The 56372-nt window shown below is 67.6% G+C and carries 59 protein-coding genes (2 of these 59 running past the window's edge); 20 read left to right on the top strand and 39 right to left on the bottom strand.

Annotated elements, in window-relative coordinates:
* From P0Y60_05550 to P0Y60_05505, 10 genes are all read right to left on the bottom strand, one after another.
* A protein-coding gene (locus P0Y60_05550; GenBank protein ID WEK62220.1) for a response regulator transcription factor crosses the window boundary here: on the bottom strand, positions 1-568 show its 5' portion. It extends 68 nt beyond the left edge of the window; the window shows 568 of its 636 coding nt (coding positions 1-568); the start codon lies at positions 566-568; its stop codon lies beyond the left edge, outside the window.
* An 85-nt stretch (positions 569-653) separates the two neighbouring features.
* The gene (gene ccsB, locus P0Y60_05545) at positions 654-1637 is read right to left on the bottom strand and encodes a c-type cytochrome biogenesis protein CcsB (GenBank protein WEK62219.1); all 984 of its coding nucleotides are present in this window, start codon (positions 1635-1637) and stop codon (positions 654-656) included.
* A 4-nt stretch (positions 1638-1641) separates the two neighbouring features.
* The gene (locus tag P0Y60_05540) at positions 1642-3405 is read right to left on the bottom strand and encodes a cytochrome c biogenesis protein ResB (protein ID WEK62218.1); all 1764 of its coding nucleotides are present in this window, start codon (positions 3403-3405) and stop codon (positions 1642-1644) included.
* Positions 3406-3424: 19 nt separating this feature from the next.
* Positions 3425-4183, bottom strand: a complete 759-nt coding sequence (locus tag P0Y60_05535; protein ID WEK62217.1) for a cytochrome c biogenesis protein CcdA — start codon at positions 4181-4183, stop codon at positions 3425-3427.
* A gap of 16 nt (positions 4184-4199) precedes the next feature.
* On the bottom strand, positions 4200-4850 hold the full coding sequence (locus P0Y60_05530; GenBank protein ID WEK62216.1) for a TlpA disulfide reductase family protein: 651 nt from the start codon (positions 4848-4850) through the stop codon (positions 4200-4202).
* Positions 4851-4895: 45 nt separating this feature from the next.
* Positions 4896-6074, bottom strand: a complete 1179-nt coding sequence (locus tag P0Y60_05525) for a serine hydrolase (protein WEK62215.1) — start codon at positions 6072-6074, stop codon at positions 4896-4898.
* Positions 6071-7045, bottom strand: coding sequence for a family 43 glycosylhydrolase (locus P0Y60_05520; protein ID WEK62214.1), 975 nt, complete (start codon positions 7043-7045; stop codon positions 6071-6073). The genes P0Y60_05525 and P0Y60_05520 overlap by 4 nt, the downstream gene beginning before the upstream one ends.
* Positions 7046-7102: 57 nt before the next feature.
* Entirely contained in the window at positions 7103-7927 is an 825-nt protein-coding gene (locus tag P0Y60_05515; protein WEK62213.1) for a carbohydrate ABC transporter permease, read from the bottom strand.
* Positions 7924-8838, bottom strand: a complete 915-nt coding sequence (locus P0Y60_05510; GenBank protein WEK62212.1) for a sugar ABC transporter permease — start codon at positions 8836-8838, stop codon at positions 7924-7926. Before P0Y60_05510 ends, P0Y60_05515 begins: the two co-directional genes overlap by 4 nt.
* Before the next feature lie 75 nt (positions 8839-8913).
* Positions 8914-10272, bottom strand: a complete 1359-nt coding sequence (locus tag P0Y60_05505; GenBank protein WEK62211.1) for an extracellular solute-binding protein — start codon at positions 10270-10272, stop codon at positions 8914-8916.
* Positions 10273-10373: 101 nt separating this feature from the next.
* On the opposite strand from P0Y60_05505, the gene P0Y60_05500 reads away from it, so the two are divergent.
* Complete coding sequence (locus tag P0Y60_05500; GenBank protein WEK62210.1) at positions 10374-11510, top strand: LacI family DNA-binding transcriptional regulator; 1137 nt, start codon at positions 10374-10376, stop codon at positions 11508-11510.
* 64 nt (positions 11511-11574) lie between these two features.
* Here P0Y60_05500 and P0Y60_05495 read toward each other — a convergent pair whose 3' ends face one another.
* Together P0Y60_05495 and P0Y60_05490 are read right to left on the bottom strand one after the other, a co-directional pair.
* Positions 11575-12222 carry a TetR/AcrR family transcriptional regulator gene (locus P0Y60_05495; protein ID WEK62209.1) on the bottom strand — a complete coding sequence of 216 codons (648 nt, stop codon included), beginning with the start codon at positions 12220-12222 and terminating at the stop codon, positions 11575-11577.
* Positions 12223-12882: 660 nt separating this feature from the next.
* On the bottom strand, positions 12883-13296 hold the full coding sequence (locus tag P0Y60_05490) for a MerR family transcriptional regulator (protein ID WEK62208.1): 414 nt from the start codon (positions 13294-13296) through the stop codon (positions 12883-12885).
* 72 nt (positions 13297-13368) lie between these two features.
* Here P0Y60_05490 and P0Y60_05485 point away from each other — a divergent pair, with 72 nt between their 5' ends.
* Entirely contained in the window at positions 13369-14274 is a 906-nt protein-coding gene (locus tag P0Y60_05485) for an NAD(P)/FAD-dependent oxidoreductase (GenBank protein ID WEK62207.1), read from the top strand.
* 23 nt (positions 14275-14297) lie between these two features.
* Here P0Y60_05485 and P0Y60_05480 read toward each other — a convergent pair whose 3' ends face one another.
* Both P0Y60_05480 and P0Y60_05475 read right to left on the bottom strand, forming a co-directional pair.
* Positions 14298-14927 carry a histidine phosphatase family protein gene (locus P0Y60_05480; protein WEK62206.1) on the bottom strand — a complete coding sequence of 210 codons (630 nt, stop codon included), beginning with the start codon at positions 14925-14927 and terminating at the stop codon, positions 14298-14300.
* A 1-nt stretch (position 14928) separates the two neighbouring features.
* Positions 14929-15303 carry a DUF5684 domain-containing protein gene (locus P0Y60_05475; GenBank protein ID WEK62205.1) on the bottom strand — a complete coding sequence of 125 codons (375 nt, stop codon included), beginning with the start codon at positions 15301-15303 and terminating at the stop codon, positions 14929-14931.
* A 129-nt stretch (positions 15304-15432) separates the two neighbouring features.
* On the opposite strand from P0Y60_05475, the gene aspS reads away from it, so the two are divergent.
* Positions 15433-17214, top strand: coding sequence for an aspartate--tRNA ligase (gene aspS / locus P0Y60_05470; GenBank protein WEK62204.1), 1782 nt, complete (start codon positions 15433-15435; stop codon positions 17212-17214).
* 59 nt (positions 17215-17273) lie between these two features.
* Here the strand turns inward: aspS and P0Y60_05465 are convergent, their stop codons facing one another.
* Entirely contained in the window at positions 17274-18101 is an 828-nt protein-coding gene (locus tag P0Y60_05465; GenBank protein WEK62203.1) for a TSUP family transporter, read from the bottom strand.
* Between the two features lie 67 nt (positions 18102-18168).
* On the opposite strand from P0Y60_05465, the gene P0Y60_05460 reads away from it, so the two are divergent.
* From P0Y60_05460 to P0Y60_05435, 6 genes are all read left to right on the top strand, one after another.
* Complete coding sequence (locus P0Y60_05460) at positions 18169-18681, top strand: GNAT family N-acetyltransferase (protein WEK62202.1); 513 nt, start codon at positions 18169-18171, stop codon at positions 18679-18681.
* Positions 18682-18814: 133 nt separating this feature from the next.
* Positions 18815-19957, top strand: coding sequence for an ABC transporter substrate-binding protein (locus P0Y60_05455; protein ID WEK62201.1), 1143 nt, complete (start codon positions 18815-18817; stop codon positions 19955-19957).
* Positions 19954-20892, top strand: coding sequence for an ABC transporter permease (locus tag P0Y60_05450; protein WEK62200.1), 939 nt, complete (start codon positions 19954-19956; stop codon positions 20890-20892). The genes P0Y60_05455 and P0Y60_05450 overlap by 4 nt, the downstream gene beginning before the upstream one ends.
* Positions 20889-21680 carry an ABC transporter permease subunit gene (locus tag P0Y60_05445; protein WEK62199.1) on the top strand — a complete coding sequence of 264 codons (792 nt, stop codon included), beginning with the start codon at positions 20889-20891 and terminating at the stop codon, positions 21678-21680. The genes P0Y60_05450 and P0Y60_05445 overlap by 4 nt, the downstream gene beginning before the upstream one ends.
* Complete coding sequence (locus P0Y60_05440) at positions 21677-22768, top strand: ABC transporter ATP-binding protein (protein WEK62198.1); 1092 nt, start codon at positions 21677-21679, stop codon at positions 22766-22768. The genes P0Y60_05445 and P0Y60_05440 overlap by 4 nt, the downstream gene beginning before the upstream one ends.
* A gap of 88 nt (positions 22769-22856) precedes the next feature.
* On the top strand, positions 22857-23033 hold the full coding sequence (locus P0Y60_05435; protein WEK62197.1) for a YegP family protein: 177 nt from the start codon (positions 22857-22859) through the stop codon (positions 23031-23033).
* Positions 23034-23142: 109 nt separating this feature from the next.
* Here P0Y60_05435 and P0Y60_05430 read toward each other — a convergent pair whose 3' ends face one another.
* The 3 genes from P0Y60_05430 to P0Y60_05420 are packed head-to-tail and all read right to left on the bottom strand — an operon-like array spanning position 23143 to position 25546.
* Positions 23143-23898, bottom strand: a complete 756-nt coding sequence (locus P0Y60_05430) for an amino acid ABC transporter ATP-binding protein (GenBank protein ID WEK62196.1) — start codon at positions 23896-23898, stop codon at positions 23143-23145.
* Positions 23895-24692 (bottom strand): amino acid ABC transporter permease, encoded by a 798-nt coding sequence (locus P0Y60_05425; protein ID WEK62195.1) that lies wholly within the window; start codon positions 24690-24692, stop codon positions 23895-23897. Before P0Y60_05425 ends, P0Y60_05430 begins: the two co-directional genes overlap by 4 nt.
* A 35-nt stretch (positions 24693-24727) precedes the next feature.
* Positions 24728-25546, bottom strand: coding sequence for a basic amino acid ABC transporter substrate-binding protein (locus tag P0Y60_05420; GenBank protein ID WEK62194.1), 819 nt, complete (start codon positions 25544-25546; stop codon positions 24728-24730).
* Between the two features lie 244 nt (positions 25547-25790).
* Between P0Y60_05420 and P0Y60_05415 the strand changes: the two genes are divergently transcribed.
* The 3 genes from P0Y60_05415 to P0Y60_05405 are packed head-to-tail and all read left to right on the top strand — an operon-like array spanning position 25791 to position 31514.
* Positions 25791-26282 (top strand): hypothetical protein, encoded by a 492-nt coding sequence (locus P0Y60_05415; protein WEK62193.1) that lies wholly within the window; start codon positions 25791-25793, stop codon positions 26280-26282.
* The gene (locus tag P0Y60_05410; protein WEK62192.1) at positions 26272-30207 is read left to right on the top strand and encodes an amino acid adenylation domain-containing protein; all 3936 of its coding nucleotides are present in this window, start codon (positions 26272-26274) and stop codon (positions 30205-30207) included. The genes P0Y60_05415 and P0Y60_05410 overlap by 11 nt, the downstream gene beginning before the upstream one ends.
* A complete protein-coding gene (locus P0Y60_05405; GenBank protein WEK62191.1) occupies positions 30204-31514 on the top strand; it encodes a M1 family metallopeptidase in 1311 nt (436 codons plus the stop codon). Before P0Y60_05410 ends, P0Y60_05405 begins: the two co-directional genes overlap by 4 nt.
* Here the strand turns inward: P0Y60_05405 and P0Y60_05400 are convergent.
* The 9 genes from P0Y60_05400 to P0Y60_05360 form a co-directional block, all read right to left on the bottom strand.
* Positions 31495-32130 (bottom strand): hypothetical protein, encoded by a 636-nt coding sequence (locus P0Y60_05400; GenBank protein ID WEK62190.1) that lies wholly within the window; start codon positions 32128-32130, stop codon positions 31495-31497. The two genes, P0Y60_05405 and P0Y60_05400, sit on opposite strands and share 20 nt — an antisense overlap.
* 37 nt (positions 32131-32167) lie before the next feature.
* Positions 32168-32470 carry a Dabb family protein gene (locus P0Y60_05395; protein WEK62189.1) on the bottom strand — a complete coding sequence of 101 codons (303 nt, stop codon included), beginning with the start codon at positions 32468-32470 and terminating at the stop codon, positions 32168-32170.
* Positions 32467-32754 carry a glutaredoxin family protein gene (locus P0Y60_05390; GenBank protein ID WEK62188.1) on the bottom strand — a complete coding sequence of 96 codons (288 nt, stop codon included), beginning with the start codon at positions 32752-32754 and terminating at the stop codon, positions 32467-32469. Before P0Y60_05390 ends, P0Y60_05395 begins: the two co-directional genes overlap by 4 nt.
* Entirely contained in the window at positions 32751-33053 is a 303-nt protein-coding gene (locus P0Y60_05385; protein ID WEK62187.1) for a rhodanese-like domain-containing protein, read from the bottom strand. Before P0Y60_05385 ends, P0Y60_05390 begins: the two co-directional genes overlap by 4 nt.
* An 83-nt stretch (positions 33054-33136) precedes the next feature.
* Positions 33137-33235 carry an AURKAIP1/COX24 domain-containing protein gene (locus P0Y60_05380; GenBank protein WEK62186.1) on the bottom strand — a complete coding sequence of 33 codons (99 nt, stop codon included), beginning with the start codon at positions 33233-33235 and terminating at the stop codon, positions 33137-33139.
* A 136-nt stretch (positions 33236-33371) separates the two neighbouring features.
* Entirely contained in the window at positions 33372-33563 is a 192-nt protein-coding gene (locus P0Y60_05375; GenBank protein ID WEK62185.1) for a helix-turn-helix domain-containing protein, read from the bottom strand.
* Between the two features lie 99 nt (positions 33564-33662).
* The gene (locus P0Y60_05370) at positions 33663-34370 is read right to left on the bottom strand and encodes a DUF2071 domain-containing protein (GenBank protein ID WEK62184.1); all 708 of its coding nucleotides are present in this window, start codon (positions 34368-34370) and stop codon (positions 33663-33665) included.
* Positions 34367-34714, bottom strand: a complete 348-nt coding sequence (locus P0Y60_05365) for a metalloregulator ArsR/SmtB family transcription factor (GenBank protein WEK62183.1) — start codon at positions 34712-34714, stop codon at positions 34367-34369. The genes P0Y60_05370 and P0Y60_05365 overlap by 4 nt, the downstream gene beginning before the upstream one ends.
* Before the next feature lie 92 nt (positions 34715-34806).
* Complete coding sequence (locus P0Y60_05360; protein ID WEK62182.1) at positions 34807-35223, bottom strand: metalloregulator ArsR/SmtB family transcription factor; 417 nt, start codon at positions 35221-35223, stop codon at positions 34807-34809.
* 143 nt (positions 35224-35366) lie between these two features.
* On the opposite strand from P0Y60_05360, the gene P0Y60_05355 reads away from it, so the two are divergent.
* Positions 35367-36758: a potassium transporter TrkG gene (locus tag P0Y60_05355; GenBank protein WEK62181.1), complete on the top strand. Its 1392-nt coding sequence runs from the start codon at positions 35367-35369 to the stop codon at positions 36756-36758.
* Positions 36751-37422 carry a TrkA family potassium uptake protein gene (locus P0Y60_05350; protein ID WEK62180.1) on the top strand — a complete coding sequence of 224 codons (672 nt, stop codon included), beginning with the start codon at positions 36751-36753 and terminating at the stop codon, positions 37420-37422. Before P0Y60_05355 ends, P0Y60_05350 begins: the two co-directional genes overlap by 8 nt.
* Positions 37423-37440: 18 nt before the next feature.
* Here the strand turns inward: P0Y60_05350 and P0Y60_05345 are convergent, their stop codons facing one another.
* A complete protein-coding gene (locus tag P0Y60_05345; GenBank protein WEK62179.1) occupies positions 37441-37728 on the bottom strand; it encodes a DUF1905 domain-containing protein in 288 nt (95 codons plus the stop codon).
* A 3-nt stretch (positions 37729-37731) separates the two neighbouring features.
* Positions 37732-38571, bottom strand: a complete 840-nt coding sequence (gene proC / locus P0Y60_05340; protein WEK62178.1) for a pyrroline-5-carboxylate reductase — start codon at positions 38569-38571, stop codon at positions 37732-37734.
* Positions 38572-38630: 59 nt separating this feature from the next.
* Here proC and P0Y60_05335 point away from each other — a divergent pair, with 59 nt between their 5' ends.
* Positions 38631-39602, top strand: a complete 972-nt coding sequence (locus P0Y60_05335; protein WEK62177.1) for a cation diffusion facilitator family transporter — start codon at positions 38631-38633, stop codon at positions 39600-39602.
* Here P0Y60_05335 and tadA read toward each other — a convergent pair whose 3' ends face one another.
* Positions 39603-40058, bottom strand: a complete 456-nt coding sequence (tadA, locus tag P0Y60_05330; protein WEK62176.1) for a tRNA adenosine(34) deaminase TadA — start codon at positions 40056-40058, stop codon at positions 39603-39605. It abuts the gene before it with no gap.
* A 93-nt stretch (positions 40059-40151) separates the two neighbouring features.
* Between tadA and upp the strand changes: the two genes are divergently transcribed.
* On the top strand, positions 40152-40784 hold the full coding sequence (upp, locus tag P0Y60_05325; GenBank protein WEK62175.1) for a uracil phosphoribosyltransferase: 633 nt from the start codon (positions 40152-40154) through the stop codon (positions 40782-40784).
* A gap of 95 nt (positions 40785-40879) precedes the next feature.
* Here upp and P0Y60_05320 read toward each other — a convergent pair whose 3' ends face one another.
* On the bottom strand, positions 40880-44347 hold the full coding sequence (locus P0Y60_05320) for a TM0106 family RecB-like putative nuclease (protein WEK62174.1): 3468 nt from the start codon (positions 44345-44347) through the stop codon (positions 40880-40882).
* A gap of 141 nt (positions 44348-44488) precedes the next feature.
* Positions 44489-45307 (bottom strand): ammonia-dependent NAD(+) synthetase, encoded by an 819-nt coding sequence (gene nadE, locus P0Y60_05315; GenBank protein ID WEK62173.1) that lies wholly within the window; start codon positions 45305-45307, stop codon positions 44489-44491.
* A 110-nt stretch (positions 45308-45417) separates the two neighbouring features.
* Between nadE and P0Y60_05310 the strand changes: the two genes are divergently transcribed.
* The gene (locus P0Y60_05310) at positions 45418-45975 is read left to right on the top strand and encodes a nucleoside phosphorylase (GenBank protein ID WEK62172.1); all 558 of its coding nucleotides are present in this window, start codon (positions 45418-45420) and stop codon (positions 45973-45975) included.
* 28 nt (positions 45976-46003) lie between these two features.
* Here the strand turns inward: P0Y60_05310 and P0Y60_05305 are convergent, their stop codons facing one another.
* The 5 genes from P0Y60_05305 to P0Y60_05285 form a co-directional block, all read right to left on the bottom strand.
* Positions 46004-48994 carry an SMC family ATPase gene (locus P0Y60_05305; protein WEK62171.1) on the bottom strand — a complete coding sequence of 997 codons (2991 nt, stop codon included), beginning with the start codon at positions 48992-48994 and terminating at the stop codon, positions 46004-46006.
* Entirely contained in the window at positions 48994-50163 is a 1170-nt protein-coding gene (locus P0Y60_05300; protein ID WEK62170.1) for an exonuclease SbcCD subunit D C-terminal domain-containing protein, read from the bottom strand. The genes P0Y60_05305 and P0Y60_05300 overlap by 1 nt, the downstream gene beginning before the upstream one ends.
* A gap of 112 nt (positions 50164-50275) precedes the next feature.
* A complete protein-coding gene (locus P0Y60_05295; GenBank protein WEK62169.1) occupies positions 50276-51721 on the bottom strand; it encodes an MFS transporter in 1446 nt (481 codons plus the stop codon).
* Positions 51722-52045: 324 nt separating this feature from the next.
* Entirely contained in the window at positions 52046-52513 is a 468-nt protein-coding gene (locus P0Y60_05290) for a DIP1984 family protein (GenBank protein WEK62168.1), read from the bottom strand.
* 64 nt (positions 52514-52577) lie between these two features.
* A complete protein-coding gene (locus P0Y60_05285) occupies positions 52578-52886 on the bottom strand; it encodes a GNAT family N-acetyltransferase (GenBank protein ID WEK62167.1) in 309 nt (102 codons plus the stop codon).
* A 326-nt stretch (positions 52887-53212) separates the two neighbouring features.
* Here P0Y60_05285 and P0Y60_05280 point away from each other — a divergent pair, with 326 nt between their 5' ends.
* The 3 genes from P0Y60_05280 (at position 53213) to P0Y60_05270 (ending at position 55202) form a co-directional block, all read left to right on the top strand.
* Positions 53213-53920 carry a winged helix-turn-helix domain-containing protein gene (locus P0Y60_05280; protein ID WEK62166.1) on the top strand — a complete coding sequence of 236 codons (708 nt, stop codon included), beginning with the start codon at positions 53213-53215 and terminating at the stop codon, positions 53918-53920.
* Positions 53921-53994: 74 nt separating this feature from the next.
* Positions 53995-54954, top strand: coding sequence for a DNA-3-methyladenine glycosylase 2 family protein (locus P0Y60_05275; GenBank protein ID WEK62165.1), 960 nt, complete (start codon positions 53995-53997; stop codon positions 54952-54954).
* A gap of 50 nt (positions 54955-55004) precedes the next feature.
* Positions 55005-55202: a hypothetical protein gene (locus P0Y60_05270; GenBank protein WEK62164.1), complete on the top strand. Its 198-nt coding sequence runs from the start codon at positions 55005-55007 to the stop codon at positions 55200-55202.
* Positions 55203-55227: 25 nt separating this feature from the next.
* Here P0Y60_05270 and P0Y60_05265 read toward each other — a convergent pair whose 3' ends face one another.
* Positions 55228-55983 (bottom strand): ATP-binding cassette domain-containing protein, encoded by a 756-nt coding sequence (locus P0Y60_05265; protein ID WEK62163.1) that lies wholly within the window; start codon positions 55981-55983, stop codon positions 55228-55230.
* A protein-coding gene (locus P0Y60_05260) for an iron chelate uptake ABC transporter family permease subunit (GenBank protein WEK62162.1) crosses the window boundary here: on the bottom strand, positions 55980-56372 show its 3' end. 636 nt of this gene lie beyond the right edge of the window; the window shows 393 of its 1029 coding nt (coding positions 637-1029); the start codon falls outside the window, past its right edge — the gene reads right to left on this strand; it ends in the stop codon at positions 55980-55982. Before P0Y60_05260 ends, P0Y60_05265 begins: the two co-directional genes overlap by 4 nt.

The following is a 56372-nucleotide window of genomic DNA, read 5'->3' as shown; positions in this document are numbered from 1 at the left end:
CACGATCCACCGCCGCGTACTTGGCGCGGATGCGACGCACGTGGTCGATGATCGTCTCGGGTGACAGGTACAGCAGCTGGGCGACCTGCTTGGCCGTCTCGCCCGAAGCGTAGAGCGAGAGAACCTCGGACTCGCGTGGGCTCAACTGCGCCGAGACGAACTCGCGGTCCGACTCGAGGGCCGCGGCCCAGTCGGCGCTCGCGACGACCTCGCCCCGTGCGGCGCGGCGCACCGATTCGGGAATCTGATCGATCCGTTCCGACTTGCGGATCATCCCCGACGCTCCGGCGCGCGCCGCTTCTCGGATCAGGTGAGGGCGCTCCCCCGAGGTGTAGGCGATGATCGGCGCACCGAAGGGCGTCAACGCCGCGATGTTCTCGGTGGGCGTGGAGCCGTCGGCGAGCGACAGATCGAGCAGCACCACGTCGAGGTGCCCGGGATATCGGGCGACGGCTGCGGCGGTTGTTCCATGCGCGACGACGCGGATGTCATCGCTCCGATGGAGCATCGCCACGGTGCCGAGCAGCATGGCCGGATGGTCTTCGATGATTCCGACGTCAATGGTCACAGAACACTCCTCACCTTTCGCGCAGAGCTCCCCACGCGATGAGCATATCGCTGTATGCACGTGATGAGACCGCGACGCGAGGCGCTCAGCTGAGGCCGGAGTACGCGTGCAGTCCCTTGAAGAACACGTTGACGATGGTGAAGTTGAACAGCACGGCCGAGAACCCGACGATGGCGAGCCATGCCGAGGGGTTGCCGCGCCATCCGCGCGTCGCCCTGGCGTGGATGTAGCCGGCGTACAGCACCCAGATCACGAAGGTCCAGGTCTCCTTCACGTCGAAGCCCCAGAAGCGGCTCCAGGCGTAGTACGCCCAGATCGACCCGGCGATCAGGGTGAACGTCCACAGGATGAACCCGATGATCGTGAAGCGGTACGCCATGCTCTCGAGACGCTCGGAGCCCGGGAAGGTCCGCAGGAATCCGGGGCCTGTCTTCTCTGCACCGTCGGAGACGAGGCGCTCGCGGCGCGACTGCATCAGCTGGATGACCGACAGCGCGAACGAGAGCGCGAAGAACGCGGTGCCCAGAGAGGCGACGAACACGTGGATGACCAGCCACACGCTCTTGAGCGGATCCATGAGCGGGGTCACATCGATGTAGAAGTTCGTGGCCGCGAGGCCGAGCAGCACGACGATGAGGCCGGTGATGAAGGTACCGAGGAAGCGCAGATCGACGCGCAGCAGCACGACCAGGTACACGGCGATGATGAGCAGCGTGCCGATCATCGCGAACTCGTACAGGTTGGCCCAGGGCACGCGACCCGCGGAGATGCCGCGGGTGAGGGTCGCACCGAAGTGGAACAGGAATCCGAGCACAGTCAGCGAGGTGCCGATGCGTGCCATGACGAAGCGCTGTGGCGGGGCATCGGTGCCACCGGCGGTCGCCCGCACCGCGCTGTTTCCCCGCGCACCGACGCCGGCGCCGACGAGTGCCGATTCGGTGACCATCTGCGAGTCGGCGCTCAGCTGCGAGCGACGCGCGAGGTCGAAAGCGTAGGCCACGAAGGCGGCGGCGTAGATCGCGATCGCCGTCCACAGCAGGATCGGCGAGATCACGGTGAGGTCGAGCATGGGTTCAGTCTACTTTCGGGGTGTCGGATGCCGGGGCGGGCTTCTCGGCGGCTTCGTCGGTCGATGCGCCGGCCTCGGGGAGGGCGGTCGAGCCGCCGTCCTGGTCGAGGAGCCGCGCGTGCCCGGCGACGAGGTCGTCGAGGGCGGCGGCGATCGTCGGGTCTTCGCCGCGCGCGAGACCCGCGTATTCCAGGGCGATGGCGTCGGTTCCCGCCGTGGCCTTGACCCAGACGCGACGGCGCGGGATGAACAGGGCGAGCATGAGCCCGCCCAGGGCGAGGAGTGCGAAACCGAGCACCCAGGGGCCGGAGTCATCACGGTGGATCTGCAGCGACGCGAAACGCTTGACCGACTGCGACGCATCGGTCGCGCCGGCGGGCGATTCGTCTTCGAACGTGACCGTTCCCATGCCGTTCGGCAGGTCGGCGGTCTCGCCGGGGGCGAGCTCGATCGACTTGACGTCGGTCGTGCGGCCCGTGAGCTTGGTGAGGTCGGTGGTGTCGAGCACGTAGACCGACCGCGGGGTGCCGTCGTTGATGCCGAGGTCTCCCGAGTAGACATCGAGCGTCAGCGTGGGATTGGTCAGGGCGCCGTATCCGGAGAAGAACGCCCCGGTGTCGAGCACGCCGGTCGTCGGGTAGAGGAAGCCGAGCAGACCCAGCTGCTCCGGCAGGCCGTCCGTGATCTTGATCACGCCGAGCGACGTCATCTGCGTGTCCTGGGGCAGGAACGGCACGCTGTTCGTGAACACCACATCGCCGTCGGCGTTGCGCACCGTGATGGTGGGCGCGTAGCCGTTCCCGAGCAGGAAGACGTTGTCGTCGGCCACGCCGAGGGGCTCATTGACCTTCACCGATCCGGTGCGTTCCTCGCCGTTCTCCTTCACCGTGACGTTGGCCGAGAAGTCTCCCGCCTGGCCGGAGCCGGGCTCGCCGAAGGGCTGGTAGCTCACGTCGAAGGTGTCGAGGCGCATCGAGTACGGCGCGAGGGCGTCATCTCCGACGAATCGACCACGGTTCATCGAGTCGTAGTCGACGAGGGTGTTCGCGAAGGTCTCGCCCTCGACCAGCACGCGCTGCCCCGTGTACGAGAAGCCGCCGCCGATACCGACCGTGATCAGCACACCCACGAGCGCGAGGTGGAAGAGCAGGTTGCCGGTCTCGCGCCAATACCCGCGCTCCGCCGACACCGAGAACGTGCGTCCGCGGTCGTAGCGCTCGACGCGATACCCGAGCGCCTTGAGCTGCGCGGTCGCGATCTCCACCGACGACGCAGCCGCGGCCTCGGGGTCGCCGGCGGCGCGCTGCACGGCACGGAAGTCCTCGAGCCGCTGCAGCCGCGCCGGCGTGCGCGGCGGCCGGGCCTGGAGAGCCTTGGCGTGGTGCTTGATGCGCGGGATGACGCATCCGACGAGCGACGCGAAGAGCAGCAGGTAGATCGCGGAGAACCACGGCGACAGATAGACGTCGAACAGCTTGAGGCCGTCGAGGATCGGGAAGATGTCGGGGTTGTCGCGCTGCCACTGCGTCACACCGTTGGGGTCGGCCATGCGCTGCGGGAAGATCGAGCCGGGAATCGCCGCGATCGCCAGCACGAGCAGCAGCACGAGCGCGGTGCGCATCGAGGTGAGCTGACGCCAGCCCCACCGCAGCCATCCGACGAGACCGAGCCTCGGCTGCGCGATGGAGTCGTCACCGTCGACGTGGTCCGAGGGGCGGAGCGGATCGCTCGATTCGCTCTTCTTCGTGCGGGTGTCGGCCTTCGTCATCTTTTCTGCGTTCTTCTCATCAGAGGGGGAGCGGGACACTGCTGATCACCGCCGTCAATCGCGACATGATGTCGGTCCACAGCCCGGTGACCATCAGCACGCCCAGCGCGATCAGCAGCGCACCACCGACGATGTTCACGATGCGGATGTGGCGGCGGAGGAACCCGACCGTCTTCGTCGCCCACCCGAAGCCCAACGCCACGAGCAGGAACGGGATGCCGAGTCCGAGAGAGTAGGCGAGTCCGAGGAAACCCGCGCGCACGGGGTCGCCGGCGTTGAACGACAGGGCGACGATCGCCGCCAGGGTCGGCCCCATGCACGGCGCCCAGCCGATGCCGAGGGCGAGACCGAGCAGGGGCGCGCCGATCACCCCGTACTTCGAGTCGACGTGGAAGCGGAACTCGCGCTGCGCGAAACCGAAGAGTCCGAGGAACACGAGTCCCATCAGGATGACCACGACGCCCAGGATGCGGGTGATCAGCTCGCCCCAGCGCAGGAAGAAGACACCGGCCGTGCCACCGAGGATCGTGAATGCGACGAACACCACGCTGAACCCGAGGATGAACAGCAGCACGCCGAGGACCAGGCGACCGCGCCCTGCGGTGGTCGCCTCACCGGCGTTCGACGTTCGGGGTGCGACCGCGCCCCCGAGGAATCCGAGGTAGCCGGGCACGAGTGGCAGCACGCACGGTGAGAGGAAGGAGACGAGCCCCGCCAGCATCGCGACCGGGACGGCGAGCCAAAGGGCGCCGGAGCCGATGATCGCGTCGGCGTTCACGGCATCCCCGCCGCAGTCACGGGGTCTCCGCGAGCGCGTCCTTGACGAGCGTGGAGAGGATCGAGGTGCCGTCGATCGGGCCGATGATGCGCGCGGCGACGCGGCCCTGCTTGTCGAGCACGAGCGTGGTCGGCGTCGCGGCGACCGGGATGACCTCGGCGAACGCGAGCTTGGCCTCGGCCGTGTCGACGTCGATCAGGCTGGGGTACGTGACCTTGAACTCGTCGGAGAAGGCTTTGGCGGTGTCCGCCTGATCGCGGGTGTTGATGCCCACGAAAGCGACGTCCTGCTCGCTGAAGTCCTGCCAGACGCTCTCGAGGTCGCCCGCCTCCACGCGACACGGGGCGCAGCCGGCGTACCAGAAGTTGACGACCGTGACCTGACCGGCGAGGTCGGCACTGTCGAAGGCCTCGCCGTCTTCGGTGACGCCGGCGAAGGTGACGGGTTCTCCGCGGTCGGCGACGGGGATCTCCTTGATCGCGCCCTTCGCGGCCACGTAGCCGGTGTTGTCGCCGCTCAGGAACGATTCGCTCACCGGATCGGGAGCACAGGCGCTCAGACCGATCGCCAAAACGGCGGCGAGCGCGGCTCCGATCACACGGCGCGAACGCACGGTGCGGGAGGAGCGGCCGCTGCGGGGCGGAAGAACCGTCGAGGCGAGTGGCACGATTCCCAGTTTACGCAAGGGTTCCTATGCGTGGGCCGGACACGGTCAGAGGCCGAGGGCTGCGCGAAGGGCGTCTACGACGCGCGTGCCGCGAAGGTCGTCGATCGCCTCCATCTGGTTTGTCAGGTACGCGAATCCCACTCCTGCGGCGGGGTCAGCGAACGCCACTTGTCCACCTGCGCCGTCATGGCCGAACCCGTGCGCGGTCGTGTATCGACGAGCCTCTGAGTCCAACTGGAAGCCCATTCCCCAGCGTGGCCACGGTCCGGGGATACTCCACACAGGCGATCCCTCCGACTGCGGGACCGTCGCTGTGGCGATGGTCTCATCGTCGAGGAGACGCACGCCGCCGACGGAGGTGATGGTCGCTGACCAGATCGCCGCAAGCGCCCGCGCCGATGCGATGCCACCAGCGCCAGGAATCTCTGCCTGGTGAATGTCGGAACTGTTGAAGCCATCTGATTCCCCGGGTCCGATGAGTTCGGGGGCGAGGGCTCCGCCGAGAGTCATCGCTCGGCGGCTCCAGTCGATCTCGTCGTGGTTTCGGGCCGCGGCCTGCTGAGCAGTGAGCTCCGCGAGCGTCGATCCGACCTGCATGTGCGCCACACGCGGGCCCTCCTTCGCAGGGAGCCCGATCCACGCATCGACGCCAAGTGGAGTGGTGACGACGTCAGCGAAGTACTGGCCGACGCTTCGACCGGAGACTCGTCTGATGACCTCACCGATGAGCCACCCGTGGGTGATCGCGTGATACGCGTAACCACTGTCCGGCTCCCACAGAGGCGCCTGGGCTTCCAGCTGACGAACGACCTCGTCCCAATCGACGATCTGTTCCACCGTCAGGGGCGAGCGCGGCGCGGAGAGGCCGGAGCGATGGGACAGCAGGTGCTTGACCCGCACATCTTCTTTCCCCGCCGCCGCGAACTCCGGCCAGTACGTCACCACCGGGGCCTCGTAGTCGAGGAGGCCCTCCTGGACGAGGCGGGCAGCCAGGATGGAGACGAGCCCCTTGGTGCAGGAGAAGATCACGCTGATGGTCTCCCCTGACCACGCCGCGCGGGACCGCTCGTCAGCGATGCCACCCCAGAGATCGACGACCGGTTGACCGTGGTGAAGGATCGAGAGCGCCGCCCCCATGTCGGGCTTCTCTGCGAAGCCCGCCTCGAACTCATCGCGGATCCGCTCGAAGCCAGGTGCGACTGTTCCGTGAGTCTGAAGTTTCATGCGCGTTCCTCACTGGGCAAGAGAAGTTCGAGTGGGCCGTGTGAACCGGACCACCGGATCGGTACCGGATCGGAGAGGATGCCGACGAAACCGCCATCATCGGTGCTGTTCTCGAAGGCGAGCATCTGCCAGCTCCCTTCTCGATCCTGGATGAGGCGTCCGCTGTACAACGCATCGGAGGCGAGAAGCGCAGCGTCCGCGACATTGAACGGGCCGGTCGGCGAGTCCGTCTCGACTGCCCAGATGCCACCGACTTGGCCAGCACGCTCGCCTGCCAGGTGAGTGGTGTCACACGAGAACAGGAGCGCGAATCGTCCATCGATCTCCGCGACCTGGGGAACCTCCAAGTGCGTGAACCCAGATCCAGGGGTGGACAAAGCGGGAACGGCTTCCCACACGTCGAGGTCCGCCGAGATCGCATGTCCGATCACGCCGCGATCGCGTTCATCCCCGGCGTTGGATCTGGCTGTGATGAGCATGTGCCACCCGCTGCCGGATGGGTCGGCGTACACCCACGGATCACGCCAGGCTTCCTCCGGCCAGGTGGAGCTCCCGAGCGTTTCGTACCATCGCGGTGCTGCGGTGCTCACCGAGTGGTCGGCTTTCGTCCAGTTGTGCAGGTCGGAGGAGGTGGCGAGCCCGATGGTCTCGACGTTGGCGTGCGAGTCATGGGACAGGAAGCGAGAGCCCGTGTAGTACATGCGCCATAACCCGGTCGCGTCGCGGACGATGCTGCCCGTCCAGGTCGCGCTGCCGTCGAATCCGTCCTCATCGCCGGGGCGCAGCACCTCGCCATGATTCGCCCACGTCTTCAAGTCGATCGATGTCGCGTGGCCGATTGTCGCGTTGCGGTGCCTGAGGTTCTGATCACCGAGAGACTTCGGCGCGTGCAGGTAGTACATGTGGAACCTCTCGCCGTCGTCAGCGAGCCAGAAATCCCACACCCAATGTGTGGTGAGAGTGAACGTCATCCGTACTTCCGTTGTCTAGAGATGGCGGGCGCCGAGCAGGCGCGGGGCAGCTGGCGATCAGCCCTTGACCGCGCCTTGCAGCAAGGCCTTGATGAACTGGCGCTGGAAGATCACGAACACGAGGATCGTCGGAACGATGATGATCAATGCGCCGGCGTTGAGCAGCGGGAGGCTGCTGGAGTATTGGCCTTGGAAGAACGTGAGCGCGCCGGCGACCGTTCTGTTGAGGGGGTCGGATACGAGCACGACGGGCAGGAGGAACTGGTTCCACGTCCAGAGGAACAGCAGAATGGCCAGCGCAGACAACGCAGGACGCGCGAGGGGAAGCTGGATCCGACGGAACTCCTGGATCGTTGTGGCGCCGTCCACTCGAGCGGCCTCTGAAAGCTCTTGCGGCACGCTCACAAAATGTGCCCGCATCCAGATCACGCTGAACGGCATATAGAGCCCGATCAGCGGGAGGATGATCGCCCACTGAGTGTTCAGCAGGCCCATGCTCTGGATCTGGTAGTAGAGCGGAATGATCAGTGCTTCGAAAGGGATCGTCAGCCCGAGAAGAAGGAATATGAACAGGAAGCGCCCACCCTTCATCCGCAGGTTGCCCAGGGCATAGCCGGCAAGAGTGGCGAACAGAAGGCAGATGGGCACGACGAACACCACGATGAACAGGCTTGAGCCCATCAGCTGGAACACGTGGCCGGTTTCGAAGGCTGTGACGAAATTGCCCCACTGAGGATCGGTCGGCCATGCGAGGCCGGTGGGATTTCTGTCTGCCGGTTGCAGGGCCGCGGACAGCATGTTGACGATCGGGATGACCGTCAGCAGGAGGACGACGATCAGAACGATCCGCCCGATGATGACTTCCGATTTGTTGACGATCAACGGTCTCTCACTCTCGCCAGACGCTGGATGGGGAGGACGCATGCGAGCACGAGCACCATGAGGACGATGCCGAACGCCGATGCGAGCCCGACGTCGCTCTGGGTGAATCCGATTCGATAGATGGAGATACCGGGAACCAGCGTCGAGCGGCCTGGTCCTCCGAGGGTCGTGGTGTAGATGATGTCGAAGCTGCTGAGCGCGGCGATGACGGTGAGCGTCGTGAGAACCGCGATCTCCTGTCGCAGACCAGGGACGGTGATGGTGAAGAACTCGCGCCACCAGCTCGCACCGTCCAGGCGCACAGCTTCGTACAGCGATTGGTCGATCTTGCCGATACCGGTGAGGAAGAGGACCGTGCAGAGTCCCGTCAGCACCCATGAGCCGATCAGGCCGACAGCGGGGAGCGCCGTCTGGAAGTCACCGAGCCACGGGCGGGCGAGAGACCCGAGGCCGACCGCGTTCAGCAATTGATTCACGGCACCCGTCTGCGCGTACATCCACGACCAGGCGATACCCGCAGCGGCGAGCGGGATGATCTGCGGGAGGAAGAGGATCGTCTGCGAGAGGCTGGAGAAGAAGCCCGGCTTCATCGACCGGATGAGCGTGGCGAGCATCAGGCCGGCAGCGACGGGGATAACCGTGAAGTACGCGATGAGCACGAAGGCGTTCAGGATCGATCCGAGCAGCGTCTCATCTGTGAAGACGCGGAAGTAGTTGGCCAGGCCCACCCACTCGGACGGACCGACGCCGTTCCAGCGGTAGAACGAGTACTGCACTCCTGTGATCAGTGGATAGATCACGAAGCCGACGTACGCGAGAAGCGCCGGCGCGATAAAGAGCCATCCGGTGATGGCTCCTCGTCGGGCCGACGCGCGTGCGCCGGCCCGACGAGGTGTAATCGAATCAGTCATGCGTGAAGGTCCTCATCGTCGCGAGCACGAACTGAGGTCGCGCAGCAATCGTGGTCGGATTACGGTCGTCCATTGTCAGTTCGCGAGTTCCTGCTCATAGAAGGCCTGAACGCGCGTGACGAACTCTTCTCCGGTGATCTTGCTGGTGACCAGCTGCTGCGATTCAGGAATGATCGAACCTGCGTAGATGCCGGCGGTCGCGTTCGCCATGAAGTCGATCTGTCCGTCCTCGGCAGCGATCTGAGCGGACATCGCGAGCGAGTCCGCGATCAGCGACCCTTCAGGAGCCTTCGGCTGCTCCTGCTCGGGATCCCCACCAGGGGATGCTGCGGTCACATCCAGCACGATCTGGCGAGCAGTCGGATCGGTGTGGATCCAGTTGAGGAAGTAGACGATCTCGTTGAGGTGCTTCGACCCGGCAGCGACGGAGAAGGAGTTCGCCGCTCCCATCGCGACGTGCGTGCCGCCCTTCTCGGCCGGTGGCACGAGGAAGTACTCGACGTTGTCTCCCATCTTCGCCTCGGTGTCGGTGGCTGCCCAGTTCCCGTTGAACGTGAACAGCGCCTCACCGTCCTGGAAGCGGGTCACGAAAGAGGCGTAGTCGATGGCGTTGATGTCGCTCGGGAAGTAGCCCGCATCTGCCCACTTACGGATGAGCTCCGCGCCCTTGAGGTTGCCAGGCGTGTCGTAGGTAGCGCCGGGGACGTTGTAGATCCAGTCCGAGAAGTCCTGCTTGTCCGCATACTGGTTCATCGCTGCCTGTACGACGAAGTTGACGACGCCGTCCTTGTCTCCCGCCATGATCGGGAGGATTCCCGCAGCCTTTGCGGCAGCGAGGTCTTCCTCCAGCTCGGCGAGCGTGGCGGGGGGTGCGTCGATGCCTGCCTGCTTTGCAAGCTCGACATTCATGTAGATGCCCGTGACGCTGTACCCGAGACCGAGTTGGTACAACGAGCCGGAACCACGCACGCCGTCCTCGCTCACCCGGAGCGGAGCGAGCTGCGACTCCGACCATTTGTCCCACCCGTAAGCGTCGAAGTAGGGATCGAGGTTCGCCAGAAGACCGTCCCGCACGGTGTCGCCGATCGTGGGGAGACGGATCAGGTCCGGCGGGGTGTCGCTGGCGAGCAGCTTCGGAGCGTTGGCGGTGAGGTTCGCGAACGTGTCGCGCGTGACGTTGAACTTCACGTTGGGGTGCTGCTTGGTGAACTCCGCAGCCAGCTCGTCCGTGAGCGGGAAGCCCGTCTCGTCGGCGATCGTGAGGGTGACGTCTTCGGTCGTGAGTTCGGTGCTGACCTGGACATCACTGGTTGGCTTGGGTGTGTTGTTGCTGCCTGGCGCGCAACCGGCCAGTGCGAGCACCGTCGTGACTGCGAGCGCGGTGGCCCCGAGGTATCCGCCCGCGAATCGCGTGCGGGATCGCGAATGTGCCATCTGATGACTCCTTTGTCCAAAGTGATTGTGCAGGATGCTTTCCGGACTGACGACTCCTCCTGATCGCCGCAGATCGGGTACATCGGCGAGGGAGGAGCTCCTTGCTGAATGGATTAAGCAGACTCACTATTGCAACCGTTCCGCGGAAAGTCAAGTGTGTCTCCTGCGACCTCGACCGGTACGCTTCGGAAGTCCTCAAGGAAGGTGAAATGTCCAGCAAACGCGTCACTCTGGCCGACGTCGCCAAACGAGCGGGGCTGTCCTCCGCCGCGGCCTCGATGATTCTGAACGGTCGTCCGGACACTCGACTGTCGCAGGCCGCCCATGACCGAGTGATCGCAGCCGCGGAGGAGCTCGGCTACCGCCCGAACGTCGCGGCGCGAGGCCTCCGCACCGACAAGACGCACACGATCGGGTTCATCTCAGACGTGGTCGCCACCACGCGATTCGCGAGTGGTCTGATCAAGGGGGCCCTGGAGGCCGCCGAAGCGGCTGGGCATGTCGTGCTCGTGCTCGAGACCGGTGGGGAGCCGAAGCGAGAGACGGAGGCCATCGCTGCGGTGCTCGACCGACAGGTGGATGGAATCGTCTTCGCGACGATGCGCGCCCGCGAACTCTTCGTGCCTTCGGTCCCCGCCGGCACCCCGGTCGTCATGCTCAATGCGACGAACGCGCACCATCATGTGTCTGTACTCCCAGACGAAGAGACGGGAGGTCGCATGGCCGTCCGTCTCCTGGCAGAGCAGGGGCATCGCGCCGGAATCGCCCTCATCGGCCAGAGCGACACGGTCGAGAAGGATGCTTTTCGATCTGCCACCGTCGCACGGCGCGTTCGCGGCGTCAGATCGGAGATGGCAGAACGGAATCTAGAGTTCGTTGCGGAAGAGTCGATTTGGCTGTGGGAGCCCGAGCCCGGCTACGCAGCGACGAAGGCACTCCTCGAGCGTCGAGACGACGTGAAAGCTCTGCTGTGCATGAACGACCGCCTCGCTTTCGGCGCATACCAGGCCATTGCCGAATTGGGATTGTCGGTCCCTGATGACATCTCGATCGTCTCGTTCGACAACGACGAGGTGGCAGCCTATCTGAGGCCAGGACTCACGACCCTCGCTCTCCCGCATGAGGCGATGGGGCGGACAGCTGTCGAATTGCTCTTGTCGGGCGAGCGAGCAGGCGAGACGCTCCTGCCGATGCCAGTCATCGAACGAGCGTCGATCGCCGCCCCGCGAGCGACCTGAGTAGCCAGGCGCACGAGCGCCCAGCCGGCCTTTCGCGCTCGGGAACAGCGAATCCAGAGATCGGTCAGTCGCCGGGATCGAGGGTGACCACGCGCACTGCGCTGAAAATGGCCCCCGCGTCGACGAGTCCGAATTCTCTGAGCAGCCCTGCCCAGAGCGTTCGGAGTGCACGGTCGGGATCGACGAGGTGGAATCCGTTCTTGTTGGCTTCGTAGATCCCGAAGCTGGCGCTCAAGATGAGGTCGCCGACCTCGCGCGGATCGGCACTCTGGGGCAATTGCCCGAGGGCGACGGCTTCGCTGACCTGCGTGCTTGCATAGTCGAACCAACTTTGTCCGGTGTAAGGCAGGTCGAAGAGGCCCTGGCCGTGGCTTTCGAGGATGAGGCGGACTGCCGCCGGGCCGAACGGGCTCGTTCGTACATCCGCCGCTGCGCTGGCGATGAGAGAGAGGAAGCGTGGCAGACCGGCTTCGATGCGCTCGACGCACTCGATGAGCAACTTCCACACCTCGAGTTGGCGTTCCACAATCGCATTGGCGATATCGAGCTTCGAGCGGAACTGGCTGTAGCTCAGCGCGGACTTCGGCTTGTCCATCACCGCGGCGATCCCCGCGATTGAGGTTCCCGCGTAGCCATGCTGGGCGAACTGCCGTGCGGCGGCGAGGAGGATGCTCTCTCGCGTTGCCGCCTTCTGCTCAGATCGGGAACCCACCTATGAACGGTACCCGCTAGGTCCGCAATCCGTGATTTCGTGTTGCACCACGAGACTGCCGCAGAGTTGGAAGACCGATGCATCGCTGATAGATTCATTTCGACAGACGAACGTATGTCGAAATGAGGATGCCATGAATCAGCCCGCGTGCACAACGACTCTCTGAGCGGAGCGTCGAACGAGGATCCCCCCGCCGTGGCGGACCAGCGGCCGCCAGTTACTGCCACGAATCGGAGCGAGCGATATCGGAGAGCGGAGACGCTACGCGAGGCTGCAGAGATGTTGCTCGTCGCGTGCGACTTGCCAGCCGAACTCCCCGGCGCCGAGGGTCTCGACCCCGAAAAGATGAGAACGTTCGCGTCGCGCCTCTTGGATCGTGCGGACGAGATCGCCACCGGTGGACCACTCTCACCGCGTCGTCAGCCCCGAAGCCAGCCAGCTCAGAATGTAACCCCCACGTAGGGTCCCCCAGACCCGAATCGGAGCTGCGCCCGCCGGAGTCCATCCTGAGATAACTTCGGCGCGATCCGATTCGCCGGCCCCCATCCGACGAATCGGATCGCATTCACCACCCCTGACGCTTGGTCGGCTCGAGCGGGCCTTGAGAGCACCGCACGGTGCACTACCTGTGCCCCTCTGATCAGCCGGTCGGGGACGTCGCTAGCGACGTTCGAAGCGCGTCATGATGTCGGCGACCCCCTCGCGGAACCTTGGGCAGGTGGCGATGTCATGGGACCGGCAGCGCATCGCATGTTCGGTCATCTCCCGCGAGCGCCGCATCTCCTCCATCCGGCGATCGAGGTCGTCCAGATGCTCCTGCAGCACCTGGTGCCGACCGGCGCTCTCATCGTCGAGCAGCACGGCGATCTGATCCAAACTCATGCCAGCGGCCTTGCTGCGTTGGATCACGGCGATGCGCACCACCTCGTCCTCCCCGTACCGACGACGGCCGGCGGAGTCCCGCGCCGGTCGGAGCAGGCCGACGGTCTCCCAGTGCCGCAGCACATTGGTCGGCAGATCGAAGCGGGCGGCGACGTCGCCGACGGACCACGGATGCCGATCATTTGACTTCATGTTGACATGAAGTCACAGACTGTCCGGGAACGCAAGCGAGACGCAAGACCGAAGAGCGGAAGGATCCCTCCCATGTATGACGCGATCGTGATCGGCGCCGGGCCCGCCGGCCTCCAGGCCGCACTCACCCTCGGGCGGATGCATCGTGCGACGCTGCTCGTCGACTCGGGCGAATACCGCAACGGCACGGTGCTGCACATGCACAACGTGATCGCGAACGACGGCACGCCTCCGGCGGAGTTCCGCGCGACGGCCCGCGACCAGCTCGCCGCCTACGACGATGTGGAGATCCGTGACGGTCGCGTCGAGGGGATCTCCGGGGTCGAGGGCGACTTCCTCGTGACGCTCGCCGACGGATCTTCGGCGGCGGCTCGGAACATCATCCTGGCGACCGGTGTCGTCGACGACCTGCCGGAGGTGGATGGCCTCTCGGCGCTGTGGGGTGTGCGTGCCTTCGCGTGTCCGTTCTGCGACGGCCACGAGCACGCCGGTCTGCCGATCGCGGTGATCGGCGAGGCGGCACGCGCACAGCATCTGATCGGCCTGCTCGGACGGATCGTCAGCGAGATCACCGTCGTCCCGGCGGGTGTGCCGTTCACCGGCGACGAAGTCACGGCACTCGAAGCCCGGGGCGCGCGCGTGAGCACGTCGGTCGTCACCTCGGTGTCGGCATCCGAGACGGGAGCGGTGGTGCGCACCGATGCGGCTGAGCTCGCGGTGGCAGGCATCTTCATCGCCGCCGGCGCGATGCGCCAGCGCGCTCCGTTCGCGGCCCGGCTCGGGCTCGGGATGCTGGAATCCGGGGCCGTCGAGATCGACGACTTCGGGCGCACGTCGCGTGCCGGCGTGTACGCGGCCGGCGACCTCGCCCATCGCGCGGCGCTCCCCGGCCCCATGGCGGCCGTGATGATGGCGGCGACAGCGGGCCAGCTCGCCGCGGTCGGCATCATCCAGTCACTGCTCGCCTCAGAGCACTGACCCCGCTCCGTGCCGGGTGCGCGTCAGACGGCTCCGACGTCGACGGCACCGTCTGTCGTGGCGGGCTCGGCGTAGTCGACCTCGCGCCAGACGTCGCCGACCAGCTCGAACGAGGTCACGCTCGAGAGTGCGCACCGGCGCGTGCGCGGGTCGTGCCGCAGCGGTAGTCCGGCGACCCGGAGATGCGTGATCCAGATCGGCGCCTGGTGCGAGACCATCACGACATCGCCGCCGTCGGCCGCATGCCAGGCCTCGCCCATGGCGCTCAGCATCCGCTCCGCGATCGACGAGTACGGCTCACCCCAGCTCGGCAGCGACGGCTGGCGCAGATGCCACCAGTTGAGCGGATTCATCAGCGAACGTCGCATCTGCGTGCCCTCGAACACGTTCGTCGGCTCGATGATGCGGATGTCGATCTCGGGCACCAGGTCGAAGCGTGCGGCGAAGGGTTCCGCGGACTCCTGCGCTCGCTCCAACGGCGACGAGTACAGGGCGGCGACCGGCCGATCCAGCAGGGCCACATGATCGGCGGCCGCCTGCGCCATGCGACGCCCCGCCGTGCTCAGGTGATAATCGGGCAGCCGCCCGTAGAGCACACGGGCGGGATTGTGCACCTCGCCGTGGCGGACGAGGTGCAAGCGCGTCGCCGGCACGTCACGCCTTGCTGTAGCGGGAGTCCCCGAACCCGAGGATCAGATAGCCGATGTAGGGGAAGACGAAGAGCAGGAAGAACGAGAACAGCCCGCCCTTGCCGAAGCGCTCACCGAGCCGGATCGCCACGATGATGCCGAACACGAAGCCGACGATCGGGATGATGTAGAGCAGAGCCAACCATCCTGACATCCCGGCGATGCGCACGAGGATGACGATGTTCACGATCGGGATGATCGCGAGGATGCCGGGGTAGCCCGCCTTCGTGAACACCTTCCACAGGCCGATCACGACCAGGACGTAGAAGGCGAGCGTGATCAGACCGGTCGTGCCGGAGAAGATCGATGCATAGAGATCGGCGATGCCGTTGGAGTCCACGGTGCACCCTTTCTGTGTGATGGCTGTGTCGTGGTGATCATACTGACGATCCGTCCCGCGCCGGGAAGGCAGCGCCCGCCCGCGTAGAATGGGCGGGTTCACCCTTTCGCAGATCAGAAGGAATTCTCCGTGCTTCGCACCCACTCGGCAGGCTCACTGGATGCCTCGCACATCGGTCAGACCGTCACCCTCACGGGGTGGGTCGATCGGCGTCGTGACCACGGAGGAGTGGCATTCATCGATCTGCGCGATGCGTCGGGCATCGCCCAGGTCGTCATCCGCGACGAGGAGATCGCCCACCCCTTGCGCAACGAGTTCGTGCTGAAGGTCACGGGCGAGGTCTCGAAGCGTCCGGACGGCAACGCGAACCCGAACCTGCCGACCGGCGAGATCGAGCTCATCGCCGCCGATGTCGAGGTGCTGAACGAGTCCGCTCCCCTCCCCTTCCAGGTGTCCACGGCTCTCGCCGAGACCGAGACCGTGGGAGAAGAGGCGCGCCTCAAGTACCGCTACCTCGACCTGCGCCGTCCCGCGCAGGCCTCCGCTCTGCGCCTGCGCTCGAACGTCTACAAGGCGATCCGCGACGTGCTGCACGCCGAGGACTTCACCGAGGTCGAGACTCCGACGCTCACGCGTTCGACGCCGGAAGGCGCCCGCGACTTCCTGGTTCCCGCACGCCTGAGCCCGGGTAGCTGGTACGCCCTCCCCCAGTCGCCGCAGCTGTTCAAGCAGCTGCTCATGGTCGGCGGCGTGGAGAAGTACTTCCAGATCGCACGCTGCTACCGCGACGAGGACTTCCGCGCCGACCGTCAGCCGGAGTTCACGCAGCTCGACATCGAGATGAGCTTCGTCGACCAGGAAGACGTCATCACGCTGATGGAGTCGCTCATCCGGGCGATGTGGGCCACGATCGGCGTCGAGGTCGCGACCCCGCTGCCGCGCATGACCTACGCCGAGGCGATGGCCAAGTACGGCTCCGACAAGCCCGACCTGCGCTTCGGCCTCGAGCTCGTCGAGGCGACCTCGTACTTCGCCGAGACGCCGTTCCGGGTGTTCCAGGCCGAATACGTCGGCGCCGTGCGCATGCCCGGCGGCGCGAGCCAGCCCCGCAAGCAGCTCGACGCCTGGCAGGACTGGGCCAAGCAGCGCGGTGCGCGTGGCCTCGCCTACGTGCTCTTCAACGAAGACGGCTCGCTCGGCGGCCCCGCAGCCAAGAACCTGTCCGAGGCCGAGCAGGCCGGACTCGCCGCACTCGTCGGCGCAGAAGCGGGTGACTGCGTGTTCTTCGCCGCGGGCGCCACGAAGGAGAGCCGCGCCCTCCTCGGCGCCGCACGCGTCGAGATCGGTCGCCGCCTCGGCTACCTCAACCCCGATGAGTTCGCGTTCACCTGGGTGGTCGACGCGCCGATGTTCGAGCCCGCCGCGGATGCCGTGGCCTCCGGCGACGTCGCGGTCGGCGCCGGCGCATGGACCGCCGTCCACCACGCGTTCACGGGGCCCAAGCCCGAGTTCCAGGACACGTTCGACACCGACCCCGGTTCGGCTCTCGCCTACGCGTACGACATCGTGTGCAACGGCTCCGAGCTCGGCGGCGGGTCCATCCGCATCCACCGCGAAGACGTGCAGAAGCGCGTGTTCGAAGTCATGGGCATCAGCGACGAGCAGGCCGACGAGCAGTTCGGCTTCCTGCTCGACGCCTTCAAGTTCGGCGCCCCGCCGCACGGTGGAATCGCGCTCGGCATGGACCGCGTGCTGCAGCACCTCACCAAGACCGACTCGATCCGCGAGGTCATCGCGTTCCCGAAGTCGGGCAACGGCTTCGACCCGCTGACCTCCGCCCCGGCACCGATCACCGACGCGCAGCGCGCCGAGGCCGGTGTCGACTTCGAGCCCGAGGACGACGAGGCCTGAGCCACGCCGTCACTCTGCCGAAGAGACCCCCTGCCGCATGGCCGGGGGTCTCTTCGCATTCAGCGGAGCGACGCGAGTGCGGGCTGGATGTTCTCGTTCCACACGTCGACGCCGAGCTTCGCGATCAGCCCGATCACCACGATCAGGAAGACCACGCGGATGAACTTCGTGCCGCGTGAGATGGCCATCCGCGAACCGAGGTAGCTGCCTGCCACATTCGCCACGGCCAGGATGCCGCCCAGCAGCCAGAGCACCGATCCGTGCGGGATGAACAGCAGCAGCGCGCCGAGGTTGGTCGCGAAGTTCACGATCTTGGCCTTGGCGCTCGCCTGGAGGAAGTCGTAGCCCAGGAGCGCGACGAGGGTGATCACCAGGAACGTGCCCGTCCCCGGGCCGATCATGCCGTCGTAGAAGCCGATGGCGAGCCCCGCGGCGCCGGCCATGATGTGGTGCTTGTGCCCCTGGAAGCGCAGCGACGTGGACGCACCCATCTGCGGCCGGAACGCTGTGAACAGCGCGACGGCGAGCAACGCGACGACGATGATCGGCTTGAAGGCGGCGGACGGCAGCACGGTCGCCACCGCTGCCCCGCCGAACGATCCGGCGAGCGCGATCCCCGCCATCGGCAGCGCGGTGCGGATGTCGGGTCTCGCGCGGCGGTAGTAGGTGACGCTGCTCGTGGCCGTGCCGAACACCGAGGCGAACTTGTTCGTCGCGAGCGCCTGCACCGGCGAGATCCCGGGGATGAGAAGCAACATCGGCAGCTGCAGCAGCCCGCCGCCGCCCACCACCGCGTCGATCCACCCGGCGGCGAACGCGGCGACGATCACGAGCAGCAGCATGCCCCACGTGAGCTGCTCGAGGCCGAGCACTGCGCCGATGTCCATCCCGCCAGACTGCCAGACCCCCGGTGCTGCAGACGACGTGGGCCCGCTCCGCTGGCAGACTGGGGCCATGCTCGACGCTCTCCCCCTCCCCCACTCCTTCGAATCCCGCGCCGGTCACGCCGTGCTGCGTCGTGCCACGACGGCGGAAGCGGATGCCGTGATCGCGCTGCTCGCCGATGACCCGATCAGTGCGGCCCGCGGTGATGTCGCCTCAGACGCCGATCGCCCGGCCTACGCCGCCGCGCTCGCGGAGATCCTGGCGGAACCGTCCAACGATCTGCTCGTCGTCGAGCTCGATGGCGCGATCGTCGGCACGCTGCAGCTCACCTCGATCCCCGGAATGGCGCGCCAGGGCGCACGGCGTCTGCTCGTCGAGGCCGTCAGGATCAGCAGCGCGCTCCGCTCCTCCGGCATCGGCTCCGCCGTCATGCGTTGGGTCGGCGAAGCGGCGGCCCCGGCCCTCGGCGCGGCGATGGTGCAGCTCACCTCGGATGCCGCCCGCACCGATGCCCATCGCTTCTACGAACGGCTCGGCTATGTCGGCTCGCACCGCGGATTCAAGTACGCGGTCGGCGGCTGACGTCCTCCCGCCCCCGCGCGCCACCCACCGGACACCGAGCGTTCATCCGACCCGCGACGACCGGTAACCCCGGCCCCGTAGCGTCCTCTCGCAACCCCGTACCGGCGATCGCCGGTCACCCGAGAGGACACTCATGGCACGCATCACCCGCCGCGCGCGCATCGGCGCCGGCATCGCCCTGGCCACCACGGCCGCACTCGCACTCACCTCCTGCGCAGGCGCCACCGACGCTCCGGCATCCGGTGGGGACTCCGACGTGAATGCATCGACGGCCACCTCGGTCGCCGACTTCGGCACCTTCGCCGACCTGGAGGCCGCGGCCAAGGCGGAGGGATCCCTCAACGTCATCGCCCTTCCCCGCGACTGGGCGAACTACGGCGAGATCCTCGACCTGTTCGCCGAGAAGTACCCCGAGATCACGATCAACGAGGCCTCGCCCGACGTCTCGAGCGCCGAGGAGATCCAGGCGGCTGAGACCAACAAGGGCCTGGACACGGCACCCGACGTGTTCGACATCGGTCTGACGGTCGCGCTGCAGAACACCGACACGTTCGCCCCGTACAAGGTGCAGACGTGGGACGACATCCCCGACGCGCTGAAGGAGCCGACCGGCCTCTTCGTCGGCGACTACGGCGGGTACATGTCGATCGGCTACGACTCCTCCAAGTTCGAGGCCCCTGCCGAGCTCTCCGACCTGCTGTCGGCGGACTACAAGGGCGCTGTCGCGATCAACGGCGACCCGACGCAGGCCGGCGCGGCCTTCGCGGCCGTCGGCCTCGCGACCGTGCAGTCGGACGGCACGCTCGACGACTTCCAGCCGGGCATCGACTTCTTCTCCGACCTGCAGAAGGCCGGCAACCTGCTCAAGGTCGACGTCACCACCGCGACCATCGCGAGCGGCGAGACCCCGGTCGTCTTCGACTGGGACTACCTGAACGCCTCGCACACGGCTGACAACGAGAACTGGAAGGTCGTCGTGTTCGACGGCACCGGTTACGCGGGTTACTACAACCAGGCCGTCAACGTGGATGCTCCGCACCCGGCGGCTGCTCGCCTGTGGCAGGAGTTCCTCTACAGCGACGAGGTGCAGAACCTGTGGCTGAAGGGTGGCGCGCGTCCCGTGCGCATGGAGGCGATGACCGACGCCGGCACGATCGACGCCGACCTCGCCGCCGCGCTCCCCGAGGCTCCGGAGGAGACGCTCGTCCCGACCGAGGAGCAGTCGACGAACGCCGGCACGCTGCTCGGCGAGAAGTGGGCAGCGGCGGTCCAGTGACCACCATCGCCACACCGGGGGTGGGCGCTGCGGCGTCCATCCCCGCCACCTCCGCCGGGCCCTCGCATGATGCGAGGGCCCGGCGGTCCGCGCCGTCGTGGGCCTGGCTCGGGCTCGTCCCGTTCGCCGCATACGTCGTGCTCTTCCTCGCCGTGCCGACCGTCCTCGCGATCGGATCGGGCTTCTTCACCAAGGACGGCTCCTTCACCTGGACGAACGTGTCGGCGCTCGGCGATCCCGTCGTCCTGACGACCTTCGCGAACTCGGCGGGGCTGTCGCTGCTCACCGCTGTGGTCGGCGCGATCGTAGGCGCCCTCGCCTGCTACGCCCTGCTCGGCATGAACCCCGACGGAGCGATCCGCTCGACAGTGGATGCCGCAGCCGGCGTGCTCGCCCAGTTCGGCGGCGTGATGCTCGCCTTCGCCTTCATCGCCACCATCGGCATCCAGGGCGTGGTCACGGTCTTCCTCCGCGACACGTTCGGGTTCAACATCTTCGCGAACGGCACCTGGCTCTACGAGCTGCCCGGACTCGTGCTCCCCTACATCTACTTCCAGATCCCCCTCATGGTCATCACCTTCATGCCCGCCCTCGCCGCGCTCAAGCCGCAGTGGGCCGAGGCGAACCTCACCCTCGGCGGCACCCGCACGAGCTTCTGGCTGCGCATCGGCATCCCGGTGCTCGCCCCCTCGTTCCTGGCCAGCCTGCTGCTGCTCTTCGCCAACGCCTTCTCGTCGTATGCGACGGCCGCCGCCCTCGCCAGCCAGGGGTCGCAGATCGTACCGTTGCAGATCCGCACCGCCCTCACGAGCGAGACGGTGCTCGGCCGGGAGAACCTCGCCGGTGCTCTCGCCCTCGGCATGATCGTGATCGTCGGCATCGTGATGGCGCTCTACTCGCTCATCCAGCGTCGGGCTGCGAGGTGGCAGTCATGAATCGTCTCGGCCCCTCCCTCGCGACGCGGTGGGTCATCGGCATCCTTGTCGGGATCTTCTTCTCCATCCCGCTGGTCTCGACCTTCCTGTTCACCCTCCGCGGCAAGGACGGCCCCTCGCTCGAGCATTGGTTCGCCCTGTTCGACCCGGCGTCCGCAACTGCGATCAAGCCCATCTGGACCGGCCTCGGCAATTCCCTGATCCTGGCCGTCGTCACGGTCGCGATCGTGTTGCTGGTGCTCGCTCCCACGATGATCCTCGTGAACCTGCGCTTCCCGAAGCTCAAGCCGGCGTTCGAGTTCGCCGTGCTTCTGCCGATCTCGATCCCGGCGATCGTGCTGGTCGTCGGCCTCGCACCGATCTACCTGCAGATCGGTCGCTCACTCGGCACGGGCACCTGGACGCTCGCCTTCGCCTACGGCATCACGGTGCTCCCGTTCGCGTTCCGATCCATCCAGGCCTCGATCGACGCGGCGGACCTTCGCACACTCTCGGAGGCCGCTCGTTCCCTGGGTGCGAGCTGGCCGACCGTGGTGCTCAAGGTGTTGGCTCCGAACCTGCGCCAGGGACTGCTCGCCGCCTCACTGATCTCGATCGCCGTCGTGCTCGGCGAGTTCACGATCGCCTCGCTCCTCAACCGCCAGGTGTTCCAGACGGCCATGGTCGTCGTGCAGAAGCAGGACCCCTTCGCGCCGGCGATCTTCACGTTGCTGGCGCTGGCGTTCGTCTTCATCCTGCTCCTCCTCATCGGCCGCGTCGCCCGCGGCAACGGAAAGGCCCGCTCATGACTCTCGACCACGCCCTCCCCCGCACCAAGGACAACCTGCTGCTCGCCGAGGCCGGCGAGGGCACCCGCGTCGAGCTGCAGGGCATCGTGAAGAGCTACGCGGGCAACCGGGTGCTGCACGGTGTCGACCTCGACATCGCCCCCGGCGAGTTCGTGTCGCTGCTCGGGCCGTCGGGCTGCGGCAAGACGACGCTCCTGCGTGTGCTCGCCGGGCTCGAGGGCTCCGACGAGGGCGCTGTGCTGCTCGGCGGACGCGATGTCTCGCGCATCCCCACCAACAAGCGCGACATCGGCATGGTGTTCCAGTCGTACTCGCTGTTCCCGCACCTGCGGGTCGCCGAGAACACGGCGTTCGGACTGCGGCGGCGCGGGGTCGCGGCCGCTGAGGCCTCGAAGCGCGCTCTCGATGCACTCGCGCTCGTCGGCCTGGCGGACTTCGCCGATCGCTTCCCCCACCAGCTGTCGGGCGGGCAGCAGCAGCGCGTGGCTCTCGCCCGTGCGCTGGTCACCGAGCCCAAGGTGCTGCTGCTCGATGAGCCTCTGTCGGCACTCGATGCGAAGGTGCGCGTGCAGTTGCGCGATGAGATCCGCCGCATCCAGCTGCGCCTCGGCATAACCACCGTGTTCGTCACGCACGACCAGGAGGAGGCTCTCGCCGTTTCCGACCGGATCGCCGTGATGAACTCCGGTCGGATCGAGCAGATCGGCTCGCCCGAGCAGCTGTACACGACGCCCTCGACAGCCGGAGTCGCCGCGTTCGTCGGCCTCTCCAGCGTCGTGGCCGGCGTCGGCGAGGGCGATCACGTCGTGGTGTGGGGTCAGCGGCTGCCGCTGCAGTCGCCGGCCGTCGGTCCGGTCGATGTCTACCTGCGGCCCGAGAACGTGTTCTTCGCCTCGGAAGCGGATGCCGCGACCGACGCCCTGGTCGAGGAGAGCACGTTCCTGGGCAGCATGCGCCGCACCCTCGTGCGCACCGAGGCCGGCGAGCTCGTGCGGGTGCAGCACGCCCCCGGCATCCACCCGTCGTTCGGCGACCGTGTGCGCATCGCGGTCGCTCCCGAGCCCGTCGCCGTGCATCCGCGCGGCTGAATACTCGCTCTTCCCCCAGATATAGGGGTCGAGATAGCGTGAGCGCGGAGGAGCTCCGCCTCCTCGACCGACAGAGAAAGGACACCTCATGGCAGGCAGGTTCGAGCTGTACACCGACAAGTCCGGCGAATACCGGTTCCGTCTGAAGGCCGGCAACGGCGAGGTCATCGCGACGAGCGAGGGCTACTCCTCGAAGTCCGGCGCGTTGAACGGCATCGATTCCGTGCGCCGGAACGCCGCGGATGCCGAGGTCGTCGAGGTCTGATCCGGCTCGGCCCCGCGTCGAGACCCCCATTCATTGCCGAGACCCCCTGGTGCAGACGTCTGCACCAGGGGGTCTCGGCGATGGAGAGGGGTCTCGACGACCCCCTCGGCTAGAGCACGCGCGACAGGAAGTCCTGGGTGCGCGGATGCTGCGGGTTGCCGATGACCTCGCGCGGATCGCCCTCTTCCACGATGTGCCCGCCGTCCATGAAGATCAGCCGCGAGCCGACCTCACGAGCGAAGCCCATCTCGTGCGTGACCACGAGCATGGTCATGCCCTCGTCGGCGAGCTTGCGCATCACCTGCAGCACCTCGCCCACGAGCTCGGGATCGAGCGCCGAGGTGGGCTCATCGAACAGCATCATGTCGGGGTTCATGCACAGCGCACGGGCGATGGCCACGCGCTGCTGTTGCCCGCCGGACAGGTGACCCGGATACGCGTCCGCCTTCTCCGACAGCCCGACGCGAGCGAGCATCTCCTTCGCGACCTTCTCGGCCTCGGACTTGGACCGTTTCTTCACGCGCTGCTGGGCGATGGTGAGATTGCCCATCACGCTGAGGTGCGGGAACAGGTTGAAGCTCTGGAACACCATGCCGATGCGCGTGCGCACGCGGTCGATGTCGACGTCGGGGTCGGTGATGTCGATCCCCTCGATCAGCACCTTGCCGCCGGTCGGCTCCTCGAGCAGGTTCACCGAACGCAGCAGCGTCGACTTACCCGATCCCGACGGGCCGATCACGCACACGACCTCGCCCTTGGTGACGGTGAGGTCGATGCCCTTGAGCACCTCGTTGTCGCCGAACGACTTGACGAGACCCTGCACGTCGATCGCCGGAGCATGGACATCAATCAGGTCGGTGATCATCGCTGCCTCGACATCCGTCGTTCCAGGTACGCGCTGAAGCGCGTGAGGGGGATCGTCACGATCAGGTACAGGATCGCCGCCATGATCAGCGGCGTCGCGTTGGTGTTCTGCGTCGCCGCATCACGGGCGAAGTTCGTGAGCTCCTTCGACCAGATGAAGGTTCCCGCCACGAAGAGCAGCGAGGTGTCCTTCAGCAGCAGCACGAACTCGTTCGTCAGCGGCGGGATGATGATGCGGAATCCCTGCGGGACGACGATCCAGAAGGTGGTCTTCATGGGCGACATGCCGAGCGAACGTGCCGCTTCGGTCTGCCCTCTCGGAACGGCCTGGATGCCGGCGCGGATCGTCTCGGCCATGTACGCCGAGGCGACGAGCACGAGACCGACGAGCCCCAGAACCACGGGGCCGCCGAGGTTCTTGCCCGGGATCCCCGACGCGATCGGCAGGATGAACGCGACCGCGAAGATCGTGAGGATCGCGGGCAGCCCGCGGAACAACTCGATCCAGGCCGTGGCGATCCAGCGGAACGGCCCGATGCTCGACAGCTTCAGCAGTGCCAGCACGATGCCGAGCAGCAGACCCGCGATGAACGCCACCGCTGTGAACCACAGAGTGTTCACGAGCGCCGTCGTGATGATCCCCGGGAACATCTTCGCCGCGACTTCGGGGTTGAAGAACAGCGGTCCGATCTTCGGCCAGTCGGTGCCGATCACCGCCCAGACGGCGACGGCGATCAGCACGACGTAGACGATGTACCGGTACAGCTTGCTCTTGGTGGTGCGCCTCAACGCCATTGTCAAGGTCCTCCCGACCTATTCAGCCAGTCCGATTACTTCGCGGTGAAGTAGGTGTCGTAGATGGTCTGGTAGTCGCCGCTGTCGCGCAGCTCCTGCAGAGCGCCGTTGACCGCCTCGAGCAGCGCGTCCTTCTCGCCCTTGGCGAAGGCGAAGCCGTAGGACTCGTCGGTGTTGTAGGTCTCGACGATCTTGTAGGCGGAGTCGGCCTTCTCGTGCTCGAGGTTCACCGGCTGGTCCTGCAGGATGGCGTCGATCTGCCCGGCCTGCATGGCCGGCCACAGCTCACCGTCGGAGGGGTACTGCACGAGCTCAGCGCCCTTGGCGTTCTCGCCGGCGTAGGTCTCGCCCGTGGTGCCCTGCTGCACGCCGACGTTCTTGCCCGAGAGGTCGTCGATCGACTCGATACCCGAGTCGGTGCGGACCAGGAGCGACTGCAGCGAGTCGTAGTACGGGTCGGAGAAGTCGATGTTGGCCTTGCGCTCGTCGGTGATCGTCATGGCGGAGGCTCCGATGTCGCAGTTGCCCGCGGCGAGGATGGTGCCCGACTGCAGCGCGTCGAATCCGACGTCCTGCACGGCCAGCTTCAGGTCGAGCTTCTTGGCGATCGCGTCGAGCAGGTCGATGTCGAAGCCGGTGTAGCCCGTGCCGTTGTCGCCGCCCTCGAACTCGAACGGTGCGTAGGGGATGTCGGAGCAGATCGTGAGCGTGCCTGCCTCGACCAGACCGTACTCCGCGCCCGCCGCCGGCTCTTCGGATCCGGAGTCGGAACCTGCGTTGGTCGCGCAACCGGCGAGTGCGAGGGTGGCGGTCGCCGCGAGCGCGAGCCCGGCGAAGATGGTGCGACGCTGCATGACAGCTCCTATGAGACGAGGGCTCTGGTGCCCACGGACGGGTAGGAGTTCATCTAAACATGCGGCCTGTCACCGTCACCAACGACTTCGGCCCCTGACGGATCACATTTGTGTTGCAAGTGTGACGGGAGATGTCGGTCCGGCGCAGCCCCCGGCGTCGCAGCACCGAGTGTTCACCTTCGCCCCCTATGTTCTGTGCGTATTCACTCGAGCGCGTGCGCTCCGGAGGCAGAGGAAGCAGAGCATGGCGAAGAAGACAGCGGCGCAGCGCACGGCCGAGACGGCGATCGACGCGGCCAAGGATGCCGCCAAAGATGCGAAGAAGCTGATCAAGGCGCTGCCGAAGACGGCCGTCAAGAAGCTGAAGCCACTCATCGAGGACGCCAAGGACGCCGCTGACGTCTCGAAGAAAAAGGTCGCCGCTCGTCCCAAGAAGGTCGCCAAGGCCGCCGTCGCCGCCGCCGACCGCCTGCGTGCGGCCACGACCCGTCTGGAACAGCCGAAGAAGAAGGCTGCCCCGAAGGCGAAGGACGCTCCGAAGAAGAAGGCTGCCCCGAAGAAGAAGCCCCTCGCGCCCTCGACGGCCGTCCCCACTCCCGCTGCCGTCGAGGCGGAACCCCCCGCCGCCCTCTCCTCCCTCACCGTCGTCGAGCTGCGAGCGCGCGCACGCGAGGCCGGGCTCACCGGGTACTCCCGCCTCTCGAAGGCCGCACTGGTCACCCTCCTTGCACGCTGACGTGCAGCGGGTGCTCGACCGCGCGGCGGAGGCGACGCCCGCGCGCACCCTCATCGACATCCTTCGCGAGACCACCACGCGGTATCCCGACGCGTCCGCGATCGAGGATTCCGCGGGCGCCCTGAGCTACGCCGAGCTTCTGGCGCGCGTCTGGCAGACCGCCGCCGTGCTTCACGAGCAGGGGGTGCGCCCGGGCGATCGGATCGGCATCCGCCTGACCTCCGGGCGCCGCGAGCTGTACATCGCGATCCTGGGGACGATGGCAGCCGGTGCCGCCTACGTGCCCGTGGACGTCGACGATCCGCAGGAGCGTGCCGACCTGGTCTTCCGCGAAGCCCGCATCGTCGGGACCATCACGGGCGACGGCTCCTATACCCGCGTCGATCAGGGATCCCGTTCCGACCTGTTCCGTCGCGAGGACCCGCATCCGAGCACATCCGCCATCCCGATCGTCGCTCCGCCGACCGTCGACGAGGATGCCTGGATCATCTTCACCTCGGGCTCGACCGGGGTGCCCAAGGGCGTCGCGGTCTCGCACCGCTCGGCCGCGGCATTCGTCGATGCCGAAGCCCGCCTCTTCCTGCAGGACTCCCCGCTCGGCCCGGGCGACCGCGTGCTGGCGGGGCTGTCTGTCGCCTTCGACGCCTCGTGCGAGGAGATGTGGCTCGCGTGGGGGCACGGCGCCTGTCTGGTGCCCGCGCCCCGCGCGCTCGTGCGGTCGGGTGAGGATCTCGGTCCGTGGCTGCTCGGACACGGCATCACCGTCGTGTCGACCGTGCCGACCCTCGCCGCGCTGTGGCCGCAGGATGCGATCGAGAACGTGCGTCTGCTGATCTTCGGCGGAGAAGCGTGCCCGCCCGAGCTGGTCGCGCGCCTGGCCGCCGACGGCCGCGAGGTCTGGAACACCTACGGACCCACCGAGGCCACGGTCGTCGCCTGCGCCTCGCTGATGACCGGTGACGGTCCGGTTCGCATCGGCCTGCCGCTGGACGGATGGTCGCTCGCCGTCGTCGATGCCTCCGGCGAGCGCGTGGCGGAGGGCGAGAGCGGCGAGCTCATCATCGGCGGCATCGGCCTCGCCCGCTATCTCGACCCGGCGAAGGATGCCGAGAAGTACGCACCCATGCCCTCGCTCGGCTGGGACCGCGCGTACCGCTCCGGCGATCTGGTGCGCTTCGAGTCGGAGGGGCTCGTCTTCCAGGGCCGAGCCGACGATCAGGTGAAGATCGGCGGCCGGCGCATCGAGCTCGGCGAGGTCGAGGCGGCTCTGCAGGCCCTCACCGCGGTGTCGGCCGCGACGGTGGTGGTACAGAAGAGCGAGAGCGGCATGGCCCTGCTCGTCGGCTATGTGGTGCCGGACGTCGGGTTCGACCGTCAGAGCGCGCGGGCAGAACTCTCCGAGATGCTTCCGGCGCCCCTGATCCCGTTGCTCGCGACCGTCGATGATCTGCCCGTGCGCACCTCGGGAAAAGTCGACAAGGCGGCCCTCCCCTGGCCTCTCGAATCCGCCGACGCCGGAGATTCGTCCCTGTCCGGCACGGCCGCCTGGCTCGCCGAGCAGTGGTCGGCTGTTCTGGGGGTGCGGCCGGCCGACGACGACGCCGACTTCTTCCAGCTCGGTGGCGGGTCGCTCGCCGCGGCACAGCTGGTCTCGCGTCTACGCACGCGTGCACCGGAGTTCACGATGACGGATGTCTACGATCTCCCGCGGCTGCGTCAGATGGCGGATGCCGTCGAAGATGAAGCGGACGCGGAGAACGAGCACGAGGAGCGCGTCTTCAGTCAGCCCCGTCCGACGCCGCGTCGCACGCAGTGGGTGCAGACGCTCGCCGGGTTCCCCCTGTTCGTGTTCACCGGCATCCGCTGGCTGCTCTTCCTGCTCGCCGCGAGCTGGCTCCTTCGGCTGTCACCCGGTTTCGACTTCCTCCCCGACGTCTCGGGGTGGCTCGTCCTTGCGGGTCTGCTCGTCTTCGCGACGCCGCTGGGGAAGATGACCATCGCGGCCGCGGCTGCGCGGCTGCTGCTCGCCGGAGTGCGGCCGGGAGACCACCCGCGAGGCGGCGGCGTGCATCTGCGCCTCTGGCTCGCGGAGCAGATCGCCCAGCAGGTCGATCCGGTGGGGCTCGCCGGCGCACCGTGGGTCGTCTACTACGCGCGAGCGCTCGGTGCCCGCATCCACAAGGACGTCGATCTCCACACCGTCCCGCCCATCACCGGGATGCTCGAGATCGGAGCCGGAGCCTCGGTCGAACCCGAGGTCGATCTGACGGGATATTGGATCGACGGCGACACCGTACGGATCGGCAGCATCCGCATCGGGGCGGACGCATCGATCGGGGCGCGCAGCACGCTCGCCCCCGGCACCAAGATCGGCCGAGGCGCCGAGATCGCGCCGGGATCCGCCGTCTTCGGTCGCGTGCGCGCACGACAGCGCTGGGCCGGATCTCCCGCCACGCGAACAGGAGCGGTCTCGGCGCCCTTCGCATCGTCTCGGCCCCCGAGCCGCACGATCTGGCTCTGGGCGTTCGCCGCGTCATCCGCATTCCTGGGTGTTCTCCCGCTCCTCTCCTTCGCCGCCGGAGGGGCGCTCATCGCCGCCGGAATGCAGGGAGCGGAGACACTGCTCGATGCGGTGCCCGGCATGCTCACGATGCTGGTACCGGGGGTCCTCCTCTCCGGCACCGTCTTCGCCGTGCTCGTGCTCGCGCTCGTCCGCATCCTGGGCATCGGATTGACCGAGGGCGTGCACCCCGTGCGCTCCCGGGTCGCATGGCAGGCCTGGACGACGGAACGTCTGCTCGACTCCGCGCGCACGTTCCTGTTCCCCCTGTACTCGAGCGGATTCACCCCGCTCTGGTTGCGCGCGCTCGGCGCCGATGTCGGCCGCGATGTCGAAGCATCGACGGTGCTGCTGATCCCGAAGTTCACCACGATCGCCGATGGCGCCTTCCTCGCAGACGACACCATGGTCGCGACCTATGAGCTGCAGGGCGGATGGATGCGACTGGCCCACGCACGGATCGGGAAGCGTGCCTTCCTCGGCAACTCGGGCCTCGCCGCCGGCGGGCACAATGTGCCCAAGGACGGACTCGTCGCCGTGCTGTCGGTCGCGCCGCTGAAGGCGAAGGCGGGGTCGTCGTGGCTGGGCTCACCGGCGACGCGCCTGCGCAGGGTCGTCAACGACGCCGATCTCGAGCGCACGTATCGCCCGCGCACCGGGCTGCGCGTCGCTCGCGCACTGTGGGAGCTGTGCCGCATCATCCCGGTGTTCGTCACGTGCGCGATCGGTCTCGCCGTGATGATCGCGCTCGCGATCCTCATCGAGGAGGTGGGGGTCGCCGGCGCGATCGCGCTCTCTCCGGCCGTGATGCTCACCGCGGGAGCGCTCGCGGCGCTGATCACGACCGCCGCCAAGTGGCTCATCGTCGGACCGATCCGCGCCGGCGAGCATCCGCTCTGGTCGAGCTTCGTGTGGCGTACCGAGGTGTCCGACACGTTCACCGAGATGGTCGCCGCGCCGTGGTTCGCGAACTCCGCCTCCGGCACCCCCGCCCTCGCGGTGTGGTTGCGCAGCCTCGGAGCCAAGATCGGTCGCGGGGTCTGGAGCGACAGCTACTGGCTGCCCGAACCCGACCTCGTGACCCTCGGCGATGGCGCGACCGTGAACCGCGGTTGTGTGGTTCAGACCCATCTGTTCCATGATCGTGTGATGAGCATGGATTCCGTCACCCTCGAGAACGGTGCGACCCTGGGCCCGCACAGCGTGATCCTGCCCGCAGCGACGATCGGCGCAGACGCGACCGTCGGCCCGGCCTCTCTCGTCATGCGCGGCGAGTTCGTGCCCGTCGGCAGCCGCTGGAGCGGAAACCCGATCGGACCGTGGCGCGCTGTGAAGGTGCGGTCGTACCAGGCATCCGACGTATGACCGCCGACGCGTACACTCCCCACAGCGGCGATCGACGTTACGGGGTTGTGCACTACGACCTCTCGCTCGACTACCGGATGCCGACGAATCGGTTGACCGGCACCGCCACCCTCCATGTGCGTCTGCACGAGAACACCAGACAGCTGTCCGTGGATCTCGTGGGACTCAAGGCGAGCAAGGTGCGCGTGAGCGGCGACCGCGGGGCGACCTTCCGCCAGGATCAGCGGCGCCTCAAAGTCGTACTCAGCGCGGAGCGACGCACCGGCGACGAGTTCACCATCGCCGTGGACTACGCGGGTGCGCCGGGGCCACGCCGCACCCGATGGGGCCTGATCGGCTGGGAGGAACTCGAGGACGGAGCCCTGGTCGCATCCCAGCCCACCGGAGCGCCGACCTGGTTCCCCTGCAACGACCTGCCCTCGGACCGGGCGACCTATCGCCTGGAGTTCACCACGGACCCCGAGTACACCGTGGTCAGCGGCGGAAGTGCGACACGCTCGACGCAGCGTGGGCGCACCCGATGGACCTTCCAGCAGGAACTGCCCACGGCGACGTATCTGATGACCGTGCAGATCGGACAGTACGCGGACGAGCGGGTGTCACTGGGCGACGTCTCCGGACGCCTGTACTTCCCGCCCGCGCTCGCACCGCGCGTGCGGGCGGACTTCGCACCGCTGGGCGAGATGATGCGCGTCTTCGCCGACGCGTTCGGTCGGTACCCGCAGGACTCGTACAAGATCGTGGTCACTCCTGACGACCTCGAGATTCCGCTCGAAGCCCAGGGGATGGCGATCTTCGGCGCGAACCACATCGACGGCACCCACACCTATGAGCGGCTGATCGCCCACGAGCTCGCCCACCAGTGGTTCGGCAACAGTGTCGGCGTCGAGCGCTGGCAGGACATCTGGCTGAACGAGGGATTCGCCTGCTACGCGGAGTGGATCTGGTCCGAAGCGTCGGGCGGCCCGACCGCCCACTCCGAAGCGGTCGCCCATCACGCCCGCCTCACCGCCCTCCCGGTCGACCTGCTGCTCTCCGATCCGGGACCGATCGACATGTTCGATGACCGCGTGTACAAGCGCGGCGCCCTTGCGTTGCATTCACTGCGGGCGACGATCGGAACCGCGCGGTTCTTCGCATTCACGCGCGAATGGGCGGCGCGCTTCGCGAATCGCGCCGTGACGACCGATGACTTCCTCGGTCTGGTCGACGAGATCGCGGGTCTCGACGCACGCGATCTGATGCGCACCTGGGTGGATGAGCTGCCGCTCCCCGACCTTCCCGCAATCAGCCCCGAGCCGCGCTGAGCACGAAGCCGACGGGCCCGGCCAGGGTCGCCACACGCAGCGGCGACGACCGGGCGGGCAGCACGGCCTCCCAGAGCGGCGGGCCGACTCCGAGCGACGCCTGTGTCGGCACAGGGCTCAGGCGCACAGCGCCGGGGTCGATCGAGACACCGCGCCCGTCGGCCTTGATCGACGCTTCGATGCGTGTCCACTCCGCCAGGTCGGGCGCAGGCCGCGGCGCGAACATCGGTCCGAGTTCGGCGACCCGGGAGTCTGCGGCGGCCGCTTCGACATCGACCCCCAACAGAGCCGATCCCTTCGCGACCCCGACCACGACCAGATCACCGGCGTGGCTCACGCTGATCACGAACCCCGCAGTGCGCGGCACCGCGTGGTGATCGCCACAGCGCACGCACGTGCTGTCCAAGGCGACCAGCGGACCGCCACCGAGCCGTCGCACGAGATCGCGGATCAACGCTCGCCCCGTCAGGAATCCTGTGGCGCGCGCGCCGGCGAGCTGCCGATATCGCTCGACCTGCCCGAGTCCCATCGCACGGAGATCGGTCTCATCGAAGTCGGGGACGTCGGACGGCATCGCCCAGGCGATCGTCGCGCCCGACCAGGTGATCTCGTTCACGCGATCGACCGAGAACCGAATCAGGGGTGTCGTCGGGTCAGATCTCGAAGTCCACGGAAGCGCGAGATGCGACCACCGAACGCACGAAGCCGGCGACCTCGACATGCGCCGGGTGCACCTGGTACTCCTCGAGCGCCTCGAGCGTGGCGAAGTCGGCCACCAGGGTGACGTCCCAGTTCGCCTCCGGATACGCGATGTTCGCCCCGGCGGTGATCGACTGGATCTGAGTGATCTGCGCCTTCAGTCCGTTGAGGCGACGAGCGACCTCGTGCGCCTGCTCACGGCGGACATCGGCATCCTCTGCCGTCAGCTTCCAGCTCACGACGTGACGAATGGTCATCTCTTCTCCTCCCGCACGCCCGAACGGACGGCGTCTTCGAGTGCACCACGGAGCCGCTCGGGGGAGACACGCCAGTGCGCATGCAGTTCCCCGTCGATGAGGACGACAGGGATCTTCTCCCACCACAGCTCATAGAGCGCGGGGTCATCTGCGATCGAGGCCTCGACGATCTCGATCTGCTCGGCCGCGGCATCCGGCAATTCGGAGACGACCGCGTCGATCACCTCCGATGCGACATCGCAGAGATGGCAGTCGGGCTTGCCGATCAGCGTGAGCGTGGTCACGCCGATGGCACCTCGACAGCGCGCCCCTGGGCGATCCATTCGCCCGTGCCGCCCTCGACGTTGGTCGCGTCGTAGCCGCGTGCTTCGAGCGCCTCCACGACGCGGGCGGAGCGACCGCCGGCCTGGCAGATCACGTCGAACGCCTCGTCCGGAAGCTCGTCGAGGCGGTTGCCGATCGACGACATCGGGATGTTGACTGCGCCGGGCACGTGGCCTGCGGCGAACTCGTCGGTCTCGCGCACATCGATGAGCGGGACGCCGGAGCGCTCGGAGAGTTCAGTGACGGTGATCGACTTCATGACGTCCTCACGATGTTGCGGATGCTCAGAGGGCCCGGAGACACAAAGCGCCCGTCCGAAGACAGGCGCTCGTGTCTGGCCGCTTACTTCTTGTTGCGGCGCTGGTGGCGAGTCTTACGAAGCAGCTTGCGGTGCTTCTTCTTCGCCATGCGCTTGCGGCGCTTCTTGATGACAGAACCCACGGAAACCTCACTAAGTCAGTGGCTGGGCGTCCCATGATGACGGACACCCGGGTACGGGCACGGAAAAATGCCTCGGATCAGTCTAGCAAACCGCAGAGCGTCTGCTGTCCCGACCCCAGAACGGGGGAAACGACGCTCACCCGACGTCGGCGATCGGACGCTGCAGAGCGTCGGCGACAGCGGACTCGGGTACGCGATAGCTGCGTCCGAAGCGGATGGCAGGCAGTTCGCCGGCGTGGACGAGTCGATAGACGGTCATCTTCGACACGCGCATGATGTCGGCGACCTCTGCCACCGTCAGGAACCGGACGTCAGGTACTTCGGGCATCCCACGTACCCCTTTCTCGATGTGCACACTCTATGGGTTAGCTGGGACACGTGTAAACCCATGGGGCCCGTGTGATCAATGTGAACTCGCGACCGTCGTTCAGAGGCGAGACGCGTCCGGCCTCCGCCACACCACCGGGATGTCACGCATGACGAGCGCACTGTCGAGTCGCGCGGAGCCGGACGGCAGCGCGTCGAAGAACGACGACGACACCTCGTTGACCCGCCCCGCGCGCACCGCCCACCTGCCGGCGGTGAGCTCCAGCGCTTCCGGCCCTCGCTCCCCGCGCCCGGGTGACCACCCGATCGCGCCGGCGCGGTAGAACGCGGAGGCGTCCTCCTCGGTCGCGAACAGCGAGCTGTCCCAGTCGTCGGTGAGTTCGACGTCGGCCGCCACTGTGGCGTCGGGCGCGGTCATCCGGAGACGGAAGCGCGTCTCCGTCTCGTCGGCGTCGAACTGCGCCCGAGTCTGCACGCCGGGGAAGAAGCGCCCTCCCCCGATGACGGGGATCAGTCCCGAACTGTGACGCTCGGTGACGTAGACACCTCGGCGCACTTCACCGCCGTCATCCCACTCGACGGCGAAGCGATGCGCGACGTTCTCTGTCGCCACGCCCAGTCGCGGACGGAACCAGCCCGGCCGCACGTCGGCGAGCGCGATCATGCACACGCCTCCCACAGCGCTCCCGTCCACCAGTTGGGGGCGGAACTGCGCGGGCAGAATCTCTCTCGCGATCGCGGGATCGACCCGGTATGTCAGCAGCAGACGACGACGCATACGCCCGCGGATCTCAGCCAGGCCGATCATGACCGGACCTCGCTCACGGCCACCTGCTCGGCGCGACCCCGCACCGCGCGCAGGACGATCTGCTCGGGGCACACGGTGGAGAGGAAGTCGCCGACCGACAGGGCCAGTCGTTCACCGACGAGTGAGTAGAGGATCCGGTTGGCGTCGCGTCGCTCGGTGATCAGGCCTGCGCCGCGCAACACAGCCAGATGCCGCGAGATCGTCGGCCCGGATGCCGGAAAGGCCGACGCGATCTCACCCGCAGTCCGTTCGCCGGCCTTGAGATCCTGGAGGATCTGCCGACGCGTGGGGTGGGCCAGCGCGGTGAAGATGTCGCTCGTGCCGTCGTGCGCGTTCTCGCTCATGACGCCGAATGTAGCAGCTTGGCTAAATAGCCACAAGGCTAATTAGCGAAATGGCTAAGCTGCCGCTTCTGCTCCCGGCGCAGCGGAACAACTCAGGCGCCGAGGCGCTTGAGTGCGGTCGCGACCACATGCTTGGCGGATGCCGCGGCGCGTCCGACCGCCTCCGCAGCGTGGGTCGCGCCCTCAGGCAACGGCATGACCGGGTACTCGATGTCGGGAGCGTCATCACCGAACGCGTCGACGAGGAACGGCACCAGCCAATCGTCGACGATCTCGAGCGGTTCCACGGCGAGGCTGTAGAAACGGCGCTGGCCGTCTTCGCGCACGGTGACCAGCTCGGCGTCGCGCAACACCTTCAGATGCTTCGACACGGTGGGCTGACTGATGCCCAGATCGGCCACGATGTGGCTCACGCTCGTGCCGGCGTCTCCTTCGGCCGTGCGTCGCAGCAGGAGCTGGAGGATGTCGCGCCTCGTACCGTCTGCGATCACGTCGAAGATGTCCGTCATGAGTTCAGGGTAGTCGCCCCCGGCACGGAGTACCATGACGAAGGCTCGGCGATAGGCGCCGCGCGACCGGGGGAACCGGTCGGAGACGCACGGAAGGGGATGAGATGTCGGGCATGGTTTCGGCGTCCTCCCCCAGACACCGCATGCGCGATGCCGCCTCTCGTGCGAAGCACATCATCACCTCCTCCCCCTCGCGCTTCGCGATCGTCATCTTCGCGCTGCTCATCCTGGTGTTCACCGTGCTGCTGTCTCTGCCGATCTCCTCGGCGTCACGCACCGTCACACCGCTGAGTGATGCCCTCTTCACCGCGGTGTCGACGATCTGCGTCACCGGCCTCGCCACCGTCGACATGGCGAACCACTGGTCCCCCTTCGGTCACGTGCTGATCTTCATCGGCGTGAACATCGGCGGTCTCGGGGTGCTCACGCTCGCGTCACTCATGGGAATGGTGATCTCGAAGCGTCTCGGGCTGCGCGCGAAGCTCATGGCAGCCGGCGACACGAACCCCCTCCGCGCCCACGGCGGCGTGGTCAACGAGAGCCAGACCGTGCGGCTGGGAGAGGTCGGCCAGCTGCTGCGCACCGTCGCCATCTCGTCCCTCATCATCGAGGGCGCGCTCGCCGTGCTGCTGTATCCATCGCTGGTCATGGCGAAGGTCGACCCGATCGCCGCCCTGTGGGAGGCGCCGTACTTCGCCGCCATGGCGTTCACCAACACAGGATTCGCGCCCAATGACGGCGGCGTCGCCGTGTTCGCCGACGACTATCTCGTGCTGTCGCTGCTGATGGTGGGCGTGTTCCTCGGCAGCATCGGCTTCCCCGTGATCTACACGCTGGCCAAACACGTCTGGCACGTGAAGCGCTGGTCGCTGCACTCCAAGCTCACCCTCGTCACGACCGTGCTGCTGTTCGTGCTCGGCGCGGTCGTCTTCCTCGTGCTGGAGTACGCCAACCCCAAGACCTTCGGATCGATGGATGCCGGCGACACCACGTTCCAGGCGTTCTTCCTCTCGGCGATGACACGCTCCGGCGGCTTCAATGTGATCGACATGTCCGATCTGAACGGTTCATCGCTCGTCGCGGCGAGCATGCTGATGTTCGTCGGCGGCGGCTCGGCATCCACCGCCGGCGGCATCAAGGTCACCACTCTCGCCGTTCTCGCGATCGCCGTGTGGTCGGAGGCGAAGGGCCGCCAATCCGTCGAGGTGTTCGGCCGCCGCATCCCGAGCGATGTGCAACGCGTCGCCCTCAGCGTCGTGGCGTGGGGAGCGACGATCGTCGCCCTGTCGACGATCATCATCGCCCAGATCACGAAGGCCGACATCAGCCATGTGCTGTTCGACGTGATCTCCGCATTCGCGACGGTGGGCCTGTCGACGGGCTTGACCGCCGACCTTCCGGATGCCGGATCCTACGTTCTCGCGGCCACCATCTTCATGGGCCGCATTGGTACAGTGACACTCGCCGCGGCAGTCGCCGCGACCTCGCGATCGCAGTATTACTCGCTGCCCGTGGAAAGGCCGATCGTTGGTTGAAGTGCTCCGGGGCGACGCTCCCGTACTCGTCATCGGCCTCGGACGCTTCGGCGCCGCCTGCGCCGGCGAGCTCGACCGCCTCGATCGCGAAGTCCTCGCGATCGACGGCAACCTCGAGCTCGTGCAGAAGTGGTCCGACCGGGTCACGCACACCGTGCAGGCCGATGCGAAGAACATCGACGCACTCCGCCAGATCGGGGCGCAGGACTTCCAGGTCGCCGTCGTGGCCGTGGGATCCTCGATCGAGGCCTCAGTGCTCATCACCGCGAACCTCGTCGACCTGAAGGTGCCGCAGATCTGGGCCAAGGCGGTGTCGCAGTCGCACGGCAAGATCCTCGCCCGCGTCGGCGCGAACCACGTGATCTACCCGGAGCGCGAAGCCGGCGAGCGCGTCGCGCACCTGGTGAGCGGACGGATGCTCGACTTCATCCGCTTCGACGACGACTTCGTCCTCGCCAAGATGTACCCGCCGAAGTTCATCCGCGGCGTCGGACTGAACGAGTCCGGTGTGCGGACGAAGTACAAGGTGACCGTGGTCGGCGTGAAGAGCCCCGGCAAGCCGTTCCGTTACGCCGAGGCGAACACGATCGTCACCAACCACGACCTCATCATCGTGTCGGGGACCAACAGCGACATCGAGCGCTTCGCGGCCCTGGATCGCTGACGCCGCAGAGACACCGGATCAGGCGTCGATGTCCAGGACGATCTCCACGACATCATCGATGCCGATACCCTCGCGGTCCTGCAACACCTTCTTGATCGGCACGATGTAGCCGCCGTCCTTCGGCCACAACGCCGTCGTCACGCTCGTCTCGCCGATCGTGACGCTCGCGGGGATCATGCCCCAGCCGTACGTCACCACGGGCGCGACCTCGTGGATCATCTCGCTCTCGGCCGGCGGCACGGTCACGAAGTGGAAGGGCGCCGGTCCGCGCCAGAACCACACCTCACCGACGATGTGCAGCCGCACGCGTCACTTCCCCTCGGCGAGCTCTCTGTTCCTCGCGAGCGCCGCCGCCGATGCCTCGGCGAACGTGTCGGCGAGGTTCGCGTCCTGCAACACGGCGATCGCACGCTCGGTGGTGCCCTTGGGGCTCGTGACGCGTCGACGCATCTCGGTAGGCGTCTCACCGGACACCTCGAGCAGGGCCGTCGAGCCGATGAAGGTCTGCTCCGCCATGACGCGTGCATCCTCCTCGCTGAAGCCGAGCGAGACACCGACCTTCGTCCATTCCTCGATCAGCAGGAAGACGTAAGCGGGACCGGATCCCGAGATCGTGGAGAGTGCATCGATCTGCGATTCCGGAACCTCGATCACGACGCCGACGGTCTCGAACAACCGCCGCACGAGGGCGAGGTCCTCGGCGCTCGCTGCCGCACCCGCGGCGAGTCCGGTCACACCCTTGCGGATCGTGGAGGGGGTGTTGGGCATCGAGCGGATGACCCGGACATCGGGACCGAGATTGTCGGCGAAGGTCTGCAGCGTGACGCCCGCGGCGAGGCTGACCACGATCGCGTCTGCGGCCAGTCGCGGAGCGATCTCACGCAGCAGTTCCGGCACCATGGCCGGCTTCACCCCGACGAGGATGATCCGCGCACCGGCCGCGGCATCCGCGCTGCCGGAAGGCTGCGTTTCGAGCGCGATGCTGGTGACGCCATCGAGGTCGGCGAGCGACTCGGCCTTCGCAGCGGTGCGGTTGGTCGCGGTGATCCCACCCTCGACCGCGATGCCGGACGCCACGACACCGCGGAGGATCGCCCCTCCCATCGAACCGGCACCGAGGAACGCGAGAGCGGGGAGGGAATCAGCCATGTCGTCATCCTACGGCGGGCTCCCCCGCATCGGATCGAGAGCGGTTCTAGACTCGGATCATGAGTGCATCCGGAGGCAACAAGGCCATCGTCGCGGCGTTCCTGGCGAACCTCGGCATCGCGATCGCGAAGTTCATCGCCTGGGCGCTCTCCGGCTCGGCCTCGATGCTCGCCGAGGCGATCCACTCGGTGGCCGACTCCGGCAATCAGCTGCTCCTCATGCTGGGCGGACGCAAGGCGAAGCGTGAAGCCGACCGCTCACACCCGTTCGGCTACGGTCGTGAGCGCTACGTGTACGCCTTCGTCGTATCGATCATCCTGTTCTCGGTCGGTGGACTCTTCGCGATCTACGAGGGCATCGAGAAGCTGCGTGATCCGCACGAGCTCGATCCCACCTGGTGGTGGCTCCCGATCGTCGTGCTGGTGATCGCGATCGGCCTCGAATCGTTCTCGCTACGCACAGCCGTCAAGGAGAGCAACCGCGAGCGGGAGAAGGGGCAGTCGTGGGTGTCGTTCATCCGACGCTCCAAGGCCCCGGAGCTGCCCGTCGTGCTGCTGGAAGACGTCGGGGCCCTCACCGGTCTCACCTTCGCGCTCCTCGGCGTCAGCCTGACCGTGATCACGGGCAACTCCGTGTTCGACGCGCTCGGCACGCTCATGATCGGCGTGCTCCTCGTGCTGATCGCCATCGTGCTCGGCATCGAGACGAAGAGCCTGCTCGTGGGCGAGGGCGCGACATCGGCGGACCACGACCGGATCGTGGATGCGATCAACGCCGGCCCCGAGGTCGAGAAGCTGATCCACATGAAGACGCTGTATCTCGGTCCCGACGAGCTGCTGGTCGCAGCGAAGGTCGCTCTCACCTCCGACAAGACGGTCAGGGAAGCGGCCGACGACATCGACGAGATCGAGGCCCGCATCCGCGAGGCCGTGCCGGTCGCCCGCGTCGTCTACATCGAGCCGGACGTGTACCGCCCGGCGATCGACCCCGAGCCGTCGACCGACGTGTTCGTGCTCAAGTCGTCGGACTGATCAGCGGCGCGACGTGAAGAAGTCGCGCAACAGGGCGGTCGATGCCTCGGCGTCGACTCCCCCGATGACCTCGGCTCGGTAGGGCAGGCGTCGGTCTCGGAGCAGGTCGTACATCGACCCGGCAGCCCCGGCCTTGTCGTCCCAGGCGCCGAACACGACCCGACCGATTCGAGCCTGCAGGATCGCGCCGGCGCACATGATGCACGGCTCGAGGGTGACGACCAGTGTGTGGCCGTCGAGATTCCAGGACCCGACGGATGCCGCCGCTCGCCGCAGAGCCTCCACCTCGGCGTGACCGGTGGGGTCGTGGGTCTCCTCGCGGGTGTTGCGCCCCTCGGCGATGATGCGGCCCACGTGATCGACCACCACGGCGCCCACCGGGATCTCCGACGCCGCCGACGCTTCTGCAGCCAGCTCGAGCGCTCGGCGCATCGCGAAAGCATCGGCGTCGGTCATGCGTCGAGCCTACGACAGCACCCCGTCCACCGGGGTCACCGCTGGAACGATTCCGATGTCGTGCCGGACGGCATCGCGCATTAGCCTGTAACCATGCGTGTTCACGTCGCCGACCACCCCCTCATCACCCACAAGCTCTCGGTGCTGCGCGATGTGCGCACCCCGTCGCCGGTGTTCCGACAGCTGACCGAGGAGCTGGTGACACTTCTCGCCTACGAGGCGACCCGCAACGTGAAGGTCAGCCCGATCGAGATCACGACCCCCGTGACGACGACGATGGGCGTGAAGATCTCGGAGCCGCGCCCGATCGTCGTTCCGATCCTGCGTGCCGGTCTCGGCATGCTCGAAGGCCTCGTGAAGCTTCTCCCGACCGCCGAGGTCGGGTTCCTCGGGATGGTCCGCGACGAGGAGACCTTCCAGCCGACCACCTACGCCGAGCGTCTTCCCGACGACCTCAGCGACCGGCAGTGCTTCGCCATCGACCCGATGCTCGCCACCGGGGGATCGCTCGCAGTGGCGATCCAGTTCCTCTTCGACCGAGGAGCCAAAGACGTGACCGCGATCTGCCTGCTCGGAACGCCGGAGGGCGTCGCGGCGATCGAGGCTCTGGTCGGAGACCGCGATGTCACGCTCGTGCTCGGAGCGCTCGACGAGCGCCTCAACGAGAAGGGCTACATCGTTCCCGGCCTCGGCGATGCCGGCGACCGCCTCTACGGCACGGCCTGAGTCTTCTCTTCGGGCGTTCTCTCTTCGCGCGTTCTCTCTTCGCGCGTTCTCTCTTCGCGCGTTCTCTCTCTTCGCGCGTTCAGTCCACCACGCGTTCAGTCCACCGCGCCGACGAGCCGGGCGAACGCACTCAGTCGCGCCACGCCTTCGGGCGTGAAGGGCAGGTCATCGAGCAGCGCCGGCGAGTGGATGAGATAGGCGACGCACTGTGCGCGGGAGATCGCGACGTTGAGCCTGTTCTGCAGCAGTAGGAACTCCGGACCTCGCGGAGCATCCCGGCCGCTCGAGGCCGCGAGAGAGGTGATCGACACGACCGCCTCCTTGCCCTGGAAGTTGTCGACCGTGCCGACCGGCACTTCCGGGAAACCCGCCGCGGCGAGGGCGTCGAGCACCAACTGACGCTGCGCGTTGTAGGGGGTGACGACGATGATGTCGTCCTGGCCGAGCGGGCGCTGCGTTGCCGCGTCGTCGTTGTCTGTGAAGGTGCGCCCGATCAGGTCGCCGACGAGCCGAACGACCTCGTCGGCCTCTTCCGGCGATTGCGTGGCGTTACCCCGGTGACGCAGCGGCACGATGTGCAGACCGGAGTCGATGCCGTCGACGGATCGACGATCGGTACCCGGCGCCGAGGCGAGACGGCCCGCATACGCGAGGCGGGAGACGGCCGTGGCCACGAACGGATGCATCCGCCACGACCGCGCGAGGAAATAACCGTACGCGGGGTCGATGACGGCATCGCCATCCATCACCCAACCGAGTGCCGAGGTGTCGACGGGCTCGGGGTGCGCTCCTTGACTCACCTGGGGAAGCTGCTGCGGATCGCCGAGCAGCAACAGGCGCTTCGCTCCCGCGGCCACGGCGATCGTCGAGGCGAGTGAGAACTGACCGGCTTCGTCGATCACGAGCAGATCGAGTCCTCCGCGCTCCACGCGCGAGGTGTTGCTGAAGTCCCAGGCGGTGCCGCCGACGACGACACCTTCTCCACTGTGCTCGGCCAGGAAGGCCGCCATCCCGCTCTTCGGGATGGCCGTGTACGAGGGATCGACGGAGGGATCCTTCGGCGCCTTGCCCACCTGCCCCGGCGCGACGCCGTCGGCGACGACCCGCTCGAGAAGCGTCTCGATGATCGCGTGCGACTGCGCGACGACACCGACACGGAAGCCGTGCTCGTTCACCAGGCGTGCGATGACTTGCGAGCCGGTGTATGTCTTGCCTGTGCCGGGAGGCCCCTGCACCGCGAGGTAGCTCCGGTCGAGATCGATGACCCCACGCACGATCGCGGCGATCGTGTCGTCGCCGGCGGCCGGCAGTCCCGCACCCGACACGGTGCGCGGCGGGACGCGTCGGAGGATGTCGGTCGCCGCATCGCCCGGGAACCCCGGGGCAGCCGCGTGAACCTCATCAGCCCATTCGTCGATGGCTCCCTGCAGAGACACCACCCTCGGCGGAGCAGCCGGCGTCAGTGCCAGAGGGAGCTCATCCCAGGTCTGCCCCTGCACGGCCGTCTCCGTGATGAGATAACCGTCGTCGAGCACCTCGGTGACGGTGATCGTGTGCGGCACGTGAACGGCCCGCGACGGCACCTCGAGGTCGAACGGCGCAGGCACCGGGTAGAGCGCGAACGGCTGCGCTCCCGCGCCGAGGGTGGTTCCCGGAGAGACCTCGCCACGGATCTCGATGTCGCGGGACATGACACGTCGTCCTTCGGCGACGCTCCACTCCCGGCTGACCGCCGAGGAGGCACGGTCGATCTTCACCACGTCGCGCGTGCCGTCCCACATCGTCACCGGCTCGCGGAGACGTTGGAAGTGGGAGACCCAGAAGCTCTTCGCCTCGCGCGGGAAATAGTCGATGGCGGCAGCGGCGATACGGTGCACCTGACCGTCGCCTCCGGCGTCGACCGCCCGTTCGGCGTCGGCGAGCAGGGCGACCGATCGTGGCGACGGCTCGTACACGACGTCGTCCGTGGCATCAGGCGGCGCCGGCGAGACCCCCTCGCCTCGAGCGATCTCGATCAACCAATTGCGCAGCCTGCGTGTGGATACGCAGTCGTACCGGTTGTAGTCGGCGAGATCCGCCAGCACGGCGTCGGCCTCGGACTGCTCCCCCGCGCTCGCGAACTCGCGCGCCGCGACGTACTGGACGATCGAATCGTCACCCTTCTGCACGTCGCTCGTGCGCACATCGGCACCCATGTACAGCGGCTCGAGCTTCTTGATCGAATACGACCGCGAGCCCACGCGCACTGTCCGCAGCACCAGGGGGTAGAGGTCGACGAACACGCCCTCGCGCAGAAGCCGGTCGACATCGCCCTCGCGGACGCCATGACGAGCAGCCATCGCCACGAGGTGCGAGGTCTCGTAGGGCGCGTAGTGGTAGATGTGCATCCCGGGGTGTGCCGCCCGACGCGCGGCGACGAAGTCGAGGAAGGTCTCGAACGCGCGTCGCTCTTCCGCGAACGTGTGCGCCCAGAGCGCCGAGTACTGATCGTCGTTGTCGACCCAGCCGAACAGGTAGTCGATGCCCCACTGCGCGGCGGCCCCCGCCTCGGACTCCGTGTAGAGCGGGTCGCCTTCGAAGTCGAAGAAGATGTCTCCGCGGCTGGGGACCGGCAACGTGTGGATCGCGGCGGCATAGTGCACGTCGTAGGTGGGAGCGTCTTCGGCATCGGCTCGGAGTTGGACCCTGGCCTGCGCCCGGAGGTTCTCGAAGGTGTCGAGGTTCATCCCCTCCGGCGCAGCCGTCGCGACGGCGAGAGCGTCGATCGTGTCGATGCCGCCGGCGCGCAGACGAGCGCGTTGCACGGGACGCATGCGCGCCACCATGAGCAGATCCCGATGAGCGACGACCTGTTCCTCACAGGTGGCGCAGCGCCCGCACGCGACCACGTCGAGGTCGCCACGCCCGTCGCCCCAGGCGAGTGGCGTTCCCGCCGAGGCGTCGTCGACCCGTCGATCAGCGATGAGGGCACGCAGGCGCGCGCGTCGCACCTGGAAGAGTGGCAGCAGGTCGTCGACCGCGTGCGTGCTGAGCGTGTTGTCGCCCAGGATCAGGTCGACCTCGTCGGATCGCGGGATCCCGAGACGATCGAGCTGATCGACATATGCCGCGAGCTGCATGAGCGCGGTCACGCGCGCCTTTCGGGCGAGCTTGGAGTCCTGCACCCTCCACCGGCCGTCGGCGTCGCGCCGGAGGAAATCGGCGAACCCGACGAACTCCTCGGTGGCGAACGCCGCCTGGAAGACCACGAGCGCATCGGAGCGCAGCGCGTCTTCCGTCTCGGTCACCGCGGAGCCGAGCGCCGCCACATCGATCGACGACACCTTCGCGATCTGATGCACCCTGTCGCCGAGGTCGGCGACGTAGCGCGCCAGCACGTTCTGCTCATGTACGTCTCCCAGCAGTGCGGCACGGGCGAGGGTGGCATCGACCGGCTCCTCCACGGCGGGCACACGCCCCAGCTTGGCGTCGATCGCGCGACACCATGCGAACTCGCACTCGGCAGCGGCCTTGAGGTCGCTCGCGCTCCAGATGACGCGTTGGGCCAGGGTGTCGATCCGCACGATGCTCCATTTCCTCGGATGCTTCGACACTAGCCGCGGCATCCGACACCGGCGGCACCGCGCGCACACACGACGAGGGGGCCGCCTGCTGAGCGCGGTGCACTCGTCGGCCGTCACCTCATCCGGCGAGGAGCGGAGGGCTCAGCGCCACCAGGAGTCGTCGGGTGTCACGGGCAGATGCCTCTTGTGCCGGGTCGCGAGGTACTTCGCCTCGATCCGTCCGGCGACGTCGGGTGCGACCTCGCGCCCCTCGAGGAAGTCGTCGATCTGCTCGTAGGTGAGTCCGAGCTCGTCTTCGTCGGCGCGGCCGGGCAGCCCGTCGAGCAGGTCTGCCGTCGGCACCTTGAAGGCCAGCCGGTCCGGCGCGTCGAGCGATTGGAGCAGGGCGCGCCCCTGGCGCTTGCTCAGGCCGGAGAGCGGCAGGATGTCTGCGGCTCCGTCACCGAACTTGGTGTAGAAACCGGTCACGGCCTCGGCTGCATGGTCGGTGCCGATCACCAGGAGGCCGTCGTGACCGGCCAACGCGTACTGCGTGACCATTCGCACCCGCGCCTTGATGTTCCCCCGGTTGAAGTCGCTGATGTCGGAGGTCACCGCGAACTCGATGTCTTCCTCGACCCCGTCGACGCCGTTCTGGATGTTGACCTCGACCGAGGCATCGGCTCCGATGAACTCGAGGGCCGCGTCGGCATCCGCCGCATCGTGCTGCACGCGGTAGGGAAGGCGGACCGCGAGGAACCGCGCATCGCCTCCCTCGTCCCGCACGCGCTCGACGGCGAGCTGCGCCAATCGGCCGGCGAGCGTCGAATCCTGGCCGCCCGAGATGCCGAGCACGAAGCCCTTCGCACCGGTCGCGCGCAGGTAGTCGATGAGGAACTGGACCCGACGCTCCACCTCGACGCCGGGATCGATCTCGGCCGAGACACCGAGTGCTTCAGAGATCTGCTGCTGCAGGGACACGGTTTCCTCCACTCTTCCTGCCCCCAGTATCTCCCCTTCGTGTTACGTCAGGATGACATCGTGGCACGGATCGTCACGACGGGCCGAGTGCGACCTGGCAGGATGATGTGGTGAAACTTCTCGTCGCAGCCATGGCATCCGAACTCGCAGCATTCCCGGAAGAGCTCGAGGGATTTGACCAACTCGTCACCGGCGAGGGCAAGCTCCAGGCGACCTACGCCCTGACCCGTGCGCTCGACGCGAAGCCCTACACCGAGGTCGTCGTCGTCGGCACGGCCGGGGGTATCGATCCGGAGCTCGAGGCCACCGCGCACGAGGTCGGCAGCGCCCTGCAGCACGATGTCTTCGACTTGGACGGAATCGCCGGCCAGCATGTGTCGCTCCCGGCACGTGTCTCGACTGGACGAGAGGGTGTTCTGATCGCCACGGGCGACAGCTTCGTCGGCGACGCAGGGATCACCGCTGTCATCCGGCCCTCCGGCGCCGGCCTCGTCGACATGGAGACGTACGCCTACATCTGGGTCGCCAACAAGTTCGGCGTACCGATCCGTGCGTTCCGAGCGATCTCCGACCGAGCGGAAGAGGGCGCACTCGTCGACTTCCGTGCGGCCATCGCACGGTGCAGCGAGCAGCTGCGTGACGTGATCCGTCGCGAGTACGGCGTCTGACGGCTCTCTGCTCCGCCTGAAGACGCACTCACCGTGCCTCGATGATGCTGGGCCCCTCAGGGGTCGCGCGCACGGTCAGCTGCGCGGGGATCTGCTCCTGCATCGCCTCGACGTGGCTGATCACGCCGACGGTCCGTCCTCCCTGGCGAAGCTCGTCGAGCGTACGCATCGCGACGTCGAGGGTGTCACCGTCGAGCGATCCGAAACCTTCGTCGATGAAGAGTGTGTCGAGACGGATGCCGCCTGCCCGCGCCGTCACGACCTCGGCGAGGCCGAGCGCGAGCGCGAGTGAGCTGAGGAAGGTCTCCCCTCCCGACAGCGACTGCGCGGGGCGGGACTGCCCCGTGAACGCATCGAAGACCACGATCCCGAGCCCCGACGCCGCGCCCCTCGCCGCCAGGGCATCGGAGTGCCGCAGCTGATAGCGACCCGTCGACATGTCGCCGAGTCGTCGGTTCGCGGCCTCGACGATCTCCTCGAGCTCTGCCGCGAGCACGAACGTTTCGAGCGTCATCTTCCGGGTGTTGGCGCCGCGACCGGCGATCGTGTCGGCGAGCCCGCGCAGCACGTCGAACTCCGCCGTCTGAATCGACGTCTTGGCGTGCTCGGCGGCAGCGGACCCGATGAGCCCGTCGAGCCGTTCGACCACGCCGTCAGCGCGACCGGCCTCGTCGACCGCGGCGCTCCATGCGGCTCGGGCCGACGACGATGCGGCCTCGACCGGCGCCACGTCGATCGGCTCCTCGGGGAGCGTGCGCAGTTCGAGGTCGAACAGGATCGCGCGTTCCTTCTCGCGCTGCACGGCATGCGTGGTGATGCGCGCGTCGAGGGCGTCGGTCGCCTCGGTGGATCTCAACGCCAGCTTCACCGCCGCCGCATCGTCGAACGGAGACGAGGCGAGCGCGACCTCCTGCTCCGCTGCGGCTTCTTCCACCGCCGCCACTCGGCGATCGCGCTCCGCGAGCGAGTCCGCCAGCGTCCGCGCTGCGGCGACCTGGGCGTTGGCCTCGGCGAGGCGATCGGAGACGGTCGGCGAGTCGCCGCGCGCTTCGGTGATGAGCGCCTGGGCTTCGGTGGCGCGCTGTGCCAGCAGAACCTGTTGTTCGCGTGCCGTGGCAAGCGCGGCGATGTCGGCAGCCCGCTCCTGCTCCATGGCCTCGACCCGCGTCGTGAGCTCCTGGAGCTTCGCATCGAGGGCGATGGCTGTCTCCACGGCGGCGAGACTGTCGGCGTGTTCGGCTGCGGCCGCGGCCGACTCGGCGTCTGCCTGCGGGAGACTGCGGCCCTCGGCGCGGGCAGTGGCGACCGCGAGCTCCGCGAGAAGTCCTGCCGTCCGCTTCGACGCGTCTCGCTCACGCGTTGTCGCGTCGTCCCTCTCCGCCTCGGCGGCGGCCACATCCTCCGCTGTCACCGGATCGGCGTGCGCCGCGGGTGACGGGTGCTCGGGCGAGCCGCACACCGGACAGGGGTCACCCGAGGCGAGCACCGAGGCGAGCTCGCCCGCGAAGCCGTCGAGGCGTCTCTTGCGCAGCTGCGCGAGTCTCGTCTGCGCGACCGCATGCGCGTCGGTGGTGTGCGTGAGTTCCTGTTCTGCTGACGCCCGCTCGGTGTCGAGGCGTGCGACGTCGCGCACCGCTTCCGCGCGACCGAGGACCCGCTCCAGAGCGACGCTCAGGTCGGCCGCGCGATCAGCGCGCCGCCGGGTCTCATCGCGCTCTACGGTCAGTTCGATCATCTGCGCCGGAAGGGCCGTTCGAGCGGTTTCCCTCTCGTCGAGTCGTTCGGCGATAGCCTCGGCCGACGCCTGTGCGGCCTGCAGCTCCTCGGCGAGCGCCGCGCTCTGCGCTTCGAGTTCGAGCGCCCGCTGCCAGGCACCCGTCGCCCTGGTGCGCTCGACCGCCCAGGATTCGAGGTCGTCGGCGACGATTCCCCACGCGTCCCACGTCGCCTGCGCACGCTGTGCGAGCGTGACCGCGCTGTCGTGTGCGACCCGAGCGCGTTCCGTGGCGCTCAGCACCCCGCGGAGGCCGTCGGCGGCGCGGGCGTCGGAGAGCTCCGTGCGCGCCAGCGCGATGACCGCCCCCTCGGCCTCGAGCCGCGCAAGGGCGCCTCGGGCTCGATCACGCTCCGTCTGGTCGCGCTGCTCAGCGCGCGCCGCAGCCAGAGCGGTATCGGCCTCCGACGATCGACGTTCGGCATCGTCGCGCTCGGACGAACGCCGCTCCGCGCGATACTGCGCCCGCGCCAGCGCGCGTGTCAGATCGTCGAGACGATCGTCGGTTGCCAGGTTCGCTCGTGATGTGGAGTCCCGTAGCTCGGAGTGCTCGGACGGCTCTCCCCACAGGTCGGCCCCATCGACCAGCCGCTCCGCTTCCTCCACACGCGCTGCAACGGTCGCCACCCGCGCGCCGAGTGCCTGCTCCGCCGTTCGACGTCGTTCATCGAAGCGCGCCTGCACGTCTTCGAACCGCTGTGTGCCGAAGAGCCGACGCAGCAGCGACTGGCGATCCTTGCTGCCGGCGAGCAGGAACTGGGAGAAGCGGTTCTGCGCGAGCAGGATCACCTGAAGGAACTGCTCCCTGCTCAGCTGAAGGATCTCATCGAGTTCATTGCCGACATCGACGGCGCGTGCCGCCCGCCCGATCCACCCCGCTTCGGTCCATTCGTCGAGCGCGACACCGGACGCCTGCTTCGTGAGACCTCCGCCGCGCTTCGCCGGTCGCAGATACTCAGGCGAGCGAGTCACTCGGAAGCGCCCCGCCGGAGTGCTGAACTCGACCACCACCTCGGATGGATCGTCCGGTTCGCAGTGATCGCTGCGCAGACGCTTCTCGCCCCCGTCGTATCGCGGCACCCCGCCGTACAGACCGAAGCAGACCGCATCGAGGATGCTCGACTTCCCGGCGCCTGTGCGCCCCGCGATCAGGAAGATGCCGTCATCGGCGAAAGCATCGAAGTCGACACTCTGTCGGGAGCGGAACGGACCGAATCCCTCGACCTCGAGACGATGGAGTCGCATCAGACGAGCGCGTCCGCGCGCACGCGGTCGTCGAGCACATCCCGTACGAGCGCACTCTCCGCCTCGCTCGCGCCCTGTCCCTCCCGCACATGCTCCAGGAAGGCCTCGACACGGTCGGCGTCGGTGACCGCCGCACGCAGCCGCTGCACGTAGGAACGCTCGTCGGTGACCGCGGCGACATCGGGCTGATGCTGCACCATCGCGCAGTACGGGAAGCTGTCTCTCAGCCGGCGCATCGGCTCAGCCTGCGGCAACACATCGGTGTACACCGCGCATACCCAGTCCTCTGCATGGGCGGCGACGTTCTCGTCGGAGAGGATCTCGGCGAGAGTGCCGGTGAGCGTCACGAGCCGGCGCGGCACGGGCAACTCGAGCCACGACACCGACGCGAGTCCGGACGAGTCGAGCTCGACCAGCCAGGAGCCGCGCTGCTTGTGCTGCTCGCCGAAGCTGTAGTGCAGCGGTGCCCCGGCGTAACGGACGCGCTCGCTGAGCTGCTGGCGGCCGTGGATGTGCCCCAGTGCGACATAGTCCGGTCCGTCGAACACGCTGAGCGGCACGACGTCGAGACCGCCCTGGCGCACTTCCCGCTCGAGCCCGACGGTCGCGTCGACCCCTGCGGCGAAGCAGTGCGCGATCGCCACGGAACGCCCCTCGTGTGTGCGCATGCCGGCACTCACGAGCTGCATCGCGTGCGCCATCGTCTGCGCCTGCGTGCGGAGAGGCCGGCCCTCGGCGTCGCCCTCGGGCCAGTGCTGCCGGACGATCGCCGGCTCGAGGTACGGGATGCCGAAGAAGTGCACGGGACCGTCGGCATCATCGACGGTGACCGGGGTGCCGATGCCGAGCGGATCGGTGAGCACGTCGATGCCGTCGCGCAGCAGTCGCGCCTGGAATCCCAGTCGCGCGGCGGAGTCGTGGTTGCCACTCGTGACGATGACCCGCGCACCCGTCTCGTGCAGAGCGACGAGGGCGTCGCCGAGCAGCGTGTAGGCCGCGGCCGAGGGCGTGGCGGAGTCGAACACGTCGCCCGCGACGACCACCACATCGACCGAGTTCTCGCGAACCTGCACCGTGAGCGCTCCGAGCACCTCGGCCAGCGCGTCCATGGTCGAGGTGCCATGGAAGGTGCGGCCGATGTGCCAGTCGGAGGTGTGCAGGATGCGCATACTCACACGGTACGAACCCCCACCGACATTCGGTCCGAGGCGTGCCGTGGCATCCGCTCCTGGAAGGAGAATCACAGGGATCCCGCCAGGATGCGGACACCACGGCACCCCGTCAGTGCGCCGCGAGCACCGCGTCACCCTGGGCGGGGAGGAGAGCCTCCTTGGACCCGCGCACCATGCACGCCGCGATCACCGACGCCGCGACCATGAGGATCGATGCCGCGATGAACGTCCAGCCGTAGGCGTCCGTCAGCCCCTCCGGGGACACCTCGGCCTGCGCATGCCCGCCCACCGACGCCGCATACACGGCCGTGAAGACGGAGAGTCCGATCGACCCGCCGATCTGCATCGCCGAGTTGGCGACGGCTGAGGCGACACCCGCGTCGTGCGGTGCGACGCCGGAGAGTGCGAGGTTCTGCAACGGGATGAAGACGAAGCCCATGCCGATGCCGAGCAGCACAAGGGCCGGCGCGATCTGCACGAGGTAGGCGCCGTCCGGTGTGATGCCGGAGAGGGTGAACAGCCCGGCCGCAGCGATCAGCGGCCCGACGATGAGCATCGGGCGCGGCCCGATGACCGGGAGCAGCTTGGTCGCGATGGGGGCGAGCACCATCGTCGCGATCGGGAGCGGCAGACTCGCGAGCCCCGCCTGCAGCGCGCCCATGCCGAGCACGAACTGCAGATGGAAGGTCAGATAGGCCGTGGCGCCGATCATGATCGCGCCGGCGACGCCCTGGATCAGGAACGCTCCGCCGCGCACGCGATCGGCGACGACTCGGAGCGGCAGCAGCGGCTGGGACACCCGAGACTCCACCCAGACGAAGACGCCGAGCAGCGCGACGCCGCCGGCCAGGAAGGCGATCGTCAGGGGATCGCCCCACCCGTTCTCGGCGAGCGTGAAGCCGTAGACCAGCAGGCCGAGGCCGAGGGTGACGGTGACGGCGCCCCCGATGTCGTAGCGGTTGTCCCCTGCGGCCTTGCTCTCCGTGAGCACGATCGCGCCGCCCACGACACCGACGATCACGAAGAAGATGTTCACGAGCAGACACCAGCGCCAGTCGGTGAACTCGGTGAGCACCCCGCCGAGCAGCATCCCGATCGCGGCACCTGTCCCGGCGACGGTTCCGAAGACGGCGAAGGCGGTGTTGCGCTCACGCCCCGAGGGGAACGTGACGGTGAGGAGGGCGAGAGCCGCCGGTGCGAGCAGCGCGGCGAAGACCCCCTGCAGCCCCCGCGCGAGGATGAGCTCCCATCCCTGCTGCGACAGGCCTCCATACAGTGAGGCGGCGCCGAAGCCGATCATGCCGATCATGAAGATGCGCTTGCGGCCGACGTAGTCGGCGATCCTCCCGCCGAGCAGCAGCAGCGCTCCGAATGCGAGCGCATAGGCCGTGACGACCCACTGGCGCTGCCCGTCGGTCAGCCCGAGATCCGCTTGAGCACGTGGCAGGGCGATGTTGACGATGGTGCCGTCGAGCACGACGACCAGTTGAGTCAGGGAGATGACGATGAGCGCCCACCATCGGGTCTGGGGGCGGGCGCGCAGGGATGACGACATGGAAAAACCTCCGGTGTCTGGTGACGGATGCCGGAGGTTTCGAGCCTCGGACCAGCGCGCCGTGAGCGCCTGACCACCTCAGCCGACGGGGCTGAGCAGACCTCCAGTCTAGCTCCGGACGCTGACATTCATAAGCGGAAGGTCCCCTGACCCACCCTCGTCACGATGATCGACACGCGGTGATGCAAGATGCGCGATGCGCGATCACATGTGCGGCGTGCGGGGCTGCGCGATGCGTTCCGGGCTGCCCTCCGCCCAACATGTGCCGGATTGCCCCTCCGGCAGGGGGTGTGCCCGCCTCTTCGTGACTACCGACTTCCGCTGTCACTCCTCCAGGTCGTTGCTCCAGTTCGCCTGCTGGATCCGATTGTCGAGCTCACGCAGCTCCTGCGCGACGCGATCCGCGCGTGCACGCAGCTCCGCCACGGGGAGTGCCGAGATCTGGCGCAGCTCGGAACGCATCTGGCGCAGGAACTGGTCGTTCGCACCGGATGCCGCAGCCGCCGCATCCACCAGCAGCGAGTGCTGCAGGCGGAGGACATCGCGGGCGGCGAGCGCATCGGTCATGGTGCCGTCCGCGCCGAGATCGAGACGCGAGTTCGTGGCGTTGATGCGGCGGATCAGCTGTCGTAACTGCGCGAGCGCGGCATCCGCCTCGACGATCAGCGCTGCCGCATCCTCGGCGGGTTCCTCGCCCTCTTGATAGCGGGCGTTCGCGGTGATCCGCGCGCGGAGCTGTTCGATGCGGCGCTGCAGATCGGCGCGCGCCGTGAGGGCCTCGGCGAGTTTCATGCCCTCATCCTGTCAGTTGGACTCGGCGTAACACAGCGTCATGGGACGCGAGGGCGTGGAAAGGTCAGCGGGAACGCAGCAGATGCGCATGCTCGGGGTGCGCGGAGAACCAGTCGGCGACGTACCAGCACACCGCGTCGACCTTGCGGTCGCCGCGGGCGAGGATGTCGGCGACGGCGCCCTCGACGACCGTGCCCGCGTAGCCGTGGCCGCGGAAAGTCGGGACGGTGAACGCCCGGGTCAGGGCGATCGTGCTGCCGTCGTCGCGGTAGTCGAGCACGCTGACCAGGTGCCCGTCGCGCAGGAGCGTGTAGCGCGAGGCATCCTTCTCATCGGTGAGGATGAAGCCCGCGGCAAGACTGGAGATCGTCATCTTCTCCACGTTACGCCCGCCGCGCGAGAGTGTGGTCGTTTTGACACGGACCGACACGATCCGTCATAATCCCCCCATGACCACCAACGCAAGCCCTTTGTCCGCCCAGGAGGCGAACAGGACTACCGGGATGATGATGCCCGGTCGCGTTGGCATGTGTTGCCGAATGTGTCGCTGAACGAACAGCCACCCCGCCTGACCTGAACTTCTCGCGATCTGCGAGGTCAGCGTCTCCGAGCATCCACCCCTTGCTCGTTTCCCGGCTCGCCCGGTCATTCATGCAACGCATCAGAGCCTTCGGCTCACGTCCTGAGGACTTCATCATCATGTCGAACATCGCACTTCTCGAGCGTCCCGCCGCCACCGCCGCGATCAGCACCGCACACTCGGCCCAGGAGTCGGCCGCACCACTCGCCGCCGATCTGCCCGCCGTCCGCTCTCCCCGTGGCTTCGCCCTCTACGTCGGTCTCGACGAGATCAAGGCCGCCGAGGCCGGAGTGAGCCTGCCGCTGCTCGTGGATGCGCTGCGACGCACGCTCGCCGAGCTCGCCCCCGGCGCGGAGACGCACGCCACCGTCGCGCTCGCCCCGCACGGTTCCGGCGGTCGCGATCTCGACGTCGTGCGCCTCGCCCTCCACGAGCCCGGGGCGATCGCCCGCACGAAGGCGGCCGCCGAGGACGAGACCACGGACGAAGAGGGTGGCGTCGTCGTCGACATCTCCCGCAAGCGCGTGCTGATCGACGGCGAGTCCGCCGCGTTCACGTACAAGGAGTTCGAGCTGCTGCAGTACCTGGTGCTGCGCGAAGGCCGCACCATCGAGCGCAGCGAGCTCGTCTCCGCCCTCTGGCAGGCGCAGGACGACGAGACCCCCGGTGAGCGCACGATCGATGTGCACGTGCGTCGCCTGCGCGCCAAGCTGGGCCGCTACGAAGACATCGTGCGCACCGTGCGCGGCATCGGATACCGCTTCGACCGCCATGCCGACGTCGTCATCCGCTACGGCCACGGCACTCCCTCGCCTGACCGCTTCTGACCCGCACTCCTCGCACACCTGTCGCTGAGTGCATCCATGGCCTGAGTGTCAGCGGCCCCGCGTAGGGTGAGCGCATGACCCTGACTGCGGATGCCGGAGCGGCCGATGCGGTCGCGCCGAGCGCACCGCAGCAGACCACCTACCGACCGGCAGAACCGGTCGATCTCCGCCGAACCGTCGGAATCCTGCGCCGCGGCCCGGGAGACCCGACGATGGTGCAGGACGGCGCCGTCCTCTGGCGCGCCCTGCGCACACCGCGCGGCATCGCGACGCTGGCACTGCGCGCTGTCAGCGGCGAGATCCGCGCGACCGCGTGGGGCGCAGGAGCCGCCCACGCGATCGAACATCTCCCCGTGCTGTGCGGTTCCCGCGATGACGCGTCGGGGTTCGACCCGTCGTCGCACCCGCTGATCGCCGAGGTCGCACGGCGCACGCCCGGCATCCGTCTCACCCGCACCGATGAGGTGTTCGATGCCCTCGCCTGCGCGATCATCGAGCAGAAGGTGACCGGCCTCGAAGCATTCCGCGCCTGGCGACTGCTCGTCACCCAGTACGGTGGGCGGGCGCCCGGCCCGACCCCGCGGCCGATGTACGCCGCGCCGACACCGGCCGAGTGGCGGCGCATCCCCTCCTGGGAGTGGCATCGTGCCGGAGTGCAGCCGCCGCAGTCGAAGACGATCGTGCGCGCCGCCGAGCGGGCCGAGAGCATCTCCCGCGCCCTGCTGGCCGCGCCGACCGGCGCAGAGCGAGATCGCGTGCTGACCAGCTTCCCCGGTATCGGCGTCTGGACGTCGGCCGAGACACGCATCCGCGCCCTCGGTGACCCGGATGCCGTGAGTGTCGGCGATTACCATCTGGCCCATGAGGTCGGCTATGCGCTCACCGGCCATCGCACGGACGACGACGGGATGCTCGACCTGCTCGAGCCCTGGCGCGGCCATCGGCAACGTGTGATCCGCCTCATCTTCGCGAGTCGGGTCAGCGAGCCGCGGCGCGGTCCCCGCTTCTCCCCCGAAGACCACCGGGGTCGATGACGAGGCGATTCCGCACCGCCGTCCGGGGGCAGGGGCTCTAGGCTGAGGCCATGTCCCGCGCCGTACTTCGCTTCCTCGTCACCGCAGGTCTCTTGATCATCGGCATCGTGATCGGGCTGATCTTCCAGAACGTCTGGCTCGGCATCCTGCTCGCCGCCATCGTGTGGCTCGGCTGGTTCCTGGGGTACGAGTCCCGCCGCGGCCACAACTCCGGAGTGAACGACGAGGACCACGGGATCGAGCTCTGACGCACCGCCGTTCGGACGCCGACGCTCAGTAGTAGACCGCGAGCGGACCGGAGGGCCCGTCGACCACCTGCACAGGCGTGTCGAACACCCGTGTGAGCACCTCGCCGGTCATGATCTCCGCCGGCGTGCCGAACTCGATCACGGTGCCGTCCTTCATCGCGCAGATGTGATCCGCGTAGTGGCCCGCGAAGTTGATGTCGTGCAGGACGATGACGATCGTGCGCCCGAGTTCCTCCGATGCGCGCCGCAGGTGCTGCATCATGTGCACGGCATGCCTCATGTCGAGGTTGTTGAGCGGCTCGTCGAGCAGGATGAACGGGGTGTCCTGAGCGAGCACCATCGCGACATACGCACGCTGCCTCTGGCCTCCGGAGAGTTCGTCGAGATAGCGCCCCTCGAGCGCCGCGAGGTCGAGGAAGTCGACCGCACGGCTGATGATCACCTCATCGGCCGGTGTGAGCCGTCCCTTCGAATGCGGAAAGCGGCCGAAGCCGACGAGTTGGCGCACCGTCAGCCGCGTCACGAAGTGATTCTCCTGGCGAAGGATCGAGACGATCTTCGCCAGGTCCTTCGACTTCGTCGAGGCGACGTCGAAGCCGGTGATCTCGATCGCTCCGGCATCCATCCCGTTCAAGCGTCCGATCATGGTGAGCAGGGTCGACTTTCCCGCGCCGTTCGGCCCGATCAGGGCGGTGACCCCTCCCGCCGGGATCGCCAGGTCGACCGGCCCGATCGCGACCTCGCTGCTGTACTCCTTGCGGACGCCGTCGAGAGTGATCACAGTCTGCCCTTTCTGAGGATGACGATGAGGAACACCGCGCCGCCGACCAGTTCGATCAGGATCGACACCATCCCCTGCGCATAGAAGACGTTCTTCATGACGAAGTACGCGCCCGCCAGGATCGTGAACGCGGTGAGGACGGCGACGGGGAAGATCAACCGATGGTCATGCGAGTCGGCGAACTGGTAGGCCAAGGTGGCGACGAGGAAGCCGAGGAAAGTCATGGGTCCCACGAGCGCGGTGGACGTCGCCATGAGCACCGCCACCAGGAACAGCACGACGAACAGCTCGCGTCGGTGGTCGAGCCCGAGCGAGCGTGCCGCGTCCGGCCCGAGCGCCATGAGGTTCAGTCGGCGCGCGCGCATCCACAGCAGCGCGGAGGCGCCGAC

It is taken from the genome of Candidatus Microbacterium colombiense, from assembly GCA_029203165.1.
GTDB classification, from domain to species: Bacteria; Actinomycetota; Actinomycetes; order Actinomycetales; family Microbacteriaceae; genus Microbacterium; species Microbacterium colombiense.
Note: the sequence above shows the minus strand (reverse complement) of the source record. Positions and strands in the feature narration are given on the sequence as shown.

Coding starts and splice junctions, on each gene's coding strand:
- P0Y60_05270 (WEK62164.1), top strand. CDS start 55,005: ATGTCCCGCGCCGTACTTCGCTTCCTCGTCACCGCAGGTCTCTTGATC.
- P0Y60_05395 (WEK62189.1), bottom strand. CDS start 32,470: ATGACCATTCGTCACGTCGTGAGCTGGAAGCTGACGGCAGAGGATGCC.
- ccsB (WEK62219.1), bottom strand. CDS start 1,637: ATGCTCGACCTCACCGTGATCTCGCCGATCCTGCTGTGGACGGCGATC.
- P0Y60_05300 (WEK62170.1), bottom strand. CDS start 50,163: ATGCGCATCCTGCACACCTCCGACTGGCACATCGGCCGCACCTTCCAT.
- proC (WEK62178.1), bottom strand. CDS start 38,571: ATGGCTGATTCCCTCCCCGCTCTCGCGTTCCTCGGTGCCGGTTCGATG.
- P0Y60_05440 (WEK62198.1), top strand. CDS start 21,677: ATGACTCTCGACCACGCCCTCCCCCGCACCAAGGACAACCTGCTGCTC.
- P0Y60_05460 (WEK62202.1), top strand. CDS start 18,169: ATGCTCGACGCTCTCCCCCTCCCCCACTCCTTCGAATCCCGCGCCGGT.
- P0Y60_05525 (WEK62215.1), bottom strand. CDS start 6,074: ATGAAACTTCAGACTCACGGAACAGTCGCACCTGGCTTCGAGCGGATC.
- P0Y60_05365 (WEK62183.1), bottom strand. CDS start 34,714: ATGAGCGAGAACGCGCACGACGGCACGAGCGACATCTTCACCGCGCTG.
- P0Y60_05445 (WEK62199.1), top strand. CDS start 20,889: ATGAATCGTCTCGGCCCCTCCCTCGCGACGCGGTGGGTCATCGGCATC.
- upp (WEK62175.1), top strand. CDS start 40,152: ATGCGTGTTCACGTCGCCGACCACCCCCTCATCACCCACAAGCTCTCG.
- P0Y60_05405 (WEK62191.1), top strand. CDS start 30,204: ATGACCGCCGACGCGTACACTCCCCACAGCGGCGATCGACGTTACGGG.
- P0Y60_05275 (WEK62165.1), top strand. CDS start 53,995: ATGACCCTGACTGCGGATGCCGGAGCGGCCGATGCGGTCGCGCCGAGC.
- P0Y60_05385 (WEK62187.1), bottom strand. CDS start 33,053: ATGAAGTCGATCACCGTCACTGAACTCTCCGAGCGCTCCGGCGTCCCG.
- P0Y60_05510 (WEK62212.1), bottom strand. CDS start 8,838: ATGACTGATTCGATTACACCTCGTCGGGCCGGCGCACGCGCGTCGGCC.
- P0Y60_05465 (WEK62203.1), bottom strand. CDS start 18,101: ATGGACATCGGCGCAGTGCTCGGCCTCGAGCAGCTCACGTGGGGCATG.
- P0Y60_05375 (WEK62185.1), bottom strand. CDS start 33,563: ATGCCCGAAGTACCTGACGTCCGGTTCCTGACGGTGGCAGAGGTCGCC.
- P0Y60_05435 (WEK62197.1), top strand. CDS start 22,857: ATGGCAGGCAGGTTCGAGCTGTACACCGACAAGTCCGGCGAATACCGG.
- P0Y60_05420 (WEK62194.1), bottom strand. CDS start 25,546: ATGCAGCGTCGCACCATCTTCGCCGGGCTCGCGCTCGCGGCGACCGCC.
- P0Y60_05280 (WEK62166.1), top strand. CDS start 53,213: ATGTCGAACATCGCACTTCTCGAGCGTCCCGCCGCCACCGCCGCGATC.
- P0Y60_05370 (WEK62184.1), bottom strand. CDS start 34,370: ATGATCGGCCTGGCTGAGATCCGCGGGCGTATGCGTCGTCGTCTGCTG.
- P0Y60_05505 (WEK62211.1), bottom strand. CDS start 10,272: ATGGCACATTCGCGATCCCGCACGCGATTCGCGGGCGGATACCTCGGG.
- P0Y60_05415 (WEK62193.1), top strand. CDS start 25,791: ATGGCGAAGAAGACAGCGGCGCAGCGCACGGCCGAGACGGCGATCGAC.
- P0Y60_05290 (WEK62168.1), bottom strand. CDS start 52,513: ATGAAACTCGCCGAGGCCCTCACGGCGCGCGCCGATCTGCAGCGCCGC.
- P0Y60_05305 (WEK62171.1), bottom strand. CDS start 48,994: ATGCGACTCCATCGTCTCGAGGTCGAGGGATTCGGTCCGTTCCGCTCC.
- P0Y60_05485 (WEK62207.1), top strand. CDS start 13,369: ATGTATGACGCGATCGTGATCGGCGCCGGGCCCGCCGGCCTCCAGGCC.
- P0Y60_05430 (WEK62196.1), bottom strand. CDS start 23,898: ATGATCACCGACCTGATTGATGTCCATGCTCCGGCGATCGACGTGCAG.
- P0Y60_05285 (WEK62167.1), bottom strand. CDS start 52,886: ATGACGATCTCCAGTCTTGCCGCGGGCTTCATCCTCACCGATGAGAAG.
- P0Y60_05295 (WEK62169.1), bottom strand. CDS start 51,721: ATGTCGTCATCCCTGCGCGCCCGCCCCCAGACCCGATGGTGGGCGCTC.
- P0Y60_05425 (WEK62195.1), bottom strand. CDS start 24,692: ATGGCGTTGAGGCGCACCACCAAGAGCAAGCTGTACCGGTACATCGTC.
- P0Y60_05490 (WEK62208.1), bottom strand. CDS start 13,296: ATGAAGTCAAATGATCGGCATCCGTGGTCCGTCGGCGACGTCGCCGCC.
- P0Y60_05540 (WEK62218.1), bottom strand. CDS start 3,405: ATGACGAAGGCCGACACCCGCACGAAGAAGAGCGAATCGAGCGATCCG.
- P0Y60_05455 (WEK62201.1), top strand. CDS start 18,815: ATGGCACGCATCACCCGCCGCGCGCGCATCGGCGCCGGCATCGCCCTG.
- tadA (WEK62176.1), bottom strand. CDS start 40,058: ATGACCGACGCCGATGCTTTCGCGATGCGCCGAGCGCTCGAGCTGGCT.
- P0Y60_05355 (WEK62181.1), top strand. CDS start 35,367: ATGCGCGATGCCGCCTCTCGTGCGAAGCACATCATCACCTCCTCCCCC.
- P0Y60_05520 (WEK62214.1), bottom strand. CDS start 7,045: ATGACGTTCACTCTCACCACACATTGGGTGTGGGATTTCTGGCTCGCT.
- P0Y60_05335 (WEK62177.1), top strand. CDS start 38,631: ATGAGTGCATCCGGAGGCAACAAGGCCATCGTCGCGGCGTTCCTGGCG.
- P0Y60_05360 (WEK62182.1), bottom strand. CDS start 35,223: ATGACGGACATCTTCGACGTGATCGCAGACGGTACGAGGCGCGACATC.